Annotated in this window: 51 protein-coding genes and 5 pseudogenes (1 of these 56 running past the window's edge); 34 read left to right on the top strand and 22 right to left on the bottom strand. The window is 69.3% G+C overall.

Features of this window, described 5'->3' with window-relative positions; translation table 11 throughout:
• The 7 genes from M4J07_RS10785 to M4J07_RS10755 form a co-directional block, all read left to right on the top strand.
• On the top strand, positions 1–475 hold the 3' portion of the coding sequence (locus tag M4J07_RS10785; protein ID WP_255970293.1) for an extracellular solute-binding protein. It extends 764 nt beyond the left edge of the window; the window shows 475 of its 1,239 coding nt (coding positions 765–1,239); its start codon lies off the left edge, out of view; the stop codon is at positions 473–475.
• A gap of 4 nt (positions 476–479) precedes the next feature.
• The gene (locus tag M4J07_RS10780) at positions 480–1,469 is read left to right on the top strand and encodes a carbohydrate ABC transporter permease (RefSeq protein WP_255970290.1); all 990 of its coding nucleotides are present in this window, start codon (positions 480–482) and stop codon (positions 1,467–1,469) included.
• Entirely contained in the window at positions 1,466–2,353 is an 888-nt protein-coding gene (locus tag M4J07_RS10775) for a carbohydrate ABC transporter permease (RefSeq protein ID WP_255970288.1), read from the top strand. Before M4J07_RS10780 ends, M4J07_RS10775 begins: the two co-directional genes overlap by 4 nt.
• A 118-nt stretch (positions 2,354–2,471) precedes the next feature.
• Positions 2,472–3,203, top strand: a complete 732-nt coding sequence (locus M4J07_RS10770) for a fibronectin type III domain-containing protein (protein WP_255970285.1) — start codon at positions 2,472–2,474, stop codon at positions 3,201–3,203.
• A gap of 29 nt (positions 3,204–3,232) precedes the next feature.
• Positions 3,233–4,636: a glucoamylase family protein gene (locus M4J07_RS10765; RefSeq protein ID WP_255970282.1), complete on the top strand. Its 1,404-nt coding sequence runs from the start codon at positions 3,233–3,235 to the stop codon at positions 4,634–4,636.
• Positions 4,633–6,075: a sulfatase family protein gene (locus tag M4J07_RS10760; RefSeq protein ID WP_255970280.1), complete on the top strand. Its 1,443-nt coding sequence runs from the start codon at positions 4,633–4,635 to the stop codon at positions 6,073–6,075. Before M4J07_RS10765 ends, M4J07_RS10760 begins: the two co-directional genes overlap by 4 nt.
• Positions 6,072–8,600 (top strand): beta-galactosidase, encoded by a 2,529-nt coding sequence (locus M4J07_RS10755; RefSeq protein WP_255970278.1) that lies wholly within the window; start codon positions 6,072–6,074, stop codon positions 8,598–8,600. Before M4J07_RS10760 ends, M4J07_RS10755 begins: the two co-directional genes overlap by 4 nt.
• Positions 8,601–8,679: 79 nt before the next feature.
• Here the strand turns inward: M4J07_RS10755 and M4J07_RS10750 are convergent, their stop codons facing one another.
• Both M4J07_RS10750 and M4J07_RS10745 read right to left on the bottom strand, forming a co-directional pair.
• Positions 8,680–10,263 carry an alpha-amylase family glycosyl hydrolase gene (locus tag M4J07_RS10750; protein ID WP_255970275.1) on the bottom strand — a complete coding sequence of 528 codons (1,584 nt, stop codon included), beginning with the start codon at positions 10,261–10,263 and terminating at the stop codon, positions 8,680–8,682.
• On the bottom strand, positions 10,260–11,135 hold the full coding sequence (locus M4J07_RS10745) for an endonuclease/exonuclease/phosphatase family protein (RefSeq protein WP_255970272.1): 876 nt from the start codon (positions 11,133–11,135) through the stop codon (positions 10,260–10,262). Before M4J07_RS10745 ends, M4J07_RS10750 begins: the two co-directional genes overlap by 4 nt.
• 108 nt (positions 11,136–11,243) lie before the next feature.
• Here M4J07_RS10745 and M4J07_RS10740 point away from each other — a divergent pair, with 108 nt between their 5' ends.
• From M4J07_RS10740 to M4J07_RS10725, 4 genes are all read left to right on the top strand, one after another.
• Positions 11,244–13,400, top strand: a complete 2,157-nt coding sequence (locus M4J07_RS10740; RefSeq protein WP_255970269.1) for a glycoside hydrolase family 3 N-terminal domain-containing protein — start codon at positions 11,244–11,246, stop codon at positions 13,398–13,400.
• A gap of 166 nt (positions 13,401–13,566) precedes the next feature.
• Positions 13,567–13,959, top strand: a complete 393-nt coding sequence (locus M4J07_RS10735) for a hypothetical protein (protein WP_255970266.1) — start codon at positions 13,567–13,569, stop codon at positions 13,957–13,959.
• Positions 13,935–14,111 (top strand): hypothetical protein, encoded by a 177-nt coding sequence (locus tag M4J07_RS10730; protein WP_255970263.1) that lies wholly within the window; start codon positions 13,935–13,937, stop codon positions 14,109–14,111. The genes M4J07_RS10735 and M4J07_RS10730 overlap by 25 nt, the downstream gene beginning before the upstream one ends.
• Positions 14,112–14,123: 12 nt before the next feature.
• Positions 14,124–15,017: a hypothetical protein gene (locus tag M4J07_RS10725; protein WP_255970260.1), complete on the top strand. Its 894-nt coding sequence runs from the start codon at positions 14,124–14,126 to the stop codon at positions 15,015–15,017.
• A 272-nt stretch (positions 15,018–15,289) separates the two neighbouring features.
• Here M4J07_RS10725 and M4J07_RS10720 read toward each other — a convergent pair whose 3' ends face one another.
• Together M4J07_RS10720 and M4J07_RS10715 are read right to left on the bottom strand one after the other, a co-directional pair.
• The gene (locus M4J07_RS10720; protein WP_255970343.1) at positions 15,290–15,658 is read right to left on the bottom strand and encodes a phosphotransferase family protein; all 369 of its coding nucleotides are present in this window, start codon (positions 15,656–15,658) and stop codon (positions 15,290–15,292) included.
• 1,223 nt (positions 15,659–16,881) lie between these two features.
• Positions 16,882–17,808, bottom strand: a complete 927-nt coding sequence (locus tag M4J07_RS10715; RefSeq protein WP_255970258.1) for an ATP-binding protein — start codon at positions 17,806–17,808, stop codon at positions 16,882–16,884.
• Between the two features lie 292 nt (positions 17,809–18,100).
• On the opposite strand from M4J07_RS10715, the gene M4J07_RS10710 reads away from it, so the two are divergent.
• The 7 genes and pseudogenes from M4J07_RS10710 to M4J07_RS10680 all read left to right on the top strand — a co-directional run bounded on the left by M4J07_RS10710 (position 18,101) and on the right by M4J07_RS10680 (position 26,999).
• On the top strand, positions 18,101–18,982 hold the full coding sequence (locus tag M4J07_RS10710; RefSeq protein ID WP_255970255.1) for a helix-turn-helix domain-containing protein: 882 nt from the start codon (positions 18,101–18,103) through the stop codon (positions 18,980–18,982).
• Positions 18,979–19,173, top strand: coding sequence for a DUF397 domain-containing protein (locus M4J07_RS10705; RefSeq protein ID WP_255970252.1), 195 nt, complete (start codon positions 18,979–18,981; stop codon positions 19,171–19,173). The genes M4J07_RS10710 and M4J07_RS10705 overlap by 4 nt, the downstream gene beginning before the upstream one ends.
• 3,185 nt (positions 19,174–22,358) lie before the next feature.
• Complete coding sequence (locus M4J07_RS10700; protein ID WP_255970249.1) at positions 22,359–23,372, top strand: aldo/keto reductase; 1,014 nt, start codon at positions 22,359–22,361, stop codon at positions 23,370–23,372.
• Positions 23,373–23,572: 200 nt separating this feature from the next.
• Positions 23,573–24,084 (top strand): annotated as a pseudogene (locus M4J07_RS10695) (transposase family protein); the annotation flags it as partial.
• A gap of 367 nt (positions 24,085–24,451) precedes the next feature.
• Complete coding sequence (locus M4J07_RS48230; protein WP_255970246.1) at positions 24,452–25,237, top strand: helix-turn-helix transcriptional regulator; 786 nt, start codon at positions 24,452–24,454, stop codon at positions 25,235–25,237.
• A gap of 91 nt (positions 25,238–25,328) precedes the next feature.
• Positions 25,329–25,766 carry a hypothetical protein gene (locus M4J07_RS10685; protein ID WP_255970243.1) on the top strand — a complete coding sequence of 146 codons (438 nt, stop codon included), beginning with the start codon at positions 25,329–25,331 and terminating at the stop codon, positions 25,764–25,766.
• Between the two features lie 111 nt (positions 25,767–25,877).
• Positions 25,878–26,999 (top strand): annotated as a pseudogene (locus tag M4J07_RS10680) (IS630 family transposase).
• Positions 27,000–27,025: 26 nt separating this feature from the next.
• Here M4J07_RS10680 and M4J07_RS10675 read toward each other — a convergent pair.
• Entirely contained in the window at positions 27,026–27,343 is a 318-nt protein-coding gene (locus tag M4J07_RS10675; RefSeq protein WP_255970240.1) for an Imm51 family immunity protein, read from the bottom strand.
• Positions 27,344–28,035: 692 nt separating this feature from the next.
• Positions 28,036–28,911 carry a helix-turn-helix transcriptional regulator gene (locus M4J07_RS10665; protein ID WP_255970237.1) on the bottom strand — a complete coding sequence of 292 codons (876 nt, stop codon included), beginning with the start codon at positions 28,909–28,911 and terminating at the stop codon, positions 28,036–28,038.
• 83 nt (positions 28,912–28,994) lie between these two features.
• Between M4J07_RS10665 and M4J07_RS10660 the strand changes: the two genes are divergently transcribed.
• The 4 genes from M4J07_RS10660 (at position 28,995) to M4J07_RS10645 (ending at position 31,795) form a co-directional block, all read left to right on the top strand.
• Positions 28,995–29,630 (top strand): non-oxidative hydroxyarylic acid decarboxylases subunit B, encoded by a 636-nt coding sequence (locus tag M4J07_RS10660; RefSeq protein ID WP_308284747.1) that lies wholly within the window; start codon positions 28,995–28,997, stop codon positions 29,628–29,630.
• Positions 29,620–31,047 carry a non-oxidative hydroxyarylic acid decarboxylases subunit C gene (locus tag M4J07_RS10655; RefSeq protein ID WP_255970234.1) on the top strand — a complete coding sequence of 476 codons (1,428 nt, stop codon included), beginning with the start codon at positions 29,620–29,622 and terminating at the stop codon, positions 31,045–31,047. Before M4J07_RS10660 ends, M4J07_RS10655 begins: the two co-directional genes overlap by 11 nt.
• A gap of 33 nt (positions 31,048–31,080) precedes the next feature.
• The gene (locus M4J07_RS10650; RefSeq protein ID WP_255970231.1) at positions 31,081–31,329 is read left to right on the top strand and encodes a non-oxidative hydroxyarylic acid decarboxylases subunit D; all 249 of its coding nucleotides are present in this window, start codon (positions 31,081–31,083) and stop codon (positions 31,327–31,329) included.
• A 340-nt stretch (positions 31,330–31,669) separates the two neighbouring features.
• Complete coding sequence (locus M4J07_RS10645; RefSeq protein WP_255970228.1) at positions 31,670–31,795, top strand: hypothetical protein; 126 nt, start codon at positions 31,670–31,672, stop codon at positions 31,793–31,795.
• 507 nt (positions 31,796–32,302) lie between these two features.
• Here the strand turns inward: M4J07_RS10645 and M4J07_RS10640 are convergent.
• The 3 genes from M4J07_RS10640 to M4J07_RS10630 all read right to left on the bottom strand — a co-directional run bounded on the left by M4J07_RS10640 (position 32,303) and on the right by M4J07_RS10630 (position 37,529).
• Positions 32,303–33,307, bottom strand: coding sequence for a helix-turn-helix transcriptional regulator (locus M4J07_RS10640; RefSeq protein ID WP_255970225.1), 1,005 nt, complete (start codon positions 33,305–33,307; stop codon positions 32,303–32,305).
• A 38-nt stretch (positions 33,308–33,345) separates the two neighbouring features.
• On the bottom strand, positions 33,346–37,023 hold the full coding sequence (locus tag M4J07_RS10635) for a S8 family serine peptidase (protein ID WP_255970222.1): 3,678 nt from the start codon (positions 37,021–37,023) through the stop codon (positions 33,346–33,348).
• 245 nt (positions 37,024–37,268) lie between these two features.
• Entirely contained in the window at positions 37,269–37,529 is a 261-nt protein-coding gene (locus M4J07_RS10630) for a hypothetical protein (RefSeq protein ID WP_308284746.1), read from the bottom strand.
• Positions 37,530–37,703: 174 nt separating this feature from the next.
• On the opposite strand from M4J07_RS10630, the gene M4J07_RS10625 reads away from it, so the two are divergent.
• The 3 genes from M4J07_RS10625 to M4J07_RS10615 all read left to right on the top strand — a co-directional run bounded on the left by M4J07_RS10625 (position 37,704) and on the right by M4J07_RS10615 (position 39,714).
• On the top strand, positions 37,704–39,119 hold the full coding sequence (locus M4J07_RS10625) for a hypothetical protein (RefSeq protein ID WP_255970220.1): 1,416 nt from the start codon (positions 37,704–37,706) through the stop codon (positions 39,117–39,119).
• 176 nt (positions 39,120–39,295) lie between these two features.
• The gene (locus M4J07_RS10620) at positions 39,296–39,460 is read left to right on the top strand and encodes a helix-turn-helix domain-containing protein (RefSeq protein ID WP_255970337.1); all 165 of its coding nucleotides are present in this window, start codon (positions 39,296–39,298) and stop codon (positions 39,458–39,460) included.
• The gene (locus tag M4J07_RS10615) at positions 39,460–39,714 is read left to right on the top strand and encodes an acyl-CoA-like ligand-binding transcription factor (protein WP_255970218.1); all 255 of its coding nucleotides are present in this window, start codon (positions 39,460–39,462) and stop codon (positions 39,712–39,714) included. The genes M4J07_RS10620 and M4J07_RS10615 overlap by 1 nt, the downstream gene beginning before the upstream one ends.
• Here the strand turns inward: M4J07_RS10615 and M4J07_RS10610 are convergent.
• Entirely contained in the window at positions 39,708–40,061 is a 354-nt protein-coding gene (locus tag M4J07_RS10610; RefSeq protein WP_255970334.1) for an AAA family ATPase, read from the bottom strand. The two genes, M4J07_RS10615 and M4J07_RS10610, sit on opposite strands and share 7 nt — an antisense overlap.
• 50 nt (positions 40,062–40,111) lie before the next feature.
• Positions 40,112–40,282 carry a hypothetical protein gene (locus tag M4J07_RS48490; protein WP_374215022.1) on the bottom strand — a complete coding sequence of 57 codons (171 nt, stop codon included), beginning with the start codon at positions 40,280–40,282 and terminating at the stop codon, positions 40,112–40,114.
• A 6-nt stretch (positions 40,283–40,288) separates the two neighbouring features.
• Between M4J07_RS48490 and M4J07_RS10605 the strand changes: the two are divergent.
• Positions 40,289–40,654: pseudogene (locus tag M4J07_RS10605) on the top strand (hypothetical protein); the annotation flags it as partial.
• On the opposite strand, the gene M4J07_RS10600 reads toward M4J07_RS10605, so the two are convergent.
• From M4J07_RS10600 to M4J07_RS10590, 3 genes are read right to left on the bottom strand one after another with little or no spacing between them, the layout of a single operon-like run.
• Positions 40,613–41,398, bottom strand: coding sequence for an MFS transporter (locus M4J07_RS10600; RefSeq protein ID WP_308284745.1), 786 nt, complete (start codon positions 41,396–41,398; stop codon positions 40,613–40,615). The pseudogene M4J07_RS10605 and the gene M4J07_RS10600 overlap by 42 nt on opposite strands.
• An 8-nt stretch (positions 41,399–41,406) precedes the next feature.
• Positions 41,407–41,856 (bottom strand): ArsI/CadI family heavy metal resistance metalloenzyme, encoded by a 450-nt coding sequence (locus M4J07_RS10595; RefSeq protein WP_255970216.1) that lies wholly within the window; start codon positions 41,854–41,856, stop codon positions 41,407–41,409.
• Between the two features lie 43 nt (positions 41,857–41,899).
• A complete protein-coding gene (locus M4J07_RS10590) occupies positions 41,900–43,291 on the bottom strand; it encodes an NAD(P)-binding domain-containing protein (RefSeq protein WP_255970214.1) in 1,392 nt (463 codons plus the stop codon).
• An 84-nt stretch (positions 43,292–43,375) separates the two neighbouring features.
• Here M4J07_RS10590 and M4J07_RS10585 point away from each other — a divergent pair, with 84 nt between their 5' ends.
• Positions 43,376–43,756: an ArsR/SmtB family transcription factor gene (locus M4J07_RS10585; RefSeq protein WP_255970212.1), complete on the top strand. Its 381-nt coding sequence runs from the start codon at positions 43,376–43,378 to the stop codon at positions 43,754–43,756.
• Between the two features lie 18 nt (positions 43,757–43,774).
• Here M4J07_RS10585 and M4J07_RS10580 read toward each other — a convergent pair whose 3' ends face one another.
• Complete coding sequence (locus M4J07_RS10580) at positions 43,775–44,071, bottom strand: ArsR/SmtB family transcription factor (protein WP_255970210.1); 297 nt, start codon at positions 44,069–44,071, stop codon at positions 43,775–43,777.
• A gap of 98 nt (positions 44,072–44,169) precedes the next feature.
• Between M4J07_RS10580 and M4J07_RS10575 the strand changes: the two genes are divergently transcribed.
• Positions 44,170–45,210, top strand: coding sequence for a flavin-containing monooxygenase (locus tag M4J07_RS10575; RefSeq protein WP_255970208.1), 1,041 nt, complete (start codon positions 44,170–44,172; stop codon positions 45,208–45,210).
• A 53-nt stretch (positions 45,211–45,263) separates the two neighbouring features.
• Here M4J07_RS10575 and M4J07_RS10570 read toward each other — a convergent pair whose 3' ends face one another.
• The 5 genes from M4J07_RS10570 to M4J07_RS10555 form a co-directional block, all read right to left on the bottom strand.
• Positions 45,264–46,034 (bottom strand): sulfite exporter TauE/SafE family protein, encoded by a 771-nt coding sequence (locus tag M4J07_RS10570; protein WP_255970331.1) that lies wholly within the window; start codon positions 46,032–46,034, stop codon positions 45,264–45,266.
• Positions 46,035–46,160: 126 nt separating this feature from the next.
• A complete protein-coding gene (locus tag M4J07_RS10565) occupies positions 46,161–47,243 on the bottom strand; it encodes an ArsO family NAD(P)H-dependent flavin-containing monooxygenase (RefSeq protein WP_255970206.1) in 1,083 nt (360 codons plus the stop codon).
• Positions 47,240–47,443: a DUF2180 family protein gene (locus M4J07_RS48485; RefSeq protein ID WP_374215021.1), complete on the bottom strand. Its 204-nt coding sequence runs from the start codon at positions 47,441–47,443 to the stop codon at positions 47,240–47,242. The genes M4J07_RS10565 and M4J07_RS48485 overlap by 4 nt, the downstream gene beginning before the upstream one ends.
• Complete coding sequence (gene arsB, locus M4J07_RS10560) at positions 47,443–48,564, bottom strand: ACR3 family arsenite efflux transporter (protein WP_255970203.1); 1,122 nt, start codon at positions 48,562–48,564, stop codon at positions 47,443–47,445. The genes M4J07_RS48485 and arsB overlap by 1 nt, the downstream gene beginning before the upstream one ends.
• Positions 48,564–48,875, bottom strand: a complete 312-nt coding sequence (locus tag M4J07_RS10555) for an ArsR/SmtB family transcription factor (RefSeq protein ID WP_255970200.1) — start codon at positions 48,873–48,875, stop codon at positions 48,564–48,566. The genes arsB and M4J07_RS10555 overlap by 1 nt, the downstream gene beginning before the upstream one ends.
• Before the next feature lie 125 nt (positions 48,876–49,000).
• On the opposite strand from M4J07_RS10555, the gene M4J07_RS10550 reads away from it, so the two are divergent.
• Positions 49,001–49,414, top strand: a complete 414-nt coding sequence (locus M4J07_RS10550; RefSeq protein WP_255970197.1) for an arsenate reductase ArsC — start codon at positions 49,001–49,003, stop codon at positions 49,412–49,414.
• Positions 49,411–49,782, top strand: a pseudogene (locus M4J07_RS10545) (NAD(P)/FAD-dependent oxidoreductase); the annotation flags it as partial. The gene M4J07_RS10550 and the pseudogene M4J07_RS10545, both read left to right, overlap by 4 nt.
• 190 nt (positions 49,783–49,972) lie before the next feature.
• Here the strand turns inward: M4J07_RS10545 and M4J07_RS10540 are convergent.
• Both M4J07_RS10540 and M4J07_RS10535 read right to left on the bottom strand, forming a co-directional pair.
• Positions 49,973–50,659: an ABC transporter ATP-binding protein gene (locus M4J07_RS10540; RefSeq protein ID WP_255970194.1), complete on the bottom strand. Its 687-nt coding sequence runs from the start codon at positions 50,657–50,659 to the stop codon at positions 49,973–49,975.
• On the bottom strand, positions 50,656–51,774 hold the full coding sequence (locus M4J07_RS10535) for an ABC transporter permease (protein WP_255970191.1): 1,119 nt from the start codon (positions 51,772–51,774) through the stop codon (positions 50,656–50,658). The genes M4J07_RS10540 and M4J07_RS10535 overlap by 4 nt, the downstream gene beginning before the upstream one ends.
• Positions 51,775–51,895: 121 nt before the next feature.
• On the opposite strand from M4J07_RS10535, the gene M4J07_RS10530 reads away from it, so the two are divergent.
• The 4 genes and pseudogenes from M4J07_RS10530 to M4J07_RS10515 all read left to right on the top strand — a co-directional run.
• The gene (locus M4J07_RS10530; RefSeq protein ID WP_255970188.1) at positions 51,896–52,480 is read left to right on the top strand and encodes a TetR/AcrR family transcriptional regulator; all 585 of its coding nucleotides are present in this window, start codon (positions 51,896–51,898) and stop codon (positions 52,478–52,480) included.
• A gap of 80 nt (positions 52,481–52,560) precedes the next feature.
• Positions 52,561–53,384: pseudogene (locus M4J07_RS10525) on the top strand (IS5 family transposase).
• Positions 53,385–53,400: 16 nt separating this feature from the next.
• Positions 53,401–53,805, top strand: a complete 405-nt coding sequence (locus tag M4J07_RS10520) for a hypothetical protein (RefSeq protein ID WP_255970328.1) — start codon at positions 53,401–53,403, stop codon at positions 53,803–53,805.
• Positions 53,806–54,336: 531 nt separating this feature from the next.
• Positions 54,337–56,666: vWA domain-containing protein (locus tag M4J07_RS10515; RefSeq protein ID WP_255970185.1), on the top strand; the 2,330-nt coding region annotated here is incomplete at its 3' end.

Genomic DNA, 56,666 nt, shown 5'->3' with positions numbered 1-56,666 from the left:
CGGCTCCGGGAAGCGGCCGATGTTCCAGTCCGGCCCGTGGATGGTCGCGAACATCGAACAGCAGCAGCCGCAGGTCAAGGGCAAGTACGAGGTCGTCCCCGTTCCCGCGGACAAGACCTCGACCTCCTGGGTCGGCGGCGCGTCCCTGGTCACGTTCAAGGACAGCCCGCGCAAGGCGGCGGCCGAGGAACTGACCAAGTACCTGACGACGGCGAAGACGCAGGCCAAGTGGTACGAGGTGGACAAGGCGCTTCCGGCCAACAAGGCCGCATGGAACGAGCCCGCGCTCAAGAACGGCGGCGATTCCCTCGCCACCTTCAAGACCTCGCTCGACACGGCGAAGGCGATCCCGCCACTGGAGAAGTGGAACGAGTTCGCCGCGGCCATCGAGGGCGCCCTGGCGAAGATCTCCCAGGGCGAGGACCCGACGGCGACCGCGAAGGCGCTGCAGAAGACGGCCGAGGGACTGGTGTGACCCCATGAGCACCACCACCGCACAGGCCGGGACGTCCGGTGCCGGGCAGGGCGAGGCGATGGCGACGAAGATCCGGGGCGGCGGTGCCGGGCCCGTCCGGCACCGCCGTGACCGGCTGTCCCGCCACAATCTGGCCGGCTGGCTGTTCTCCACACCGTTCCTGGTGCTGTTCCTCACCTTCATGGCGTTCCCGATCGTGGCCACGCTGCTGATGAGCTTCACCGACTTCGGGCTGCGCGACGTCACCGATCCGCTGTCGGCGCAGTTCGTGGGCCTGGACAACTACACGAAGCTCTTCCAGGACGAGAAGTTCGTGAAGGCGCTGTTCAACACGGCGTACTTCGTGGTCCTCGGCGTGCCGCTCACCATCGGCACAGGCCTTGCGGCCGCGGTGCTGCTCAACTCGGGCATCGACCGGATGCGCACCTTCTTCCGGGTCGGTTTCTACGCGCCCGTCGTCACGGCCATCGTGGCGGTGGCGGTCATCTGGCGCTTCGTGCTCGATCCCAGCGAGGGCCTGATCGCGAGCCTCGGCCACCAACTCGGGTTCCGGACACCAGACTTCCTCGGCTCCGAGGCCCTCGCGATGCCTTCGCTGATCGTGATGGCGGTCTGGCGGAACATGGGTTCGGCAATGGTGCTCTTCCTAGCGGGCCTGCAGGCCATTCCGACGGAGGTGCGGGAGGCGGCACGGATCGACGGGGCGGGGATCTTCCAGGAGTTCCGCAGGATCACGGTGCCGCTGCTGCGGCCCACCATGCTCTACGTCGCCGTCATGACCACGATCGGTTTCCTCAACGTCTTCGAGGAGCCGTTCGTGATGACCGACGGCGGCCCGTCGGACAGCACCCTGACGATCTCGCTGGACATGTACCGCGAGGGCTTCGACTTCTTCCACATGGGTTACGCCAGCGCCATGGCGTACGTCCTGTTCGTGGTGGTCCTCGCGATCACCACGCTCCAGCTCCGCCTCCTGAAGGACAAGACCTCATGAGCACGACCGAGACCCGGCCCCCGCTCGCGCCCGCGGCGACGACGCCTCGCCGGGCCCCGGCCGCCCGGGCCCGCCGGACGCTCGTGTACGTCCTGCTCTCCGTCGGGCTGGTCGTGACCGTCGCACCGTTCCTGTGGATGGCGCTGTCGTCCTTCAAGACCCAGCGGGAGCTGGGCGCGAGCCCGCCGGTGTGGGTGCCGACCGAGTGGACGCTGGACAACTTCCGGGAACTGCTCGACCGGATGGACGTGGGGCAGGCGTTCTTCAACTCCCTCCTCGTCGCCGTGTTCGTGACCGTCTGCAACCTGCTGTTCTGCTCCATGCTCGGCTACGCCCTGGCGAAGCTGAACTTCGTCGGCCGGCGGCCGGTCTTCGGCATCGTGCTCGGCGCCCTGATGGTGCCCGGCAACCTGATGCTGCTGCCCATGTTCGTGATGATGAGCGCGATGGGCCTGATCGACAGCTACGCGGCGCTGATCCTGCCGTTCGCGGCCGGAGCGTTCGGTGTCTTCCTGATGCGGCAGTTCATCCAGGCCATCCCGGACGAGCTGCTCGAGGCGGCGCGGATGGACGGCGCCCGCGAGTGGTACATCTTCTGGCGCATCGTGCTGCCGCTGGTCAAGCCGGCCCTCGCGACGCTGGCGATCTTCGTTTTCCTCGGTTCCTGGAACAACTTCCTGTGGCCGCTGGTCGCCACCAACGACCCGGGCAAGTACACGCTCCCGGTTGCCCTCGCTACCTTCGCCAACGACCCGACCCAAGCGGCCGGTTCCAACGGTGTCCTGATGGCAGGAGCGTTCCTCGTGGTGCTGCCGGTGCTGCTGGTGTTCGTCCTGCTGCAGCGCTTCTTCGCCCAGGGCATCGCCACCGCCGGGCTCAAGTAGCCCTTCAGCAGCCTTTTCTGACGAACGGTTCCTGCCCTGTACCACCGGGGCAGGAACCGGAGAATCCGCTGTTTCCGCACGCCCGGCATGTATGCGCATCCATTCGAGAGGCGACCCCATGCTCACCGCGTCACCGCACACCACCACCCTGACCGCACCCACCGGACTGCGTTCCGAGGACGGCACCGGTCACGTGTTCCTGACCTGGAAGCCGGTGCCGGGCGCCCACGACTACCTCGTGCACCGCTCGGTGTTCGCCGAGGGCCCCTACGAGCCCCTGCCCGGCGGGCCCCTCCCCCATCCCCCGTACGCCGACACGCGGGCCGAACCCGGCCACGGTTACTGGTACAAGGTCGCCGCCAGAGACGACCGGGGCGTCGGCCCGCTCACCTCCACGCCCGTCCCTGGGTGCGTCATGGCCCGGGGCATCGCGCTCGCGACCGTGACAGTGACGGTCGACGCCGCCGGCACCACTCCCCCGCAGCTCACCGGCGACGGCGCCCACGCCCTGGTCCGCTCCGTGGCCGGACCTACGGACGACGGCGACCACGTGCGCGTAGCGATATGGAACTCGGCCACGGACCGCACCACTTCACCGGCCGGCTCACCGGCCCTGGACCGCACGGTGGTCGTACGGGTGACCGGCCTCGCCCCGAGCGCCTCGTACACCGCCGCACTGCACGGCGCGGACACCGCTCCCGCCGACGCCAAAGCGGCGTACCGCGCACTCGGCGCCTCCCTGCGCCACTCGCCGCTCCCACCCCTGCCCACCGCGCCCGACGGCACCGCGAGTCTGACGCTCGACGTTCCGCTGCCGGGACTGCTCTCGCTCCACCTGTTCCGTGTCTGACCACGCCCCCCCCTCACAGGAGAGACCGCATGAAACGCCGCACCTTCCTCGCCACCGCCGCCGGCGCCTCCACCGCCCTCGCGCTCGGCACCACGACCACGGCCTCGGCGTCCGGCCGCAGTGACGGCGGCACCGAGGCGCTGCTGCGCCGCTGGTTCCGTGACACCTGCCGCTCCATCGAGGCCCTGACCACGGACTTCGGTCTGACCGCGGACACGATGGACGTCACCGCGAGCACGCTCACGCCGTCGGTCAACACATCGCCGACCAACATCGGTTGCGGCCTGTGGGCGACCGTCGCCGCCGGTGGGCTCGGCGTCATCGACGCCACGACGATGCGCCGCCGCCTCGACCGCACCGTATCCGCCGTCGAGCGCCTGGAGCGCGCCCACGGCTTCTGGTTCAACTGGTACGACGCCTACACCGGCGAGACCCTCACAGCGTGGCCGGACAGCGGCGACCCGGTCGACCCGTTCCTGTCGTCGGTCGACAACGCGTGGCTGATCACGGGCCTCAGGCTCGCCGCCGACGCGGACCCGTCGCTGCGCCCGCGCGTGGCGCGGCTGCTCGCGGACGCCGACTGGTCGTTCTACTACACGCCGTACGACGCCTCGGCCCCGGCGACCAACCCCGGTCAGCTGCACGGCGGTTACTCCATGGGCACCGAGTCCTTCACCTCGCACTGGTACGGCACGCTCAACACCGAGCCGCGCATGGCCAGTTACCTCGGCATCGCCGACGGCTCGCTGCCCGGCGAGCACTACTGGCACACCGACCGCACCCTGCCGCCCGGCACCGAGCAGGGCCAGCAGCCCGAAGGCGCGTGGGTGACGGTAGACGGGGTGCGGCTGTGGCGCGGCCACTACACGTACCGGGGCCGCACGTTCCTCCCCTCCTGGGGCGGGTCGATGTTCGAGGCGCTGATGGTCCCGCTGTTCGTCCCGGAAGCACAGTGGTCGCCGGGCGCTTGGGGGCTCAACCACCAGCGCTACGTGCGCAGTCAGATCGAGCACGGGATGATCGAGGAGGGGTACGGCTACTGGGGCTTCTCCCCCGCGAACGTCCCCGCGGGCGGCTATGCCACGTACGGCGTGCCCGCCCTCGCCACGTCGGTCGACGGTTACCCCTCCGGTGGCGTCGTCACCCCGCACGCGTCCTTCCTCGCGATGCCGTTCGCGCGCGACGAGGCGATCACCAATCTGCGGCGCATCGCACGGGACTTCGGAGCGTACGAGGACGGCATCGGCTTCCGCGACTCGGTCGACGTCACCACGGGCCGGGTCAGCGATCACGTGCTCGCGCTCGATCAGGGCATGATCGTGGCGGCGCTCGCCCAGGTGCTCAAGCCGGGGCTGCTCCAAGTCCCGTTCAGCAGCGGTGGTTTCGCGCGGCGCGTGCGGCCGCTCCTCTCGAAGGAGAGCTTCGGCATATGAGCGCGGGGAGAAGCACCGGGCGGCGCCCCAACATCGTCGTGATGATGACCGACGACCATGCCGTCCCCGCCATCGGCGCGTACGGAAGCGTCATCAACCGGACTCCGGCGGTGGACCGGCTCGCAGCCGAGGGCATGCGGTTCCACAACGCCTTCTGCACGAACGCGATCTGCTCGCCGGCCCGGGCCACCCTACTCACGGGCACGTACAGCCACGTGAACGGCATGACGACGCTGGAACAGCCCGGGCAGAAGTTCGACGCGCGTCAGCCGTCGTTCCCCGAGATGCTGCAAGCGGCCGGGTATCAAACGGCGATCATCGGCAAATGGCATCTGGGACACGGCGGAGTCAGCGACCCGTGCGGCTTCGACCACTGGGAGGTCCTGCCGGAGCACGGGCAGTACCACGACCCGAGCTTCCTGACCGTCGACGGTGAGACCAAGTACACCGGCTACGTCACCGACATCATCACCGACCTGGCCCTGAACTGGCTGGACGGGCGGGATCCCGACCGCCCGTTCGCGCTCCTGATCCAGCACAAGGCACCGCACCGCGCCTTCGAGCCGGCCGAGCGCCACCGTCATCTGTACGAGCAGGACCACATCCCGGTCCCCGCCACGCTGCACGACGACTACGCGAACCGGGCGGCCGCGGCGGCCGACGCGCGGATGCGGATGTCCGATCTGGAGGCGCAGGACCTCAAGTCGCCTGTGCCCGACGGGCTTTCGGAGCGCGAGGAGAGGGAGTGGCGCTACCAGCGCTACATCAAGGAGTACCTGCGGGTGATCGCGGGCCTCGACGAGAACGTAGGACGGGTCCTGCACTACCTCGACGTCAGCGGTCTCGCCGCTGACACCGCGGTCGCGTACACCTCCGACCACGGCTTCTATCTCGGCGAACACGGCTGGTTCGACAAGCGGTTCATGTACGAGCCGTCGCTGCGCATCCCGTTGGTCGTGCGCTGGCCGGGCGTGGTGGAGCCGGGGTCGTCGTGCGACGAGCTGGTGGCCAACGTCGACTACGCGCAGACCCTCCTGGACCTCGCCGGCGTGCCCGCGCACGAGCGGATGCAGGGCAGGAGTCTGTTGCCGCTGCTGCGGGGCGAACGGCAGGACGACTGGCGCGACGCGGTCTACTACCGCTACTTCGAGCACCTCGACGTCTGCCACGGCGTCCAGGCCAACTACGGGATCCGCACCCGCACGCACAAGCTGATCCACTACCCGGGCCACGGTTCGGGGCAGGTCGGGGCGTCGCCCGAGACGCGCCCGCCGCAGTGGGAACTGTTCGACCTGGAGCGGGATCCGTACGAGCTGCACAACCGGTACGACGACCCCGCGTACGCGCAGGTCGCCGAGGACCTCACCGCGCGCCTCACTGCGCTGCAACTGCACTACCTGGACACGCCTGAACACCTGAGCACCAAGGAGCCACGATGACGCTGGACGACCCGACCACCGGTATCTTCCCGCGGCGCAGAACCGTGTTGGGAGCGGGAGTTGCCCTGGCCGCGGCCTCCGGGTCGTTCACCACCGCGGCGGCGGCCGAGACGTCGAAGGACCGGTCCGCGGTCTCCGTCGCCTACCGCGACAAGCAGATTCTCATCGACGGCGAACCGGCGGTCGTCCTCGCCGGTGAGATCCACTACTTCCGGCTCAAGCGCGCCGACTGGCAGTCGCGGCTCGACCGGGCAAAGGAGGCCGGGCTCAACACCATCGCCACGTACATCCCGTGGATGTGGCACGAGACGGCCGACGGCTCGATCGACGTCACCGGCCGGACCAGGCCCGAGCGCGACCTGGGAGCGTTCCTGGACCTGTGCCTGGAGAACGGCTTCCATGTCATCGCTCGGCCGGGCCCGTTCACCATGGCCGAACTCAAGGGCGAGGGCGTTCCACAGCGGGTGCGCACCGACCACCCGGAGATCGTGCCGACGGGCTGGAACGGGGACAAGGCCACCACGGCCGCCGTCGACTACCTGGCGCCCGCCTTCCTCAAGGAGGTCGAGCGCTGGTACGACGCGGTGATCCCGGTCATCGCCGAGCGCTTGCACCGCAAGGGCCGGCCCGGAGTGATCGCCTGCCAGCTCGACAACGAGATCGGCATGCTCCCGTGGGTCAGCAACGGGCCCATTCTGACCGACCGTTGCCTACGGGACTTCAACTCCTGGCTGGACACGACGTACGAGAAGGACCTGGCCGGGCGCTATCCCTTCGCGGGCGGCAGCGCGGGCGAGCGCGACGCCGCGATCCGCTCGCCGAAGGACAGTTACGCGCCCGCCCTCATGCACGACCTGGGGACGTACATGCGGGGCGTGATCGCCGACTACGCGGCGAGGCTCCGCTCGTACGCGGAGAAGGGCGGGCTGCACGGCGTCCCGTTCCTGATCAACATCCACGGGACGGGAGGCGGCAAGGCGGACAGCTTCCCGATCGGCATCAGCCAGCTGATGGAGTCCTACGCGGGCAGGCCCGGGATGATCTCCGGCGCCGACTTCTACCTCGGCGATCTCACCCTCGCCAACGTGACCGACCTCTATCTGGTCAACGCGTTCATGGACGCGGTCCACGACGCCGACCAGCCGTTGACGGCCCTGGAGTTCGACGCGGGCCACGCCGACTACGGCGACGACCTGAGCAACGAGACAGGGCGCGGGGCGGTCGGGCTCAAGACGCGGCTCTGCGTCGCGCAGGGCGCGAAAATGATCAACTACTACCTGTTCGCGGGCGGCTTCAACCCGAAGCTCGACAAGCCGGTCCGCGACGGCAACGACCGCATCGGCATCACCGGCGAACGCCATGGCTTCGCCGCGCCGATCGACCCCGAGGGCAGGCCCGGTGTCAGCTTCGCCCCCACCAAGGAGACGGCCCACGCCGTCCGCGGCCTCGCCTCGGCGCTTGCGCCGATGAAGGCGGAGTACGACGACGTGGTGCTCGGTTTCGTGCCCGACCACTACCTCACCGAGTACCGGCCGCCGCAGAGCGACGCCGTGCAGGCCGTGGTCGACGATGTGACGGGCACCCGTGGCTTCGGCCCGCGCGGCGCCCTGACGCGCGCGATGCTGCTCGGCGGCTTCCGGTACCGGAGCGTCAACCTGCAAGCCGGCGACCTCGATCCGGTGAAGCAGCCGGTCCTCGCACTGGCCACCGGGCAGTATCTGGCGCGCCCGGTCCAGGAACGGCTCGTGCGCTACCTCAAGGCCGGCGGACGGCTGCTGCTGTCGGGCCAGGTGCCGGGCAAGGACATGACGGGCGCGTCCTGCACGGTGCTGCGCGACGCGCTGGGCCTGATGCCGGGCAAGACCCTCACGGACGCGAACCAGTTCTGGCTGTCCGTGACCGCGCACGGCTGGGCGGCGCCGCGGGCCGAAATCCGGGTGTCCAGGGCCCAATTGTGCTCGGCGAGCAGGGGCGAGACCGTGCTGCGCGAGGTGTCCAGCGGGGACGGCTGCGGCTTCGACATCCCCGTGGGCAAGGGCCGGGCCGTCGTGATCACCTCGGAGTACCGCTGTGACCTCGACTTCTGGCTCAGTGCCTTCAAGGTCCTGGGCGCGGCGCCCGCGATCGGCCACAGCGCCACTGCCGCGGGCGTCTTCATGCTCACCACCAAGGACGCGGACGGCGGCCGGCTGCTGCACGCCTTCAACGTCACCTCCGGGTACGACGAGTCCTGCACAGTCACCGAGAAGGGCAAGGCCCTGTTCGGCGGCGAGCGGCTGCATCTGGCGGGGGCGAGCGCGGCGATGCTGCCGCTGGGCCTGACCGCGGGCGGGCTGCGCATCGCGTACGCGACCGCGGAGATCACCGGCATCTCCGACGGCAAGGTCACCTTCCGCGCACTCGGTGACGAGGCCGTCGTGGCCGTCGACGGCCGGGCGCGCTGCGAGGGCGCCAAGTCCTCGTACGAGGGCGGGCGCACCGTCCTGCGCGTGCGCCGCGGGGAGTTCACGGTCAGCAAGGGGTGACGGCCGCGTAGGAGGGGCCGCACTGCCGACGGGCGGTGCGGCCCCTTGTGCGTTCCTGGGTTTCCAGGCTCTGGGGTATCTACAGCTCGAAGATGCCGTAGCCGAAGCCCTCAGCGTTGATCCGGCCCCGGCCTACCGTGACCCCGGACGCCACGACCGGGGTGGCGCTTTCCTGCGGGGCGGCGACATCCGCGTACTCACTGCGCGGGTTGACGACCACGAGGTGGCGGCCACCGCGGACGTAGACGAGCGGGTAGCCGTCGTGCAGGACCTCGGTGCTGCCCGCGGGGCCGAGGTCCGGGGAGGCGCGGCGCAGGGCGATCAGGCGGCGGACCAGGTGCAGGAGGGAGTCGGGGTCGGCCTGCTGGGCGGCGACCGCGGGCCGGTCCTGGTCGGGGTCTACGGGCAGGTAGAGCCGGTCGGCCGGGGCGGTGGAGAAGCCCGCGTTCGGGGTGTCGTCCCACTGCATGGGGGTGCGGGAGCCGGCCCGGTTGTAGCGGGGGCCCAGGCGGCTGCCCTCGTGGTCGGGCAGGCCGGGGACGTAGCGCATGCCGATCTCGTCGCCGTAGTAGATCGCGGGCAGCGTCGGCCAGGTGAGCTGGAACGCGAAGGCGGCGGGGAGCTGCTCCGCGGTGCGCGGGCCGCAGGCCAGGCGGGAGAAGTCGTGGTTGGCGGTGGGCAGGGCGAGGAAACCGGCGTCGCCGACGGCTTCGCGGGCCGCGCGCCAGCCGTCGAGGAAGGTCCGCGGGGAGCCTTCGCCGGCCGCGTCGAAGTACGGGGCCTGCGGCGCCCACGGCTCGCTGACCGTGCCGGCGAAGTTGTTCCACAGGGAGCGCAGGTACAGGCCGTCGTTGTCGGAGCCGAACTGCAGGAAGAAGTCGCCGTGGAAACCGGCCGGGACGGAGACTGCCGGGTCGCCCCATTCGGACAGCAGCGCCGCGTGCGGGTGCGTGGCGTCGAGCCAGCCGCGCAGCTCCCGCCACAGCTTCGCGGTCTCTTCGTGGCCCGGGTCGTCCTTGACCAACGACGCGGCCATGTCGACGCGGAAGCCGGACAGGCCGAGGGAGAGCCAGTGGTCCATGATGTCGCGCAGCGCCTGACGGTTGGCGCGGGGGCCTTCGGCGTCGACGGGCAGGCGCCAGGGCTCGTCCGCCTTCATGCGGGCGTGGCCGAAGTTGAGGGCGGGCTGCGACTCGAAGAAGTTGGGCTGGTAGAAGCCGGGGCGGGTGCCGGGGGACGCGACGAAGCCGGGCGGCGCCGCGTCGGTGTCGGCCCAGATGTAGCGCTGGTCGGCGGGGTCGTTCATCGACGCCTTGAACCAGGCGTGCTCGTCGGAGGTGTGTCCTGCGACCAGGTCGAGCAGGACGCGGATGCCGCGGCGCCGGGCGGCGTCGACGACCTTGGCCAGGTCGTCGTTGGTGCCGTAGCGCGGGGCGACGGTGAGGTAGTCGCTGACGTCGTAGCCCGCGTCACGGAACGGTGAGGCGAAGCAAGGGTTGAACCAGACGGTGTTCACGCCGAGCCAGGCCAGGTGGTCCAGCTTGGCCTCGACACCCGCGAAGTCACCGATGCCGTCGCCGTTCGAGTCGGCGAAGGACTGCGGATAGATCTGGTAGAGGACGGCGTCGGCGAGCCACTCGGTGGCGGGGCGGCGAGAGGTCATGGGGTGGGGTCCTCCGAGGACGGTCGGGACGGTGAGGATGACGACTCCGACGGCGCGGTGTGCACCACAGCGTGGATCGGCAGGTGGTCGCTGGGGAAGCGCCCGCCGGGGGCGAAGGTGTAGGCGTGCGCCGAGCGGACCCGGACGCCGCGCGAGACGAGGATCCAGTCGATCCGCTCGCCGCCCGGGACCGGGGGCCGGTAGTCGTGGAAGGTGCCCAGGTCAGGGCCGCGTTCCTCGGCCGTGTCCCAGGCGTCCACGAGATCGGCGGCGGCGAGGAGCCGGGTGTACGGCGAACTGCCAGGACCCGCCGGGGAGTTGAAGTCGCCGGTGACGATGCGCGGGACGTCCGGAACGAGCGCGTTCAGCCGCTCGGCGAGCAGCTCGGCGGAGCGTTCACGGGCGTCGGCGCTCGCATGGTCGAAGTGGGTGTTGGCGGCGCAGAACTCCGTGCCCGTGACCAGGTCGCGGAAGCGGGCCCAGGTGACCATGCGGGGGCAGCCGCCGCCCCAGGTGTTGGAACCGGGGACGTCCGGGGTGCCGGAGAGCCAGAAGTGACCGTGCGCGAGAGCGGCGAGGCGGCGACGGTCGTAGAAGAGGGCCATGAACTCGCCGTCGTCACCGCCGTCCCGGCCCTCGCCGACCCAGTCGTAGTCGGCTGTGGACGAACCCAGCGCGGCCTCGACGTCCCGCACCTGGTGCCGCAGACCCTCCTGCGTTCCGAGGAGATGCGGACGCGCGCCGCGCAGCAACTCACCTACCGCCGGTCTGCGCTCGGGCCAGGTGTGGGGCGGATTGTCCCAGTGGACCTGCAAGTTGAGGCTCATGACGCGCAGTCCGTACTCGTCCTCCGGGAACCCACGGCCGTTCACGGGAAACCTCCCCACCCTCTTGAACGCATTTCCTGAATGCGCTTACATGACTGGCGCACACGTTAACTTCGCATGGGCAATGCGGCAATAGAGCGGTGAGGGGCTCGCATGCTTCGAGGGTATGAGGACCAGGTCAAGGGGCTTCTCGACCGGATGACGACCGCCGAGAAACTGGGGCAGCTGCAACAGCTGACCTGGACCGGCGACACAGGTCCCGGCGGAGGCCAGACCGCGCACATCGAGGCGGCCGCGCGCGCCGGAGTGCTCGGTTCCGTGCTCAACATCCACGGCGCGGCGCACACCAACGCTCTTCAGCGGATGGCCGTCGAGGAGTCGCGGCTCGGCATCCCGCTGCTGTTCGGCCTGGACGTCATCCACGGCTTCTGGACCACGTTCCCGATCCCGCTGGCGCAGGCGGCCTCCTTCGACCCGGAGGTGGCGCGACGGGACGCCGAGGTGTCGGCGGCGGAGACCCGCTCGAACGGGGTGCGCTGGACGTTCTCGCCGATGATGGACGTCACCCATGAGCCGCGCTGGGGCCGCATAGCGGAGGGCTCCGGGGAGGATCCGTACGTCAATGCCGCCTTCGCCGTGGCCAAGATCGAGGGTTACCAAGGTGCGGCCGACGGTGGCCAGTTGGCCGACCCGGACCGCATCGCGGCCTGCGCCAAGCACTTCGTCGCCTATGGCGGGGCGGAGGGCGGCCGCGACTACAACACGGTCGACGTCTCCGAGCAGCGGCTGCGCAACCACTACCTGCCGCCGTTCAAGGCGGCCGTCGACGCGGGCGCGGCCACGATGATGGCCGCGTTCAACACCGTTTCGGGTGTCCCCGCGCACGGCAACGCGCACACGATGAACGCGATCCTCAAGGAGGAGTGGGCGTTCGACGGTTTCGTCGTCAGCGACTACACGGGCGTCGAGGAGCTGATCGCGCACGGCTTCGCCGAGGACGGCGCCGACGCGGCACGGCTCGCCTTCAACGCCGGGCTCGACATGGAGATGGTCTCCACCCATGTGACCGATCACGGCGAGCGGCTCCTGGCCGAAGGGCTGATTAGTGAGTCCCGGATCGACGACGCGGTCTCGCGCATCCTGCGCCTCAAGTTCGCCCTCGGCCTGTTCGAGAATCCGTACGCCGACGAGAGCGCCGAGATTGCCGACCCGACTCCGGCCGCACGCGAGGCGGCACGAGCGGCGGGCGCCCGGTCCATGGTGCTGCTCAAGAACGACGCCGGCATCCTCCCCCTGGAGCGCACCGCCGCCTCGATCGCGGTGGTCGGCCCGCTCGCGGACTCCACGGATCTGCACGGCACTTGGGCGGGCCCCGGTGGCTACCAGTTGCCGTCGGTCAGCATCGTGGACGCGGTGCGCACGGCGGCGCCCGACGCCCGCGTCACGCACGCCGGTGACGACATCGCGGCCGTGGTCGCCGCGGCGCGGGAGGCCGAGGTCACGGTCGTCGTGGTCGGCGAAACTCCCGCGCTCAGCGGTGAGGCGGCCGTGCGCAGCGACATCGATCTCCCCTCCGGTCAGGAGGAGTTGATCGCCGCCGTCGCCGCGACCGGGAAGCCGTACGCCGTAGTGCTCCTGAACGGCAGGCCCCTCACGATCGGCGGCTGGCTGGATGCCGCGCCCGCGGTCCTGGAGGCCTGGCACCCGGGCATCGAGGCGGGGCACGCCGTGGCGGACGTGCTGTTCGGCACGGTCAACCCCGGCGGCAAGCTGCCCGTGTCGTTCCCGCGCGCGGTGGGCCAGATCCCCGTCTACTACAACCACGAGAACACCGGCCGCCCCGCCCGTGTCCCCGGCGCCGACCCGAAGTTCGTCTCGAAGTACCTGGACCTGGACGAGACCCCGCAACTCCCGTTCGGGCACGGCCTGAGCTACACGACGTTCACCACCGGCGCCCCCGAGCTGCGGCGCTGCGAGATCACTCGCGACGAGCTCACCGCGGGCGAGACGGTCGAGGTCACCGTGACGGTCACCAACACCGGTGACCGCGCCGGCGACGAGGTCGTCCAGCTCTACATCCACGACGTCGCGGCGAGCATCGCCCAGCCGGTGCGCCGACTGCGCGGCTTCGAGCGGGTGGCGCTGGAGCCGGGCGCGAGCACGACGGTCCGTTTCCGGCTCGGCGGCGAGGACCTCGGCTTCTGGACGAACGACACGACGGGGACGTACGTCGTGGAGCCCGGCCGCGTCGACGTCTACGCGGGGACGAGCTCGACGGCGCGGGCGTGCGCCACACTCCGCGTTCTGTGACCCATCTCTGATCCGCGTACGGTCGGTGGCTGAGCAGTGGTCACCATGGCAACAGCCCCTCCGGGGCGGCACTTTGATACGACGTGCCGCCCCGTCGCTGCGCGGCGCGCGTCCGATGTCCGGCACCCCGACCACGACCACTGGTCGAGTTGAGGAGTACAGCCCGATGACCGTCACGGCCGCAGCACCGCAGTCCGAGCTGGACCGTCACTACGAGGGCCTGGCCCGCACCCACACCGCCGACTTCACCCGGGAGGAGTACGTACACCTGTCGAACGTGCTCTCCCCGGAGACGATCGCGGCGTACGAACTCACGATCACCTCCGAGGTGATCCGGCTGAACACGCAGGGTCTGCCCCTGGCGGAACAGGACACCTACGGCAAGGCGTTCCTCCAGATGACGAATCTGTGGCAGCACCACGAGAAGGTGAAGGAGCTGGACTCCGCAGCTCGCTACCGCCCGTGCCTGACCGTGCGGAAGACCAATACCTCTGGCACCGCTCCCTCACCCCAGCGCAGCAACGCGACGCCGCAGTGCTCGACCACCTCGAGACGCTGAACAGCCATCTGGCCGGGCACCCGGCCCCCGGACTCGACCCGCACGATCCGCTTCCCGAGGTCGCACTCCAGGCCGCCGAGGGCTTCAATCCCAACCTGTCCCGGCTCATCGCCAGCTACCGCAGGACCCGTGACAGTGACACGAGCCCATGACCCAGGGCAGGGATGGACGAACTCCTCGTTGTCAGTGCCGGGTGGAACACTCCTTGCATGGCATTGAGGACCCCGAGCTTTCTCGATCTGGAGACGCTGCTCTCTCAGGCGGAGTACCACGACATCAACGTCCCCGTGGCGCAGGACATTGTCGAAACGACGGTGAGCAAGAGGTCCGGCGGCGGCAAGGCCGGCATCGGCGCGCTGGCTCTGAACGGGTCCGCGGGAAGCGACTTCCAGTTCCAGTCGACCTACAGCCTGGCGCCGCGGGAGAAGGCGACCGTCTCCAAGGTGATCGACGGCCTGATCCGCGACAAGGCGGTCACCGTCAACCCGGCCGGAGACTCAGCCCTCTTCAAGGACGCCCTCGTTGAGATCGAGGGCACCGCCCGGATCACGGCCGCGAGCGTGATGAGCAAGCTGTTCTTCGTCTTCCGGCAACTGATGCGGGACCGCGACATCGACGATCTCAGCGAGCTCGCCAACCTCGATGTCCACGACACCGACGTCGCGCAGGCGATCCAACGGGTCTACCTGCACAACGAACTGCTGCCGCTGCCCATGCTCTTGGAGGTCACCGGGAGCTCCCTGCCTCACAAGGTGTACGTCCACGTGCGCCCCGACTTCTTCATCAACGAAGCATCGGCGGATCGCCTCGAAGGAGACCTGCGCATCCTCGGCAGTGTGTACCGGCTTATCCCCGACGGGGAGTTCAGGGTCACCGACGAATGGCTTCTGCACGGCTGGGAGTTCATGATGCGCAGGATCATGATGGCGCAGATCCAAGACGACCTCCGAGAGGTCACCCAGCAACTCACCCGGCTCGGTCTGGACGTCCCCGAAGACGACGTCCAGGCCTACATCTCCGGCCCCGCCGTCGTCATCGACGCCATCGCGCTGTACTGAGATCCAGCTCGGAACTCGGCTCTGCCGGCCGAATTCCCGGTCGTCGGCTCCGGGTGCGCAGCGCGGCCTGACCATCGGGCCAACCCCCGGAATCAACGAGCGCCGCCGTACCAACCGAGCAGTTGGCCAGCGGGGTGTTCACGCCAGGCGCGCGAGGGCGAACGTGCGCACAGCCGGGTCTGTGGCGAGCGCCGCATCGGCAAGGAGGTGGATGCGCCAGTACAGGGCGGCGCGTCGGCCCGCGCGGCGGCCTGGCCGATGGGCGAGGGCGGTCATGGGGGCGGGTCGGGGAGTTGGAGGCGGACAGCGAGTCGGGCGGTGTCGGACAGGGGGTCGCCGAAGGCGGCGAGTTCCCAGTCCAGCAGTCCGGCCCGGACGAGGTGTCCGGGTTGCAGGTCATGGTGCAGCAGTCGGGGCTCGACGCCGTCGAGCGCGAGGTCGTCGAGTTTGTGGCGGAGCTCCGTGGCGATATCGGCGAGGCCGGGGGCCGCTGCGGCGTAAACGGTCAGGCGCGCGTGCAGGTAGTCGCGCCAGGTACGGAACCGCACCGCGCCGGCCAGCCGTCCGGCGTGCGTACCGGGGATGCGGTGTATGGCAGCCAGCGGTGCGGCGAGTGCGTCGAGGAAGCCCTGCGCGGCAATCGGGGTGGCGTCGACGGCCGTTTAGGCCGTCCACGCCGGGCAAGCACCACGCCCCGGCGCCCAGCAGGCGCGGCGCCGGGGCGTGGTGCCCGGCCAGGAGACCAAGCGTCGGCTGCCCCGTGGCGGCCCGGGGCCGGGTCGTCGTAGTGCTTGAGCACGTACGGGGCGGGCCCGTCGATGTACCAGACGCGGTGGCCTGCCCGGTGGTGATCTCACGGGCGCCGTGCCAGGACCACAGCTTTGACGGAGTTGCGGATCGTCGGGGCTACGGTCTCGGACATGAGCAGGCTCCCAAGGTGGGTACGACGGCGAGGGGTTGGAGGGTCAGCGTTCAGTTTTGCCGAATTCATGGTGGCGCCCGGTCGCTCGGCGCCAGAGCAGTCGCCATGGACCGGCCAGCCGTACGAACGGCTGGAGCGGGCTGGCCACGACCAGGCGAACCAGATGGCCGGAGCCGGCCCGGGGTGGCAGCGTCGTTGACGGGGGCGCAGTGACGCACGCGTGCAGGGCCGGCGCCAGGGCCAGCAGTCGCGCGGGTAGCAGCGGGCCGTGCAGCAGCACGCCGACTGCCGCGAGCGTGGCCCAACTAGGACCAGTCCTGGCGATCATCCGGTGCGGCGCCTCGGTAATACTTTGACCGGAATCGTGGGAAGGGGCGGGCGAATCCGTGGACAGTGACCTGCGGCGTGCGGTGGTCGTGACGCTTGGCGAACTCGGGCGAAGCGATGACTGGCGTGACCGGGCGGACTCCGGTCACAGCCTGGCAGGGTTCGCCGAGATGCCGGAGGCCGTAGAGCTACTGCTGGCAGGGCATTTGCGTTGCGGGCGGCCAGGCCGAGGAAGGTCACAGGCCGCGCAGTGATGCGCAGTTGCAGTCCGGGGTGGCGGCTGGGCTGCAGGACCAGCTCGATGGCCTCACTGTTGTCGAGGTTCGCCCGGGAACGCAGGTGGCCGCTCAGCAACCAGTCGCCGACGGATTCGGTGTCTTCGTCGGCCAGTAGAGACTGAAACGTATGGGCCAGCACGCGCATCCACGGCAGGGCCGCGTTGGCGCTTCGCGCGGCGTAGGAGCCAACGAGTGCATCCATCTCCGGGGTATGCAACAGGCACTCTGACCAGAAGCCGCCCTGGGCGTGCGCTGATCTGGTCACGCCCCCTCCGGTGAGGATGCCGCAGCCCTCGGCATCGGTGCGGCGGCCCGTGAAAGGCGGCACGTGACTGCCTCAGCCATGACTTGGCTGGCGTGCCAGAGACAGGACAGGCCGTGCTGCCGGTAGATCGAGGACGGCGCGCAGTCCCAGATGCCTGCCCGCGTGGGACGCTACGCTCGAGCGGAGATACATCGCGGTGTCCGGGGCCGGGGCACCGGCCGGGGCCACCTCGACCGCGATCTGGGTACGGCTCCTGTGCACGGTGACCCGAAGGTGGTCGGCCCCTGCGGTGGCGGCGCAGACGTCCCGCGTCAGGCAGGCAGCCCGCTGGCCGAGCTCATCGGCGTACAGGACCGGCAGGCCCCAGCCCCGGGCGATGTCACGCACCGCCAGCCGGGTCAGCAGGCCCAGACTTGCCGTCACTGGCCGCGTCCACGACAGCGCTTCGTCGTGGCTCGGCGAGTCCTCCGCGCGGCCGTGCGCCTCAGGCTCCTGCGTGCAGGCCGCCGGGCACGATCCCTCGCCCTGGGGAACGTCGATGGCCGCCCACACCCTCGTCCCGTCGATGTGAGGGTGAGCGCCCCAGCGGGTGGCCAACTCCTCGACGAGCAGCAGGCCACGCCCGTGCTCGCGATCACCGTCAGCCGGCCGGGCGGCGAGCGGCTGTTGCGGTCCAGGCCCTTCATCGGTCACGGTGAGGACAACCTCGGTCGGCCAGAGCGAGATCTGCACGACGACGGTATCGCTCGCCGTGTGGCACACCGCGTTGGTAACCAACTCTGAGGCGATCACTGCGAGTTCGCCAAGCAGGTCGCCGCGCACTCCCCACTGCTGCAGAAGCTCGCATACGTACCGGCGGGCAGCGGGAACGGACTCCAGGCGGTGCGGGAAGCGGCATTCGCCGCTGCGCAGCGGCGGAACGTCGACGCGCGGCCTGTGGGGCACCTCCTGCAGGCACCTGGAGGAGTGGCAAGTTCGCGAGAAGGGCTGGTCGGTCATACGACTCTCCAAGACCTAGTACTGCCCGGCTGTGTGGTGGTGGACAACACCCAAAGATCACCAGACGCTTACGTACCGGTACGCAGCGTGCCGCCCGCTGAAGCATGGCAGAGCAACGACGCCCACAGAACTCTCTTGGCAGAATTCTGCTAGAGGAAATCTGCTCCCAACCCGTCGACGACGGAAGCAAGTTGACGGACACTTTGAAACATTCGCTTCTGACGCCGAAGATGCGTTGCCACCGGCGAACGTTCGAGGCGAGACTGACGTCATGCAAGGGGAGGACAATCCGATGAGCGAGGCCATCGAGTCCGCGACACCAGCGCTGTGCCGTCTGCAGCTCGGAAGCGAACTACGCAGACTCCGCAACGAGGCCGGCCTCAAAGCGGCCGAGGTCGTCCGCGAGCTGGCATGGGCCGGATCGAAGCTGACACGCCTGGAGACGGCGGACAACGGGATCGTCGAGCCCTCAGACGTCATGGCGCTGTGCCAGATCTACGCAGCCCCTGCCGAGACAACCGCGATCCTCAAGGGATACGCGACGGTCACCAAAACCAAGAGGGACTGGTGGCAGTCACCCGAGTACCGCGACGTCATTCCCCCGGGACTGAAGGCATACCTCAGCCTGGAGGCGACCGCCTCGTCCTTGAACACCTACGCATCGGAGTTCGTGCCAGGTCTGCTGCAGACCGAGGAGTACATCCGCACGATCCACGCAGCCGACCGTCTCAGTCAGGACGACATCGACCGCCTCGTAAAGGTCCGCGTGACGCGCCAGGAGGTGCTGCACCGCGAACACTCACCTCTCCGCCTCACCGCGGTCCTCAACGAGGCCGTGCTTCGCCGCGCCGTGGGCGGCAACCAGGTGATGGGCAACCAGCTCGCGCACATCACCGAGATCGCCACGTCGCTTCCCAACGTGAAGGTTCAGGTCGTCCCGTTTTCGGCCGGGCATCACCCCGCGATGAACGGACCGTTCACCAGTCTGCAGTTCCGACACCCGATCCTGAAGCCGATCGTCTACCTGGAGAACTTGGCCAACGCCGGAGTCTCACGGCGCGAGGACGACGTGGACAAATACGAAGAAACCTTCCGCGACCTGCAAGTCATGGCTCCGGCCATCCCGGAGTCATTGGAATTGATCAAGAACGCACGCAAGGAGTTCCACCGGTGAACAACCGAGTTGACGGCAACGCCACATGGGTCACATCGAGTTACAGCAATGACCAGGGCGGCGAGTGCGTCGAGGTGCGTTTGACACCCGTGATCGGCGTCCGCGACTCCACACGCCCCACGGGCGGATCCCTTGATCTGTCCGCTGACGTCTGGGCATCCTTCCTGACCATGGTCACCAGCCGGCCCTAAGCAGCACCCCGGCAGCAGACAGGACCACTCAAGCGCGCTGTCCGGGCCGTCAGACTCGCGGCAGAGAAACCCATGACGAAGCGTTCATACAACAGGGATTTCAGCACCCCAGTATGAATGGCAGCACCGCGACCGAACGGTCATGATCAGAGGGTGGCCAGACCGTGGTGTCGGTCCGGCCACCCTCTGATCATGACCGGCGACGACGCTGGGCGCCCCACTCCTCATGCCGGCTGGCTCTCACGAGAGACCAGTTCGTTCGCTGCACCCTGGAACCGGCTGGCATGGCAGGCCAAGTCGCGTGAAGTGGGCCGACAACGCCGAGTTCCCCGCAGACAGACACGACGACCGGCAGACCGACCGGCTACACCGCTCCTTCCCGCACCAAGCAAGCGAACAGCGAACTCGGTATGCCGCTCACCGCCGACTACGACCAAGAACCGCACGAGCGGGCACCCCAACCCCCGTCCCGCCGCCACGCCCCCCAACTCCAGGCTCCACACAGCCACACGCGCCAACACGCGAGCGGCCCTCCGCTCACCTCCGACCGGCACCAATCACCCGACGGCACAGGACCCAGACACACGGCCAGGCCACCGGCGCGCCGCCCCCGCCCCACGCGCACCCTGGAACGACGGCACCGAACCCCGCGCACGCACACGCCGATCCGATCCTGCCGTCTGCTCTGTCTCTCTTCCCTTCCTTCTTCGTCTGTGGGCCGCACCGGAGGGTGCGTGTGAGGGGTTGTCGACGCCACCGGTACACCCTCAAAGATCGCCTGACCTGCAACTTCGCGGTCCGGTGCGGTAAGGAGCGCACTAGGGGCTTTGACGGGTCTTTTGTGGGGGGCTTTACAGAGGTGCTTGACGGGGACTTTGCACGTCGCAACCGGGTCCCCGGCCCGGACCCGGTGGGGCAGCTTCAGTCGACTGCCTCCCACCCCATCTGCGCCGGCACCCACCGCGGCGCCTTCGCAACGGGTGGGATCGCGGCCGCTTCACACCGCCGCCACGCCGACGGCCGGCACCTTGCACCGCAGGCAGAGGGTGCGCCCAGTGCGGCTGTTGCCCCTACCGCCCGTCCCATCGGCGGCCGTTGACGCGTCCCCGTGGTGTTCCACGAGCGTCCTGCCGGTGTGCATGGGTCGCGTTGTGGCACTGGGGCCAGAAGGGCCTGTGCGGCCGCCCTGAAGGCCGCACAGGCCCTTCTGGCCCCACGGGTCCAACCGCGGCGCGTTCGGCCCGCAGGCGGCACTGTAGGCGCGCTGAAGGCTGTTGCAGTCCGCGGGGCCGGTGCCGCCCGCGCGGTGTGAGAGCGAACGGCCGAGGCGGCCACACTGGCGGCGCCTGGTGGCGGGCGTCCTCCCGGCGGCCAACGCCGGTGGCAGTTCGGGCTGATGACGGGCGATCAACCAAACCACAGGCCCCTTCCCGCCCCCACCCGGCCATCGCCCCGTTCGCCTCATCCATGTCGTCCGTGCGTTCATGTCGTCCGTGCGTTCGCGGGCGGCGGCCGGGGATGGAGGGAGGGGCTGGTCTTCTGCTGATTGGTCTTCTTGAAGTACTTGTTCTTCTAAGGGGTCGGATTAACCTGCGCAGGCTGAACCTACGCAGGTAAATCCGACTTAGGTTGTGACCTGCACGTTTACGGGCCGCCGTCCAGAGACGGAATATCCGGCGCAGGTGATGACCTGCAAGACGCGCCGCCCACCTTCACCCGGCTCCTCCACCGCACCCCAAGACGGCTACGCGGACGCAAGAGACAATCACGCCGTCGGGCATGCCCGTGATCACCTGACTGCAACAACGTCATGCGGCGCGCGCCGCACACCCCGCTCCCCCGCTCACCACCGGGGCACACCGGATCAGGCCCCCGAACCCGCGGCACACCCAGCCCTGCCCGCACCCTCCATCCGCGCCCGCACCCCAGAAGACAGCCCGCGACCGCTTGCCCAGGCATGATCTGGCCCGACGCAACCCACCGGCCCGTCACCGCGCGACGGGCACGCAGACCGGTACGCGGCCTCGCGCGTCCACCCACCAGACACACCGTGAATCGGCTGCGCACCCCCGCCCGCATCCACTGCGCAAGCTGCACACCCGGCTGCGCAGACACCCACAACCGCAACTGCGCACCATCCGAACCCGGCCCGCCGGCCGGCCCCCAAAAGGTACGCAGTGCGCGTGCGCACTCGCCCGCTCACCGTCGTGCGCAGGCCACCTGCGCAGCACCCCGAGGTGCCCTGCCGCGGCAACTGCGCAGCCCCGGGCCCCGGTACGCGTCCACATCTCCAACGCGTACCGGACTCCGCGCACCCACACCCACCCGATACCCGTCAGGCAACGGCCCCACCCCGCTGATCCGACCGCCTCCCCTGTCGACCGGTACGGGTTTGCAGCGCGCCGAAAAACGCATACCGAAAGGCGTACCGGTCAAGCACTCGTCCAGGTCACCGGCCCACCAGCAGCTCGCACGGCTCTCGCGGCCAAGCCGTCGGGGCGAGCACCGGTACGCGTTGTGACCAGACCCCGAAGCCCGACCGGTACGCCATGGGGGCACCCGAAGAACGCATACCGGTGCCCTGCCCCAGAGCCGGTACGCATGTGCGCACCCCGCGCTGCACAGTCCGTGAAGGGACCACTGCGCACACGCCCCACGGACCGCAAGCATCACTGCGCACTCGCGCGACAGATGTGCGCAGCAGCCTCTGACTGCGCAAGTGCGCAGCCCACAGGCACTCCACACGAGCGCTGCGCACCTACACTGCGCACCTCGCCTCCCGCTCACAGAGCAATGCACCGCCAGGCCGGCGCACCAGACCGGTGCAACGCAGACAGCAAGTGCGCAACACGGCACCGCCCCGCGCGGCCGGCCCACCTGGCTCTACGAGTTCCAGCTGCGCTCCACCGCACCCGGCTTCACGGGCCTGGCCCACAACTGCACGGACCTGCCCTTCTCCTTCGACCTCGTGGACGCCGAGGGCGAGGGCGGTTTGCCGTCGGGGTGAGTAGTGCCCCACGCGCTGGGCTGAGGATTGACAGTTTGTTACTCGCTGCGGCTGGGTTCTCTGGTACGTCTGGCCGAAACGGCCAAAAACCTGACAGGGCACACATGCGACATGCCTCTGAATACCGGACCCAGACGTACTTGCGGTTGAGCGCACTCCAACTCCTAGGTTCGGCCGCATGCGATACATCAAACTCGGAACGACCGGGCTGGAAGTCTCCGCCATCACCCTCGGCTGTATGAGCTTCGGCGAGCCGGGCCGGGGCGGCGAGCCCTGGTCGCTGGGCGCGGACGCCAGCCGGGACATCATCAAGCGGGCCCTTGAGAGCGGCGTCAACTTCCTCGACACGGCCAATGGGTACAGCGCCGGAAGCAGCGAGGAGATCGTCGGCCAGGCGGTGAAGGACTTCACCCGGCGCGAGGAGGTCGTTCTCGCCACCAAGGTCTGGATGCGGATGCGCCCCGGCCCGAACGGCGCCGGGCTGTCCCGCAAGGCGATCTTCGCCGAGCTCGACGCCTCCCTGAAGCGACTGGGGACCGACTACATCGACCTGTACCAGATCCACCGCTGGGACTACGACACCCCGATCGAGGAGACCCTGGAGGCGCTGCACGACGCGGTCAAGTCCGGGAAGGTCCGCTACATCGGCGCCTCTTCCATCTACGCCTGGCAGTTCGCCAAAACCCTGTACCTGGCAGACCTGAACGGCTGGACCCGGTTTGTGTCGATGCAGGACCACTACAACCTCATCCACCGGGAAGCAGAGCGAGAGATGTTCCCGCTCTGTGCCGACCAGGGCATCGGTGTGGTCCCGTGGAGTCCACTGGCGCGAGGAAGGCTGACGCGGACCCGGGACACCGCCACAGCTCGTGCCGGGAGCGACGCGGGCGACAAGATCCTCTACCGCGACGAGGACCAGGCGGTGGCCGAGCGCGTCCACGAGATCGCGGGCAAGCGGGGTCTGTCCCCGGCCCAGGTCGCCCTGGCCTGGGTCATGCGCAACCCGGTGGTGACCTCGCCCATCGTCGGGGTCACCAAGCCGGCCCAGCTGGCCGACGCGGTCGCCGCGGTAGACATCGAACTCGACGACGACGACGAGGCCGCCTACTTGGAGGAGCCCTACCAGCCGCACGACGCGGTCTACCTGAAGGAGTCCTTCTACAAGCAGCAGCCCGTGACAGGCTCCCGGTAGTCAGGGCTACCGCCGGGCCTTCGACGCGTCCTTGGCCCCGGCCTTCACAGACCTGTGGTCGGCCCGGCGGTGCTTGCGGGCGGTCGCCCGCAACTGCATGATCCGCGCGCCGCCCACCAGCGTAGTGAGGGTCTGTCAAACGAGCGGGTCTGTCACGTAGTCGGTGGTGACGGCGGGCAGCCGTCCATGATCATGACCTCGTGGTGGATATCAACTCCCTGGTGGGAACGGTGTTTTCGGGGCTGTCCCGGTTGGTCGTCGAGGAGGTGGCGGACGGCGGCGACTCGGTCGTGGTCATGGCCCGCACCCAGGATGGCGCGGTGCCATGCCCCGCGTGCGGGACGCCGACGGCGAAGGTGCACGGGTACCACGGGCGGACGGTGAAGGACCTGCCCGTCGATGGGCGGCCGGTGGTCGTGTACCTGCAGGTCCGGCGCCTGGTCTGTGGCGTTCTTGGCTGTCGGCGGCAGACCTTCCGTGAACAGATCCCCGGGCTGCTGGGGCGTCATCAGCGCCGCACGGTTCGGCTGACCGCTCAGATATCCCAGGTGGCACGGGAGTTATGCGGCCGGGCTGCTGCGCGTCTGGCCGGTCTACTTGCGATGCCTGTCTCGCGCAGCACCGCGTTGCGCTATCTGAAGCGCCTGCCGCTGCCCGGGCAGGCGATCCCAACGGCGATCGGCGTGGACGCTTCGCCCTGCGGCAGCGCCATTGGGGATAGCTGGGCCGAAGCTTGGGCCGAGCAACCTGCTGGAAGTCGCCCGGGGGGCGAGTCGATCCGATTCGCCCCCGCGGATCGTGCCGCAGTGAGCCCTGCTGGGACAAGGCCGTCGTGTGTCCTCGTTGAACGAACCTGTCTACTCGGAGAATTGCACGATGGCCACCCCATGGCCAGACGCTGCCCCGGGATCACTGATTCACCGCTCGACTGGACGCCGTCGGCGACGGCCCTGGCGGCCAGCCCTGGAAGCGTTCCCGACCTTGTGTGACTTCGGTGTAGATCCGCAAGTGGGGGGCTAGCATTCCGGCGTAGTTGAGGCCCACTTCCCCACCGGCCGGGGTGTACCAGAGGGAGAACGGTGGACCAGCGTGCACTGCCTAAACAGGACTTCTCGGTGTTCGCCGATCCCGTGCGGTTCTCCGGACCAGGGCGGCTGCGGGTGACGGAGGCGATGACGCGCCTAGAGACCGAACGGCAGCGGGTGGTCCGGGCGATGGAACGCGGGCAGCCGGTCGCCGCACGTGTCCTCGGACGAGGCGGGCCGGAGATCAACCGAAATCTCGCCCGCGAGGTCCCAGCCTGGCGCACCCTCGACGCCGTCCAGGCCAGGGGTTCCGTGGAGCAACTCGCCGTGAGCCTCCCGAACAACACGTTCGCGATGAACGCCGGCCTTCGGATGATCAGCGTGTGGAACCGCGACGCCCTGAGCCCGGACACGCGGCTCGTGCTGTCCGGCGAGGACCCGGAGGTGTACTTCTTCGGCTACGGGCCGTTCCAGATGAAGATCGTCGACAGCGGAGAGGTACTCCTTGAGGGGGCCACCGTCCGCAACCAGACGACTGTCATCGCCGTGCGGGACGCCGCGTGCATGGCCGCCGCGCGCCACTACTGGGACGCCGTGCGTGCGACGACGTACCCATGCGCCGCCGAGGTACCACCCGCCGACGGCCTCACCGAACGCCAGCGCCGCGTCGTCGCGCTCCTGCTCACCTGCTCGTCGGACGAGCAGATCGCCCGCCGACTCGAACTGAGCGTGCGCACGGTCCGGACGGAGGTCGCCGTGATCCTTGACCTCCTCGACGCCCCGAGCCGCTTCGTGGCGGGGTTCCGGATCCGCGAGCTCCTGAGCCGGATCACCACCTGACCGGCCCGCAACCGCCGCAGACTGCAGGATGTTGCAATCTTGCGTCGACGGCGCCCGGCAGTCTGCCGCCATGCGAAACCACGGAAAATTCATGAGCGGCCTGACGGCCGTCGTCGGCGCCGTGTTCGGAATGACCATGCTGGCTGCCACGCCGGCGGCGTCCGCCGAACAGATCGCGCACCAATGCGAGGGCACCGAGGTCGTCCGCTGCGCCAACATCGAGATGCCGGCCACCGGCGTCTTCAACGCGCACGGCCGGGTGACCGACACCGCCGGAGGCACCGACTACGATGTCCAGGTCACCGAGGTGCGGCTCGAGTACTACGTGAACGGCAACTGGTCACTCCTCAAGCTGGATCAGCCGGGCAACTACTGGGAGTACGACCAGGACGTGGAGCGCACCACCACGTATTCGTGCGGTTCGTCGGCACGAAAGCTCGTCCGCGCGAAGGTCTACGTGCGGTGGTTGAGCAGCACCGTAACCGGCGACTGGGTCACGACACCGTCGACATACATCTGCCCCCGCTGATCGCGTGACCCTGCCCCAAGGTTTCCAACTTGGGTCCGTGCTGTGCCCGGAAACCTTTGCCGGGCCGCTCGTTGTGCTGGATGTCAGGACGGCGTGTGGCAGGGGGCGGGTATGGCATCACCGGTGAGGGTTCGCCGGCTGACCGAGCAGGAGGGGCAGAAGCTGCAGCGGATCGTTCGGCGGGGAAGCACCAGTTGGGTGCGGATCCGGCGGGCGATGATGCTGCTGGCTTCGTCGGACGACACCCCGGTCCCGGCGATTGCACAACTGGTCCAGCCCGACGAGGACACCGTCCGGAATGTGATCCACCGATTCAACGAGATGGGCCTGGCCTGTCTGGACCCTCGGTGGGCGGTAGGCCGTCCCCGCCTGCTGAGCATTGAGGACGAGAACTTCGTCGTCGAGACGGCCACCACCCGGCCCACGGCACTGGGCAAGCCCTTCACCCGCTGGTCGATCCGCAAGCTCGCCGACCACCTGCAGCGCAACATTGCCCGCCCGATGAGGATCGGCCGGGAGGCCCTGCGCTGCCTCCTGATCCGCCGCGGGATCTCCTTCCAGCGCACGAAAACCTGGAAGGAGTCCCCGGACCCGGACTTCGACACCAAGCTGGACCGCATCGAGTTTGCCCTCACCGAGCGGCCGGACCGGACGTTCGCCCTGGACGAGTTCGGGCCGCTCGGCATCCGCCCGACCGCGGGATCGTGCTGGGCTCCGAAGGTGAGACCGGAACGATTGCCGGCGACCTACCGCCGCACCCACGGCATCACCTACTTCCACGGTTGCTACTCAGTCGGCGACGATCAGCTGTGGGGCGTGGTCCGCCGGCGCAAGGGCATCGACCACACCTGGGCGGCACTGCGGTCGATCCGCGCAACCCGCCCGGACGGCGCCCCGATCTACGTGATCCTCGACAACATGTCCGCGCACCTGAACTGGCGGATTCGCCGCTGAGCCGCCCGGAACAGGGTCGAGCTCTGTTTCACCCCGACCTACGCGTCCTGGGCCAACCCGATCGAGGCCCACTTCGGCCCTCTGCGGCAGTTCACCCTCGCCAATTCGAACCACCCCAACCACACCGTCCAGACTCGGGCTCTGCACGCCTACCTGCGCTGGCGCAACCAGAACGCCCGCCACCCCGACGTCCTCGCCGCCCAACGACGAGAACGCGCACGGATCCGCAGCGAGAAACACATCCGCTGGGGCGGCAGAACTCTCCAGCTTGCGGCCTGAATCCGGAAGAGCTGCTGGTCACAGCATTAGTCGTCGAACTCGAAGCCTGCCGTCTCGGCACGGACAACGATCTCGCGAACTGCGGTGGAATTCGAGATCATGGGCTCAAGGGCAGTTTTGAGCTGCGTGAGGTCACTCAGGCTCCCGAGCGCACAGAACATGCCACCCTCGCTGTCGAAATCGAGGCGCTCAGCGAGATCCGGCCAGGCGAACTGCACAAGGCCCTCCCAGAAGTACCCATTCGGCTCGTGTCCGGCAGCAACTACTGCAACATCGGCGACCAGGTCACCGGCAACGAGCGTCAGCGAGTGTTCGCCGTCAAAGTCATGCAGGGTGAGAGTCACGGCGCGATCTTCCCATGCCCAGCCAACCTGGCCTTGGCCGAACCCCCGCCCGGCGAACCTTCCTGGTCACAGCACTAGGCCCAGCTCATCGAGATCGCCGGCGAGGCCACCGGCAGCAAGTTCGGCTACACGGTACTGCCCATGCTTGCCTTCCGCCCCGGCCGCCGCTTCGTCAAGCAGCTCGACGAGATGTACGAATTGCTCGCCCGCTACCGCGACGACAACATCTTCGACACTCGAAGTTCGAGGCCCGCTTTCCCAAATTCCAGATCACGAGACATCGGGAGGGAGTGGAGCGGATCCTCGCCGACTGCCCCATCGACAGATCCTCCTCGCGGCTGACTCGTGCCGCGATGCCGAACCGGCTCCGATACTCCGACGGCGTGACGCCCGTGGCGCGCTGAGGTCCTCCAGGGGCGTCCGCAGCGGCGAGGCGTACTTCTCGTCGCGCTTGGTCTCGCCGCGCCCTCGCTCCGCCTCGGCGCCGAACACCGAACACCGAAGGCCCACCGCCCTGCGCGCCCCGGCTGATGCAGTTGGCGACCTGATCGCGGCGCGCGGGGATGGCCGCCTTGATATTCCGGCCCCGCAGCAAGCGGCGAATCTTCCGGGACGCATCGGCCTTGTCCGCCACAACGCGGTCCGGTCTGGTGCGGGGGCGTCCGGGCCCGATGCACGGGACGCGGATCGTGTCAGGCCCGCGCCCGGAACGCCCCCGGTGTCACCCCGGTCCGCAGCCGGAAGAACTTCGTGAAGTCGCTGGGGTCGTCGAACCCGAGCCGCCCCGCCACCTCCTTCGCCGGCATGCCGCTGTGCCACAGCAGCCGCTTCGCCTCCAGGAGGACCCGGTCGTCGACGTACTGCTTCGCGGTACGCCCCGTCGCGGCGAGGGCGGCACGGGTCAGGGTGCGGGGGCTGTAGCCGAGGGCCGCCGCGTAGTCCTCGACGCGGCGGGTCACCGCGTGGTCGCGCTCCACGGCCGCGTGGAAACGGTGGAAGGTGTCACGGGACGCGGCAGGTGCCGGGGCGCGTACCGCCGCGAGGCGCATCACGAGCACCGACAGCAGCGCGCGCAGCACCTCGGCATGGGTGTCCAGCGGGAGCGAGGACATTGCCCCGTACTCGTACATGAGGTGTTCGACCGCCCGTCGTACCGCCTCCGCGTCCCGGCCCCGCGGGGTCAGCGGACGCTGTTCGTACGGCGGATCCATATGTGCGGCCGAGACGGTCGCCGGTGCCAGGAAACCGGCCTTGAACAGCACGATCACGCCGTCCGCCGACGCCAGATCCGGGCCGAAGCGCTGCACCTGGCCCGGGCGGATCCACATCCAGGACCCCGGGCGCAGCTCGTACTCGACGAAGTCCACAGCCACCCGCAGCGGGCGCTCACGGGCGCCGATCAACTGGTGGAAGACAGGACGCAGCGGCGCGTACGGGTCGTTGCCGTGGCGCAGCGAGCGGTCGTGAAGGTCGGCCAGCTCCTCCACCTCGACACCGGCAGGTGCCCCTACGGTCGGCGTGTACGCGAGATCCCGTACCTCGGGGCGTACGTGTCTGATTTTCCCCATCGTGAGTCCCGAGCGTACCGCTGCCGCCCCGCTCCCGCCGTCTAGCGTGAAAGCACAGGTCAGCGACGTGTGAGGAGTGTCCTGTGCGATTGGTCGTGGGAATGACCGGGGCTACGGGAGCTCCGTTCGGTGTCCGTCTGCTGGAGTGTCTGCGCGAGCTGCCCGACGTGGAGACACACCTGGTGCTCTCGCGCTGGGCGCGCACCACGATCGAGCTGGAGACCGGCCTGTCGGTGGCGGACGTGTCCGCGCTCGCCGACGTGACACATCATCCGGACGACCAGGGCGCCACCATCTCCTCCGGCTCGTTCCGCACCGACGGCATGGTGATCGTGCCGTGCTCGATGAAGACGCTCGCGGGCATCAGTGCCGGATACGCCGAAGGGCTCGTGGCCCGGGCCGCGGACGTCGTCCTCAAGGAGCGGCGCAAGCTCGTCCTCGTCCCGCGCGAGACACCACTGAGCGAGATCCATCTGCGGAACATGCTCGAACTCGCCCGCATGGGCGTGCAGTTGGTGCCACCCATGCCCGCCTTCTACAACAACCCGCGGACGATCGACGACATCGTCGACCACATCGTCGCCCGGGTCCTCGACCAGTTCGACCTGCCGGCCCCGGCCGCCGAGCGCTGGGCCGGCATGCGCGCCGCCCGCACCGCCCGCGCCGCGGCCGATGCCCTCACCTCCGTACAGAACACAGGAGTCACCCATGCCCTATGACGATCTGCGCAGCTTCCTCGGCACCCTGGAGAAGGAGGGCCAGCTGCTGCGCATCACCGAAGAGGTGCTGCCCGAGCCCGACCTCGCGGCCGCCGCCAACGCGACGGGCCGCATCGGCGAGAATGCCCCCGCCCTGTACTTCGACAACGTCAAGGGCTTCACCGACGCCCGGATCGCACTGAACGTGCACGGCTCCTGGGCCAACCACGCCCTCGCGCTCGGACTGCCGAAGCACACGCCGGTCAAGGAACAGGTCGAGGAGTTCGCGCGGCGCTGGGACGCCTTCCCCGTCGCCCCCGAACGCCGCGCGGACGCGCCCTGGCGCGAGAACACTCAGGAGGGCGCTGACGTCGACCTCTTCTCCGTCCTTCCCCTCTTCCGTCTCAACGACGGTGACGGCGGCTTCTACCTCGACAAGGCCGCCGTCGTCTCCCGCGACCCCGAGGACCCGGACGACTTCGGCAAGCAGAACGTCGGCACGTACCGCATCGAGGTCATCGGCGCGAACCGGCTCGCCTTCCAGCCCGTGCCCATGCACGACGTCGCCCAGCACCTGCGCAAGGCCGAGGAGGTCGGCGAGGACCTGCCCATCGCCATCACCCTCGGCAACGACCCCGTGATGGCGATCGTCGCCGGCATGCCGATGGCGTACGACCAGAGCGAGTACGAGATGGCCGGCGCGCTGCGCGGGGCGCCCGCCCCAATCGCCACGGCGCCGCTCACCGGCTTCGACGTGCCGTGGGGCAGCGAGGTCGTCATCGAGGGTGTCATCGAGTCGCGCAAGCGGCAGATCGAGGGCCCCTTCGGCGAGTTCACCGGGCACTACTCGGGCGGCCGCCGGATGCCCGTCATCCGCGTCGACCGCGTCTCGTACCGCACGAACCCGGTCTTCGAGTCCCTCTACCTCGGCATGCCGTGGACCGAGTGCGACTACCTCGTAGGTCCCAACACCTGTGTGCCGCTGCTCAAGCAGCTGCGCGCCGAGTTCCCCGAGGTGCAGGCCGTCAACGCCATGTACACGCACGGCCTCATGGTGATCATCTCGACGAAGAAGCGGTACGGCGGCTTCGCCAAGGCCGTCGGCATGCGCGCGATGACGACTCCGCACGGGCTCGGGTACGTGGCCCAGGTGATCGTCGTCGACGAGGACGTGGACCCGTTCAACCTGCCGCAGGTCATGTGGGCGATGTCGGCGAAGGTCAACCCGAAGGACGACGTCGTCGTCATCCCGAACCTGTCGGTCCTCGAACTCGCGCCCGCCGCCCAGCCCGCGGGCATCACCAGCAAGATGATCATCGACGCGACGACCCCGGTGGCCCCCGACGTCCGCGGCAACTTCTCCACGCCCGCCAAGGACCTGTCAGAAACGGCGGCCTGGGCGACGCGCCTGCAGAACATGATCGCCGCCCGCCACTGAACCGTACGCACCTCCCCAGGAAGGACCACTCCCATGACCGACAAGCTGCTTGAGGGCACTGAGTGCCCCCGCTGCCCCGCCGACACCGTCACCCGCCTCGCCACGTCCCCCGTCCCCGGAGCGTGGGACGTCCTCCAGTGCACCCGGTGTCTCTACACCTGGCGCACGAGCGAACCCGCCCGCCGCACCCGCCGCGACGCCTACCCCGAGGCCTTCAAGCTCACGGAGTCCGACATCGAGAACGCGATCGAGGTCCCGGCGGTGCCGCCGCTGCGCGTGTGACCTTGACACGATGACAAGGTCGTCCGGCTGTCCTGGGCGGTCCGGCGCGTGGTCCGGGCCGCGGCCACCGAGAGGCCGCCGGGACCTTGCTCAAGCCGGATTCCGACCAAGTCCTGCTGCCCGGTACCGACTCGGCGGCCCTGAGGACCGCCGGCTTCGGGGACATCGGCGTCCCGCCCTCACCGCACCCGGGGCATCCGACATCGTCCACGCCCGCGAGGCCGGCCGGCGGGCGGGTCAGGACCGGGGGTGCGGCCGGCCGGTGACCCGGTCCACGATCCCCCGTGTCAGGTCGTGCGCTCCGTCCTCCAGGTTCCATCTCCCTTTCCGGGAGGCGCAGTTGGTGACCCAGAAGGCCATGGTGCCGTCGGACGGGAAGCGGGCGAGTTCGGCCAGGGACCAGCCGTTGCCGCCGTCGTGCCAGGCGGCCGTCCTGCCGTCGATGTCGGTCAGGGCCCAGCCGTAGCCGTAGGAGCCAGCCTGCGCCGCACACGCCGCCGCGAGCGCGGAACTCGACTGCGACCACTCGCCGTTCTTCTCCGAGCCGGATCAGCTCACCCAGCTGCTGGCCGGGCAGACACCGGGGGCGGCCCTGGGAACCTGACCCCGGACTCCGTCACGCTGCGCGAACACCTCAAGGAGCGGATCCACGCCTCGCTCCCGCTCGATGCGGGGCCGTACGCGGTGGGTCGAGGTGCCCGTCGAGGTTGACGGCAGGAGCCGTCGGACGGGAGTGCAGCCGCACGCCGTTGGTGAGGCGGCCAAGGGCTCGCCGCCCAGCGCGCCGACGGCCGCGGGGCCGTCACTCCCCACCGGACCGCCGACACCTTGCGCGCCGCGCTCAACGCCGCGGTCCGCACCCGGTGCCTGACCCACGACCCCGCCGCCTACGCCGACCACCTGGCCGACCCTTTGCCGCTGATGGTCGGCACCGCGCTTCGTTGTCACGGAGGGCGGCCGGCACGGATCGCTGCTATACCCAGCCCCGTTGAGAAGCCCGCATCCCCAGCTGGAATCTGCTCGCCGCACCCAGGCGCTCCTGCAGCTCGCTCACGCGCCGCCGCAGCGTCCGCAGACTCACTCCCAGGTGGCGAGCCACCGCCTCGTCCTTCATCCCGGCCGCCAGCAGCCGGGTCAGCGTCCGCTCGCTCTCGGTGAGTCCGCCGTCGTCGACCGCCTGACCCAGCGGAGCGGCCTGCTGCCAGGCCATCTCGAAGAGCTTCTGCAGGGCCTCGGTCACCGCCGAGTGCCACACCACGACGGCGCAGTAGCCACCGGCCGTGGAGGCGGTCAGCGGCAGCAGCGCCCGGCATCCGTCGACCACAAGGAGTTTGAGGGGCACGGACGGCAACACGCGTGCCTGCTCGCCGAGTTCGACCATCCTGAAGGCCCGGGACAGGACCTTCGGATCCTCCAGGCCGGTCGCCGAGTAGATCCCCCGGGAGACGATTCCGCGACTGAGGAGATCGGCCTGGAGGTCCACCTGCGGACCGGCCGGGGCGAGATACGGCGGCGTGTCGAACAGGCACACCTCGTGCTCCGCGCGCGCGTACATCTCCTCCAGGCGTGCCGCGATGGCACCCTCGCCGGAGGCCACCTCGACAAGGCGGGACGGTTCCTCGCGCAGCAGCCCCGCCTCGAACACGGTCGCCATCTCCTCGGCGGTCGCGGCCAGCAGTTCGGACTCCGTCTCGCGCCGTCTGATCAGCCCCCGGATCGCCACCCGGGGATCGACGGCCCGTATCCCGCCCATGGAGTCCGGTGGTTGCAGCAGCCCGAGCGCGAGCAGCCGGTCGCACACCTCACGGACCCGGGCCGGGGAGACACCGGTCAGCAGGGCCCAGCCGGTCAGGCCGGCGTCGGGCTGATTGAGGATGGCCTGGTACAGCCGCTCGTCGAATGCGGAGACCCCCACCGCGGCCCAGGGGCTCGCGGCGGAGGTCTGCCCGTCCTTGTTGTCGTACGCCGTGGTCTCCATGACCCGGACGGTAGACGATCTCTGTTAAGGCTGGACCGCTACCTCAGGCCGAACGCCCGCAGCACGGTCTGGTCGAGCGCGTTGCCGTCCTTGTCGGCGGCCCGCACCCGCAGCGACACGAACTCGGCGCCCTTCGGGTGCTTGAGCTGCACCTCGCCGTGGTCCACCTTCACCTCCTTCCAGGAGGTGCCGTCGTCGTAGGAGACCCATGTCTTCAGATCCCCGGTCGTGACGCTGCCCGACTGGTCCCGTACGGAGAGGGCGATCTGCGATGTGTGCTTGCGGTCGACGCGGTTGAGGAGGTCGATCCCGTCCACGCCGTAGTCGACCGAGAGCAGCGGCAGCGCCGTCCGCTGGTCCGTGTGCGCCGAGGCGAAGGACCATTCGGTGTGGGTGCTGGTGGAGTAAGCGGTCCAGTCGGCGGTGCGGCGTGTGTCGAGCACAAGACGGTACGAGGCCTTCGCCGCCGCTACGTCGAAGGTGCCGAGTCCGCCGAGACTCGTCGCGCCGACCAGCTGTCCGCCCGCGTACAGCGTGCCCTTCGCGGTGTCCTTGAGGTTGTCCACCGACGCGTAGTGCCCCGGCGTGGAGTCGCTCAATTCCGGTATCACGAAGGTGAGTTTGTCTCCGGTGCGCTGGGAGAGGCCGTAGCCCGCACTGGTCGCCGGGCGCACGACCTGGCGCAGCCAGTCCTCGGCGGGCACCGTGCCCGCCGTGTCGAAGGTCTGCAGCGAATCCCACTGGGGCTTGAACGCGCTCGCGTCGGGGTAGACGGCGTGCCACACCCGGTTGTCGGAGACGTTGTAGTACTCGGTGCGCTCGGTGCCGAGTGGCACGGTGTAGCTGGTCGCGATGTCGAAACGCTGCCAGGGACGGTAGTGGTACATGGCGTCCGTGCCGATCTGTCCGGCCCGGTCCGCGTGGTAACGGACCGTCTGCCGCACCGTGTTGGAGCGGTTCAGGTCGTACGTCTGGTCGGCCGACACGGCGCCGGTCTGCGGGAACATCACGCTGTACACGTACGGGCTGACCGCGGTGCCCGACAGCTTCAGCCTGACCTTCTTGCCGCTCTTGAGCAGGGCGCCGAGCTTCGCACCGTCCTCGCCGGTCGCGGTCATCAGCGGGATGGACGCACTGTCCACCCAGGAGATCCAGTAGCCGGGCGTCTCGTGGTAGGCGAGGACGTAACCGGCCCCGGCCGCGGTCGCGTTGGCCAGCGCCTCGTCCGCCGTGTCGCCGGCGGCCACCCGGACGACCGCCACCTTGCCCTTGACGTCGAGCCCTTCGAAGTCGGCGGGGGTGCCGCTGCCCGCGTCCACCGCCAGCGCCGTGTGCTCACCGTCGATCTTCGCCGGGATGCCGGTGGAGGTCTGCGCGTAGTCGAGGGGCAGCGTGTACTGCTGGGGGGTGACGACGCTCGCCGTCAAGTCCTTGGCGTACAGCCGGAACTTCGAGGAGAACTCGAACGTGCCCTCGGTCACCTTCTCGGTGGGCGCCACATAGACATGGTCGGTCCACCAGCCCTGACTGTAGGACACCCCCCAGTTGGTGCCCGGGCCCTCCCGGTGCCAGCTGGTGGTGAAGCCCTGGAACTCGGAGTTCTGCTTCGTCCTCGGCTTGATCTCGACGGCCTTGCGGGCGTCGAGGACGACCTCGGTGTCCTGGTCGACCTTGACCTCCGGATCGCCGACGATCGAGGTGGTGACCTCTAGTCCGGCCGCGTCCCGCTTGGAGATCCACGCCGCCATGTTGTATGTACCGGCCGGCACCTTGAACGTGTAGCCGCTGCCGAGGAACCCGTGCGTCTCGGGATACGCGCCGTTCAGTTCCGACATCATGAAGAGGGACGCCGAGGTGTTCGGCTTGCCGTCCCGGCCCACCAGCGACACCTTCAGGTCGTAGGTCTTCGCCAGCTTCTCGAAGCCGATGGCTGTGGTGACCTGGACGCCGTCGGCGCTCGCGACGATGTGGCCCGTGTACCGGCCGATCGCCTCCTCGGCGGGGTCGACCGTCACGCCGACGGTGGCGGTGCCCTTCGCCGGGACGGTCACGGTGTCCGCGTTCAGGGCGGCATCGGGGAGGGACGAGGCGACCTTCAACTCCACTTCCTTGTCAGTGGTGTTGGTGTAGGTGACGTCCTTGGTATCGGCTTCGGCGTCGCTCTCCTCGTACTTGCCGAAGCTCAGGGTCGGTGTCGCGAAGACGCCCTGGTTGACGGCCCGTACGGCGTCGACCCGGCCGTCGCCCTGCTCGAACACGGAGTTGACCGTGTTCGTCTTCGCGGTGGTCGCCAGCGCCTGCTTGATCTGCTGTCCCGTCCAGTCCGGATGGGCCTGCGCGACCAGCGCGGCGGCGCCCGCGACGTGCGGGGTAGCCATCGACGTACCGCTCGACGTCGTGTAGTACTCGTCGACCGGTGTGCCCATGCTGGTGCCGGCCGCGCGGGCCGCGGTGATGGCCGCTCCCGGTGCGGTGATCTCCGGCTTGACCGCGTAGTCGCCGACGCGGGGGCCCCGGCTGGAGAACGATGCCAGGTTGTCGGACTTGTCGACCGCGCCGACCGTCAGCGCCGAGTCGGCGATGCCCGGAGTGCCGACGGTCTGCTCGGACGGCCCGGAGTTGCCCGCCGCGATCACGAAGAGGGTGCCGGTGGACGCGGACAGCTCGTCGACGGTCTCACTGAGCACGTCCGAGGGTCCGGTCGCGTCGCCGCCCAACGACATCGACACGATCTTCGCGCCGGAGTGGGCCGCCCACTCCATGCCCGCGATGATCCAGGAGTCCTGGCCGCGGCCGTCGTTGCCGAGGACCTTCCCGACCAGCAGCTCCGCGCCCGGCGCCACACCCTTGCGCTTGCCGTCCGAGGCCGCGCCCGAGCCGACGATCGTGGACGCCACATGGGTGCCGTGGCCGTGGCCGTCCTGCACCGCCTGGTCCGGCACGAAGCTCTGCGCCTCGGCGATCTTCCCGGCGAGATCCGGATGACCGGCGTCCACGCCCGTGTCCAGGACGGCCACCTTGACGCCCTTGCCGTCGTAGCCCGACTTCCACACCTCGGGCGCGCCGATCTGCGGCACGCTGACGTCGAGGGACGCCTCGGCCTTGCCGTCGAGCCAGATCTTGTCGATCCCCTCGCCCAGCTGCCGTGCGGCCTTCGTGGTCGGTCCGGTGCCGAGCGCGGGGGCGATGTCCTTCCAGAAGGCGGTCGACTTACGTGCGCTGAGCGAAGCACCGTCGATCGAGGGCAGCTTCATCATCCGGCGGGCGCCGTCGGGAGTCTCACTGCCCTTCGTGTACGTGGCGATCACCGGGATGTTGCCGGTCTTCGCGTCGGCGTACCCCTGCTTCACCAACTGCGTGACATTGAAGAGGGACGGGTCGAGACGGCCCGCGTTCACGAGCGGGATCGCGTCCGACGGCAGGACACTGACCTCACCGTCCTTCTCGCTGGACACGAAGGTGGCGGCCTCGCGGCCCTTGCCGCGCCGCACGTCGACGGCGTACTTGCCGTCCGGCCCGGCGCTGAGGGTCACGGTGTCACCGGTGATGAGGGTGACGATCTGCGTACGCGTCGCACCGGCCTGATCGCCGCTGTGCACGGGCGTGGATTCCTCTGCGGTGACCTGCGCCCCGGCACCGGCCGCGGCGGGTGTGATCACACTCGTGAGCAGTCCGGTCGCTCCTGCCACGGCCCAGAAGGCGTGGTGTCTTCGCATGGGTGGCGTCCTCCCCTGAACTGTGCTGACGCTTCCGGCCTGGTGAGCGGAAGCCAGTGATCAGATTGAGCTCCGCACGGAAGACGGCTCAAGGGAATCCTGTGGCCGAGGAGTGCCAATGCTCACTTCGGCCACGGACGGCGGCGGTCGCGGTGGCCCATGCCGTCAACTCCCTTGCCGGGCCCACCCCGTGACCATGGCCGGCGACCATGCCCGGTGCCCCGGCCCTTCGCGCCCGGCCTTGTTCATGTCCCGCACCGCGATGTCATCAGCGGAACGTGCCGCTCGGGGACGCCCTCACCGACGCGCGTGCACATGGGGGCAAGCGCTGCGGCGGGCACCTGATCGTGAGCCTTCAGGGGGATCGTCGCGACCACCCGGTCGGCCGAGGCGGCGGGCGCGGCGGCGCGGGCCCGGTCGTCGCCGAGGTCGGCGACGGGGTCGGCGAGCATCTCGGGGCCCCGGAAGACGCTGAGGACGACGTCGATGCCGGCGGCTACGGCCACCCTCGGCGCGATCCCGCAGTCCCCGTTCTACGACGGTCCCGCAGCCGTCCGCGAAGCCGCCGTCCGCAGTGTGCTCCGCGGTCCGACCACCGGCCAGTGGGTTACGGGCCGATCGGCTGATCTCGCCTGGCCCGGGCAGCGCGCACGTGAGAGCTTCACGGACGAAGGAGGATCATGACGGACTACGCACACCAGATCCAACGATTGCGCGAGCTCGGGCCGAGATACTCCGGGAACGACGCCCATCACACCCTGATCGAAGACGTGGCGAGCGAACTCTCCGCGCTCGGATACACCGTTGAACGCGATACTCACACCTTCGAGCGATGGGACATCGCGGACAGCGGCAGTGCCCTCAAGATCGGCCAGAAGGACATCACCGTCTCCTCGGCCTGGCCCTACTCCGGCGAGACCGGACCCCAGGGAGCCACGGCACCGCTGACACTCGTCACCGGTCTGCCCAAGAACTGGACAGCGGCCGCCGGGAAGATCGCCGTCATCGACGTGCACAACCTCGACGTGCCGTCGAAGCTCGTGTTCGACACCTGGTCGGACGACCTCCCCTTCGAGACCGTCGCCAACCCCGTCATCGGATCCGAGTTCGCCGGAACCGATCTGACGAAGGCCCGCGAGGCCGGCGTCGTGGGAGTCATCGCCATCTGGAGTGGGTTGGCGGACGACGCGGCACGCGGGCAGTACCTGCCCTTCACCCGCGACTACCAGGGCATCCCGGCCCTCTGGGTACCGGAATCCGAACGCGACACCGTTCTCAGCGCCGCCGAGCGCGGTGACACCGCCACCCTGACCCTGGACGCGACCAAGACCCCGGGCGCCTCCATGGACACCCTGTGGGCGGTGTCCGCCGGATCCGGGCCGAACGCCGACGAAGCGGTCCTCGTCGTCACGCACAGCGATGGCGGCAACGCCGTCGAGGAGAACGGGCACCTCGGACTCCTCGCCCTCGCACGCGACGCAGCGACCACCGCTCACAACAGGACCATCGTCTTCGTCTACACCGCCGGGCATCTCCGCATCCCCGCCGTCACCCAGCACGGCCAGGCCACGACCGCGTGGCTCGACGCCCACCGTGAACTCTGGTCCCCCGACACCGAGGGCCCCACCGCCGTCGCCGGACTGGCCATCGAACACCTCGGCGCCAAGCACTTCGGGATCAATCCCGCCTCCGGGCACTACGAACCCGACGGGACTCTCGAGCCGGAGATCCTGTACGCGACGACCAGCGAACTGGCAGAACTGACCCGCGCGACGTGGAGCGGTGTCACCATCGACTCCTCCACCCCCCTGAAGCCGGGAGCACTCGTTCACCTGGGTGAAGGCGAACCACTTTATGACCAACGTATCCCCGCCGTTGCCCTGGTCACCGGCCCCCTCTACCTCCTCGCGGAACTCGAGGGAGACCTCGTCGACATCGACGCCCTCACCCGCCAGATCGACAGCTTCCGCCGCCTCCTGACCCACTTCGCAGGACCCGCCGAAAGCTCATCATTCGGCACGGTCAAGCTGCCGACGAAGGAAGACAAGGCCCTCGCCGGCGCCCAAGTCCTTCACTTCGTCGAGGCCCAGCGCTAGCCCCGCCCAGTTCGTTTCATGTCGGTTCGTTTCATGTCGTTTCGTTTCGTACCACCGATAGGCCACGTAGATCCGCTCGCCCGCACAGCACAGGGCCGAGCGACCCCGGACACTCGGCATGAATCTGAGCGTCTTCGAGTCGGAGCGGAGTCGTCTCCGGGCCACCGTGCCGGGAGATCGCCGGAGAAGCCGTCCGCCTCTTCGCCGCCAAGGGTGTGACCGCCACCACCGGCGAGGAGCCGACGGAGACCGCCGGCATCTCGTCCCGCACCCTGTGGCGCCACTTCCCCACCGAGGAAAGTGGCGTGCGCCCCCGCTCGCCGCGTGCCTGGACGACGTGATGACCCGGCTCGACTACTGGTCCCTGGACACACCTCTGCTCGACTTCCTCGAACGCTCCTATCCGGACGGCCGGTTCGCGGAGGTGGACGTCGCCTCCGCCTTGAACCTGGTCCGCCTTACGCTGCGCGAGCCCGGCCTGCGCACGGTATGGCTCCACATGCACGAGGACTCGCAGCCGGTCATCGCCCAACACCTGGCGCACCGAGTCCGTACGAACCCCGATGACCTCGCAGTACCCGTGAAGCCTCAATGATCAACAGCGCCCTGCGCACCGCTGTGGAGCACTTCGCGCTGCACCAGCCCGACACGGCAACACCGGAGGTGCGCACCCTCCACCCCAACCGGGCTCTGCGCCCCCGCTGCCGCGCTGACGACAGCAGCGCTCTCGTCGTGTTGGCGGAACACCTTGGTGAGCCGCGAGCGCGGGATCTCCTCGACGTCGGCCAGATCCCGCAGGACCCGGCCGGTCCCGACACTCGGCAGTTGATCGGCGTCACCGACGAACAACAGGTGACAGCCGTCCCGCACCTCGGCGGCAAGACGGCGAGCGAGGGCCAGGTGGAGCATGGACGCCTCGTCGACGACCACCAGATCGGCCATCTCCAGCACGCTCGCATGATCGAAGAGCGAGTGGCCCTCGGGCGGCCGGATCAGCCTGGTGCACCGTCATCGCCGCCTGCCCACAGGTCTCCTCCAGACGCCTCGCCGCCTTTCCCCTCCGTCGGCGCGGCCAGTGCGATAACCGCGCCGGCATGCTCCGCGACCTCGACCAGGGTGCGCAGCGTGTGAGTCTTGTCGCAGCCCGGGCCGCCGGTCAGCACAGACACGCGGGCAGCAAGGCCAGCTTCCTGATCCGCGACCGCGACTCGAAATTCACGACGGCCTTCGACACCCTCATGGCTCACGCCGGGATCAAGGTCGTCACCACCGGCATCCAGATCCCGCGAATGAACTCCATCGTGGAGCGCTGGACACAAACCGCCCCGACGTGGTGGGAGGAGAGGTTCACGCAGCAGCGCAAGGCCCACTCATCGCGACGCATCCGGGTCAAGCACGGCATCGCCCAACTCAAGAACTGGCGGGCATTGGCCCGCCGCCTCGGCCAGCGTGAACTCCTCGACGAACTCGTCCCGGCCATCGCCGGACTCGCATCAACCCATCGACAGCCACCCCGGCCAGCCGCAGCAGCGTGAGAAGCACCAACCTGCCCTCCACGACGCCCAGACGCTAACCATGCACGAGGTCGTTAGGAGCGAGAACGGACGTGTTCGGGCGACGGTGTCGCTCTTGCTTGCGACTCCCGTGTGACCGGGTTGTTGCGCCGACGGTGGCCATGGTGCACGCAGGGCCAGGGCGTGCGCAGGGATGGTGATCAGGGCGAGCACCACGGCCAGGATCGCGTACGTGGTGCGCCAGCTGAAGTGGTCTGCGAGGGCGGCGGTGATGGGGGCGAAGACGGTGGAGGCCAGGCCGCCGGCCAGGGTGACGACGGTGAGTGCGCGGACCCGGTGCGGGCCCCACCAGCGCGTGACAGCGGCGAAGGCGGGCTGGTAGAAGGTGGCGGCGATAGCGATGCCGGCCAGGAGCCAAGCGGCATAGAAGATGGCCAAGTTGGGTGCGGCGGCGATCCCGAACACGGCGGCCACCGCGAGGATCGAGCCGTACGTCATGACCTTGTGCGGTCCGCGCCGGTCAAGGGCGCGGCCGATCGGTATGCCGGTGGCGGCGGAGATCACGAGGGCCAGGGAGAAGGCGCCGGTGGTGGCGGTCGTCGACCAGCCGGTGTCGGCGGTGATGTGGACGTTGAGCACCGGGAAGGCGTAGTAGACGATGCCCCAGCTGGTGATCTGGGTGGCGCACAGGGCGGGCAGGACGGCGCGGGGCCGCGACGACCGGTGATCCGGTTCGGCGGCCCCGCTGGCGTGGAGGTTCGTCATCGTCAGGGTCAGCAGCAGCTGCTGGCCTCTGCCTCCGTCGAGTCACTTGTACTCGCGCAACAGGTGCTCTGGGACTGCCTGGCGAGGGTGTCCGCGTCGGCCTTGACGACGTACACCTCCCAGGGCTCCTGACCGGGGCCGTGCACCCAGACCTTGTCCTGCAGGGCGTAGCAACAGGTGGTGTCGTTCTCCACCGTGGTGTCGAGACCCTGGTCGCCGAGGCGGGTGGTGGCCGCGTGGACGTCCTCGGACGAGGCGACCTCTACGCCGAGGTGGTCCATGCGTGTGTCCTGCCCGGCCTCGCCCTGAACGAGGACGAGCTTGAGCGGGGGCTCGACGATGGCGAAGTTGGCGTAGCCGTCGCGGAGTTTGGCCGGTTCGGTGTTGAACAGCTTGCTGTAGAAGGCGATCGAGGCTTCGAGGTCGGGCACGCGCAGAGCCAGTTGCACACGGGACATGACGGTCCTCCTGAGGTGGTGGGTGGCGCGGGCGTGGTGCGGGTCAGCAGCCTCCGGAGGCGGAGGTCTGTGCGGTGGCAGGGCCGCCGAGCTGGATCAGGGCCGGGGCCGGGGTGCAGCAGCCGCCCGCCGCTTCCTGGTCGGTGTCCGGGGTGTCGAAGAGGCCGGCGCCTCCGCAGACCCCGGTCTCGGGCAGGGTCAGTTCGACTCGGTCGGCGGACTCCTCGTCCCCGGAGAGGGCGGCGACGACCGAGCGGACCTGCTCGTACCCGGTCATGGCGAGGAACGTGGGCGCGCGGCCGTAGGACTTCATGCCGACCAGGTAGACGCCCTGTTCGGGGTGGGAGAGCTCGCGGTGGCCGTGCGGGTAGACCGTGCCGCAGGAGTGCTGGTTGGGGTCGATCAGCGGGGCCAGTTCGACCGGGGCCTCAAGGCGCTCGTCGAGGTTCAGGCGGAGTTCGGAGAGGAAGGTCAGGTCGGGGCGGAAACCGGTGAGCACGATGACCTCGTCGATCGGGTCGAGGCGTCGGCCGTCCTCGGCGACCAGGATCAGGCGGCCGTCGGCGTCGCGTTCGACGGCGCCGGTGCGGAAGCCGGTGACCGCGTCGGCGTGCCCCTCATCGACCGCGGCCTTTGCCGCCAGGCCCAGGGCGCCGCGGGCGGGGAGCTGGTCGGCTTCGCCGCCGCCGAAGGTGGATCCGGAGATGCCGCGCCGCAGGATCCACAGCCCCTTGGTGCCTGCGCCGTCGTCGGCCTTCGCGAGGTCGGCCAGGTAGGAGAGAGCGGTGAAGGCGGAGGCGCCGGAGCCGATGACCGCGGTGCGCTTGCCCGCGTAACGGGCCCGTACGGCAGGGTCCTTGAGGTCGGGCACGCGGTAGGTGATGCGGTCGGACGCGGTGCGCTCGCCGAGCGCGGGCAGGCCGCTGCCGCCCGCGGGAGACGGGGTGGCCCAGGTACCCGAGGCATCGATCACGGCGCGGGCGAAGACCCGCTCCTCGCGGCCGTCGGCATGGGTGATGTGGACGACGAAGGGCTGGGCCTCGCGGTCGGAGTCGACGATGCGGTCGCGGCCGGAGCGGGAGACGCCGGTGACGGTGGCGCCGGTGCGGACCTTGGCGCCCAGGACGTCGGCGAGCGGCTGGAGGTAGTCGTTCGCCCAGTCGCCGCCAGAGGGATAGGTGGCCGGGTCGGGCCGGGTCCAGCCGGTGGGGGCAAGGAGCTTCTCGGCGGCCGGGTCGACGACCTCGCCCCAGGTGGAGAAGAGCCGTACGTGGGACCACTCGCGCACGGCGGCGCCGGCCTGGGGGCCGGCCTCCAGGACGAGCGGCTCGATGCCCTGCTCGACGAGGTGGGCTGCGGCGGCGAGACCGATGGGGCCCGCCCCGATGACGACGACAGGGAGGTCCTCGGTCTTGGTGGTGGCAGGTGCGGTCATGGCGGGGATCCTCCGGAGCTTGTTTCGATCGCTGTCGATACAGAGGAGCTTGCCTCCTGTATCGACGAGTGTCAACATAGAAGCATGTCGAATTCTCAGATGGTGGAACTGACGGTCCTGGAGCCGGATGGCTCGGGGGCGGAGTCGGTTGTGCCCTGCTGCCCGCCGATCACTGCGGGCGAGCTGTCGGCGGCGGACGCCGAGAAGATGGCCGCGATGTTCAAGGCGCTGTCGGACCCGGTACGGCTGCGCCTGTTCTCGAAGGTGGCTTCGCACGCGGGCGGCGAGGCGTGCGTGTGCGACATCTCCGACGTCGGCGTCTCACAGCCGACCGTCTCCCACCATCTGAAGAAGCTGAAGGACGCAGGGCTGCTCACCTCGGAGCGGCGCGGCACCTGGGTGTACTACAGCGTCGAGCCCTCAGTGGTAGCGGCGATGTCGGCCATGCTCGATCTGCGCAACTAGCTTCCCGGCGAGGGTGATTCAGGTACCGCAGCCGGGTGGGCAGCAGCGAGCCAGGTATGACTGAAGGTCGGCGAGTCGCCGGCTCATGGTGGCGCCGTCGGCGCGGTAGAAGACCTGTTTGCCCTCCCGTCGGGAAGTGACCAGGCCGCCGCGCCGCAGCAGGCTCAGGTGCTCTGAGGCGGTCGACGGCTTGAGGCCGCAGCGCTCCGCGATCTCCCCGACGGTGAATTCGACGCTCCCGGCGAACTGCAGCATCACGCGCTGACGGGTCTCGCTCGCCAGCGCCTTGAGGAAGTCCGCGGTTGCGGTGTCCACCGCCTGCTCTTCATGCCCCTCGGACACTCGCGATCACCCACATCTTTCATTTCGTCATTTCCCGAATCGACGACACATTGCAGGAAGGCCACTGTCTCATGGAGCACTCCGACCTGATCATCATCGGCGCGGGCCAAGCGGGCCTGGCGACCGCGGCCCTCGCTCGCCGGTACGGCTTCGGCCGACCTCTGCTTCTGGAAGCCGCCGGCGAACCCGCGGGATCGTGGCCGCACTACTACGACAGCCTCACGCTCTTCTCGCCGGCCAGGTACTCGGCGTTGCCCGGCCTGCCCTTACCTGGTGATCCCGACCGGTACCCAACCCGCGACGAAGTCGTCGACTATCTGCGCCAGTACGCCGTCCGTCTCTACGCCGACGTACGCACCCGAACTCGCGTCACCTCCGTGCGCCGCGAGGGCGGAGCGTGGATCGTCAATGCCGAGGATGGCGCGTCCTGGTCTGCGCGTACCGTGATCGCCGCGACCGGGAACTACGCCACCCCTCATGCGCCGCTCCTGGCCGGCCAGGACGCGTTCACCGGCCGCGTGCTGCACGCCGCCGAGTACCGCAGCCCCGAGTCGTTCGCCGGGCATCGGGTCGTGGTGGTGGGCGGCGGAAACTCCGCGGTACAGATCGCCGCTGAACTCGGCGCCGTCGCCGATACATCCCTGGCCACCCGGCGCCCGCTCGGCTGGATGCCGCAGACCACGCTCGGCCGGGACCTGCACTGGTGGCTCAAGCACACGCGCCTCGACATCGCGCCCATCCGGCGGTGGCTCGAGAAGCTGCCCGTCTCCGTGCTCGATGACGGCCGCTACCGAGCCGCCCTCGACCGGCACGGCGTCGATCAGCGGTCGATGTTCGTGCGGTACGAGGCCGATGGTGTCGTCTGGGACGACGGTACGAAGGAGCGAGTGGACGCCGTGCTGCTGGCCACCGGATACCACCTCGCTTTTCCCTACTTGGAAGGCACCGGCGCTCTGGATCGCAGCGGGCAGCCGATGCACCGGGGTGGGGTCGCCTCTGGCGTGCCGGGGCTCGGGTTCGTCGGCATGGAGTTCCAGCGCAGCTTCTCGTCGAAGACGCTGCGTGGGGTGGGGCGGGACGCGGGGCATGTGCTGGGCCGACTGCGTTCCTGACGGGGAGGGTGTCCCGCGCGCCGTTTCAAGCTTGGTAAAGCGGTGCCTCACGCTCAGTTGTGGCGGGCGAGCTTCACCGATGACACGAGCAGGATGACTGCGAGTGCAGGGATGAGGACCAGCTCCGAGAACACGTCGAGCAGCAGCCCGCCCAGCAGCGCACCGGCGATCGAACCGGCGGCCATGACCGCGGTGAAGCGGAGGTTGGCGCCCAGGACGGCGAAGCTGCCGTCGCGGCTGTAGCGGGCGAAGGCGACCAGCATGGTCGGCAGCGAGACCAGCAGGGACAGGCTTCCCGCCGTCTTGATGTCGATTCCGAAGAGCAGCACGATCGTCGGGATCAGCAGTTCGCCGCCGGCCACGCCCATGATCGCGGCGACCACGCCGATGCCGAAGCCGGCCACGACACCGCAGGGAATCTGTGCCCACAGCGGCATCGCGAGCGTGCCCACGGTGGTGAGGTGCGTGACCATCAGCGCGGCGGCCATGAGCACCATCAGCGCCGCCAGCACCTTGTAGAGGGTGGAGCTGCGCATCCGTACCGCCCAGCTCGCCCCGGCCCACGCGCCCAGCAGACTCCCGGCCAGGAGATTGGCGGCGACGGTCCAGTGGGCCGTCACTTCGGAGGCGGATACCGCAGCCAGCCGGGCCGGGAGCGCAGCCAGGACTACGACCAGGCTCATCGCCTTGTTGAGGATGACCGCCGATAGTGCCGCGAAGCCGAACAGGCCGATCAGCAACGGCAGTCGGAACTCCGCGCCACCCAGGCCGATCATGCCGCCCAGCACGCCGATGGCCGCTCCGGCTCCGAACGCCAAGGGCATCGAGTGTGTCCGGCTGTCAGGACGGGGTGGGTCGGAGGCCAGGAGCGTGGTCATGCCCGGCAGTCTTCAGCGATCACGCCATCGCCTGGTACTGGAGAAAGCCACGAAAGCAGGTGGGCGACGACGTCAGTTCCGCGCGCACAGCTCTGCGATCTCCCGGGCGGCCTCGCGTGCGGGGCGGCCTACTCCGATCAGTGTGGCGGAGGCGGGTCCGGTCCAGTCGCCGTAGCCGAGCAGGTGCAGGCGGGGCTCGTCGACGGCGCGGGTGCCCTCGGTCGCGATGTGGCCGCGGGCGCCGCGGAGTTGGAGCGGGCCGAGGTGGGAGAGGGCGGGCCTGAAGCCGGTGCACCAGATGATCGCGTCGGCCTCGGTGCGGGTACCGTCCGCCCAGACGACGCCGTCGCGCTCTGTGCGGGTGAACATGGGAGACGCCTTGAGCAGCCCCGCATCCCTTGCCCGACGCACGGGCGGTACGGCCACGATGTCGCCGAGCGAGGCGACGCCGCCCGTGTCGGTGCGACCCTCGTCGAGGGCGCGGCGTCGGGCGGTGGCCGCGTCGAACAGGGCCCGGCCGTCGATGTCGTCCGGCAAGAAGCGCGGCGAGCGCTGGGTGACCCAGGTCAGCTCGGTGTCGTACGCGAGGTCGGCGGCGATCTGGGCGCCGGAATTGCCGCCCCCGACGACCACTACACGCTGCCCGGCGAACTCGGCCGGGCAGCGGTACTCCACGGTGTGCAGCTGACGGCCGGCGAAATCGGAACGTCCGGCGACTGCGGGCATGAACGGCCGCCACCAGGTCCCCGTCGCCGAGATCACCGCCCGCGCCCGCCACGCACCGCTATCGGACTCGATGCGCAGGAAGGCGCCGTCGCCGTGTACGCCGCGCACCCGCACCCGCACCCGCACCCGCACCCGCCGCACGATGGGCAGGGCGTACCGCTGCTCGTACTCGGCGAGGTACTCCACCACGTGCTGTGCGTCCGGGTAGACCTCGCCCACCTGCACCGGCATGGGCCGCCCCGGCAGCGAGGAGAACGCCGCCGGGGAGAAGAGGTGGAGCGAGTCCCAGGTGTGCTGCCAGGCGCCGCCGGGCGTGGACTGGGCATCGAGGATGACGAAGTCCAGGCCCTGGCGGCGCAGGTGGTAACCGGCGGCGAGCCCGGCCTGGCCGCCGCCGATCACCACCACATCGACGTGCTCCTGAGTCATGCGGCCGTCGATGCCGTAGCGCATTGAGGGCAGCGCACCGTACGGGCGACCGCCTCGTGGGGAGCCCCGACCACAGGATCGCGCCGGACGCTCCGGTCCGTCACCCGGGCATGTCCTGTGCACACGCCGGCGCCACAGTCGTGGCACACGCCGACGGCGGTCGTCGCGGTTCCTTGCGCATGGCAGTCGAGGCAGTGCATCAGCTCTCCTTGGCGGTCGTCGTGAGCCCGGCAGGGGTGAACTTCCTGCGCCAGGCCAGCGCCACGTACACGAGCCCGATCAGGACCGGGACCTCGATGAGCGGGCCGACGACCCCGGCCAGGGCCTGTCCCGAGGTGACGCCGAAGGTCGCGATGGCAACGGCGATGGCCAGCTCGAAGTTGTTGCCCGCCGCCGTGAAGGCAAGCGTGGTGGTGCGCTCATAGGACAGGTCGATGCCCTTGCCCAGCAGGAAGCTCCCGAAGAACATCACCGCGAAGTAGACCAGCAGCGGCAGCGCGATCCGGACGACGTCCAGCGGCTGCGAGGTGATCGCGTCACCCTGGAGAGCGAAGAGGATGACGATCGTGAAGAGCAGCCCGTACAGCGCCCATGGCCCGATCTTGGGAAGGAAGTTGGACTCGTAGCGCTCGCGGCCCAGCTTCTTCTCGCCGAGGCGCCGAGTGAGGAATCCAGCGACCAGCGGGATGCCGAGGAAGACGATCACGTTCAGGGCTACATGCCAGACCGGCACGTCGAGTCCCTGGCCATTCCCCAGCCCCAGCCACTGCGGCAGCAGGGCGAGGTAGAACCAGCCGAGCAGGCTGAACGCGATGACCTGGAAGACGGAGTTGAGGGCGACCAGGACCGCTGCCGCCTCACGGTCGCCGCAGGCCAGGTCGTTCCAGATGATCACCATGGCGATGCAGCGGGCCAGCCCGACGATGATCAGGCCGGTGCGGTACTCGGGCAGGTCAGGCAGGAAGATCCAGGCGAGCGCGAACATCACGGCCGGGCCGACTATCCAGTTGATGACCAGCGAGGACACCATCAGCTTCTTGTCGCCGGTGACCGTGTCGAGCCTGTCGTACCGGACCTTGGCGAGCACCGGATACATCATCACGAGCAGGCCGATCGCGATGGGCAGGGAGATGCCGCCGATCTCGACCTTCGAGAGCGCATCCCCCAGGCCGGGGATCAGGCGGCCGAGCCCCAGGCCGACGCCCATCGCGAGCAGGATCCACACCGCGAGGTACCGGTCGAGCGTGGAGAGCTTGGCGACGATCGAGGCATCCTCGCCGCCCTGGGGCGGTGACGTGGTGCCGGGCTCGGTCGCGGTCATCAGCAGGCTCGCTTTCGGTTGGTCTCGATGGTGGTGCGCGCGGTCTGCGCGAGGTCACCGAAAACGCCGGCCAGGTCTTCGAGGACCTCAGGCTTCAGCTTGTAGTAGGTGAAGCGGCCGCACGGCTCGGTCTCCACCACCCCGGCCTCGCGCAGGACGCGCAGGTGGTTGGAGAGGTTCGTCTGCCGGGCCCCTGTCTCCTCCACGAGGTGGGTGGTGCACAGGGTCTCGTGGGCGAGCAGGGTCACGATCTGAAGCCTGAGCGGGTCGGCGATCACCCGGATCAGTTCAGTCTTGGCTGACGTCATCATGGACTGATACTTTCACATCAGCGGCTGCTGATACCACTGGGTGCTGATATCGATGAAGCCTGATGCAAGCCCTGATTTCCGCAGCGAGCACTCCGTCGCGCGGCACGAGACAAGTGAGACCACTGATGTCCGAGAAGCCCTCCGTCCTGTTCGTGTGTGTCCACAACGCCGGCCGGTCCCAGATGGCCGCTGCCTGGCTGACCCATCTGGCGGGCGACCGTGTCGAGGTCCGCTCGGCCGGCTCGAACCCCGGCAAGGAAGTGAACCCGGCCGCCGTCGAGGCGATGCGCGAGGTCGGTATCGACATCTCCGCCGAGACCCCGAAGGTCCTGACCGTGGACGCGGTCAAGGAGTCGGACGTCTGCATCACCATGGGCTGCGGTGACACCTGCCCCGTCTTCCTTGGCAAGCGCTACCTCGACTGGACGCTGGAGGACCCGGCGGGCCAGGGCGTGGAGGCCGTGCGCCCGATCCGGGACGAGATCAAGGTGCTCGTCGAGGGCCTGATCGCCGAGATCGCTCCGGAGAAGACCGCATGAGCGGCGAGTCCTCACCCGCCGGCGGAGAGATACGCAACGTCATCGTGATCGGCTCGGGTCCGGCGGGCTACACCGCCGCCCTCTACACCGCCCGCGCCGACCTCAAGCCTCTCGTCTTCGGTGGCGCCATCTTCGTCGGCGGCTCGCTGACGACGACCACCGAGGTCGAGAACTTCCCCGGCTTTCCCCAGGGCGTCCAGGGCCCCGAGCTCATGGACAACATGCGCGCCCAGGCCGAGCGGTTCGGCGCCGAGATGATCGACGACGACATCGTGGCCGTCGACCTGGCCGGTGACGTGAAGACCGTGACCGACAGCGCGGGCACCGTGCACCGGGCGCGCGCCGTGATCGTCGCGACCGGGTCGGGCCGCGCGTGCGGGGATGGTCCCGCCGCCACGCGAGCGCCGACTTCACTATCGGACCGTGCGCTGCGAGCTCGTGACTTGATCTCCGCTGCTGGATGATCCGGCGTATGGGATACGGACCGGGCAGGCCCCGCCCGGCCGGGAGCTGCCTACTCCGTGCCGCCTGCCCGCGGCTCCGACTCCGAGTCCGTGGTCAGAGCATCGTGGGGCGGTCCTCGCGTCGGGTGAGGTCCAGGATCTCGTCCGCCGCGGCCTCCATCACGGGATCGTGCGTGGCGACCACTGTCACACAGTCGTGGTGACGGGTGGTGCGGCGGATGAGTGCGGCGAGGTCGGAGGCGCGTTCCCGGTCGACGGCGGCAGTCGGCTCGTCGATCAGGAGGAGCTCGGGAGTGAGGAGCAACGCCCGCGCCAGGGCCACGCGTTGGCGTTCGCCGCCCGACATGGTGTCCGTACGGTGGTCGCGGCGGTGGGCGAGGCCGACGTCGTCGAGCAGTTCGTCGGCCCGGGCGCGCAGGCCGCTGCCGGAGCGCAGGGAGCGGCCCGACACGGAAGCGGCGGCGAGGAGCTGCTGGCGCGCGGTGAGCCCGGTGAGAAGGTTCCCGCTCTGGAAGACGTATCCGATGCGGCGGCGGCGCTCGCGGGCCCGGTCGGCCGTGCTCAGGGCCGCCAAGTCGGTTCCGGACAGGAGGACTTGGCCGGAGTCCGGCTTCAGCAGGGTCCCGGCGACTGCGAGGAGGGTGGACTTGCCGGAGCCGGACGGTCCCACCAGGGCGGTGACGGCGCGTGGCGCGAAGGCGGCGTCGAGGGAGCGGAGCGGGGTCACGGCGGACTCGCCGTCCCCCAGAGTGACGGTTACGTCGCGGAGGTGGAGGCTCATCGGGCTGCTCCCAGAAGGGTCATCGGGTCGACGGTGGCTATCTTGCGCAGCGTGATCGCGGCGCCCGCGAGGCCGACGAGTATCACGGTGGCCATGGTCGTCATCAGTACGGACGCGGGCAGTGAGAAGGGGACCTCGGAGCCGACCAGCGCACCGACCCCGGCCGCGAGTGCCGCGCCGACGACGGTGCCTGTGGCGACCACGACGGCGGCCTGGGCGAGGGTGTGCCCGAGCAGCCGTCGCCGGGAGGCGCCCATGGCGCGCAGCAGGGCGAGTTCGGGGCGGCGCTGCACGGTCCACACGGCGAAGAAGGCGCCCACGACGAGGGGTGCGATGACGTAGAGGAATGCCTGAATGGAGGTCATGGTGACGCGTTCGCCGGAGTAGCCGGGCGCGGCGGCGTACGCGTCGCGCACCGGCAGCGTGTGCGTGCCCAGTGTGCGGTCGGCGGCCGCGAGATCGGCGTCCGACCCGGCCTTGAGCGCGATCGCGCTGTACTCGTTCGGCAGGGTGGTGCGGGCGTCGGGGGCGGCCCCCGGCATGGTGAAGCGGATCTGCCGCCAGACGTCGAGGGGAAGGTAGGCGACGGGCACGTGTCCGTACGAGCTGCAGTCTGTGGTGCCGAGCACCTGCAGCCTGATGCCGACGCGGTCGATCGTCAGGGTGTCGCCGACCCGGACCCCGGTGTCGTGGAGCTGTTGGGAGATGACGATGCCCGCACCGGTCGCCCGCAGGGGGTGCCCGGTGGTGGCGCCAGGATCGAGGAACTGCCCGGGCTCGACGCCGAACGCGGCGAGGTCGACGTCGACGCCGCGGTCTGTGGTTCCGCGGGTGATCGAGACGCCGAGCGGGGTGGCGTCGACGTCGTCGGCCTCCTGCCAGCTCTTCAGAGCCGTGGCCGGCAGCAGGCTGCGAGCGAACTGGTCCGACTTGGCGTCCGCGGCGAAGGCGAGGTGGGTGGCAGGCAGCTGGCGCAGCGCGGAGACGGTGTCGTCGCCGAGACCGGTGGTGAACCCGGAGACGACTCCGACGAGCGCGGCGACCAGGACGACGACGCTGCCCATCAGGAGGAAGCGGCCGCGGGCCGCCCTCAGTTCGAGCAAAGCGAGGAACACGGAGGGCCTTTCAGGCTCGTGCGGGAGGGGCGCCACCTTTTGGGGACGCCGTGTCGCCAACATAGATGATGGAGACACAGCGTCCCCAAGCGGGGTGCTACTGGGTGCCTAGACTGGTGGGGTGCCGAAGATCAGTGCGCCGTCCGTAGCCGACCACAGGGCCCAGCAGCGCCGGGCCCTGATCGCCGCGGCCCGCGGACTCCTGGAGGAAGGCGACGCGTCCCGCGTCACCTTCGCCGCGGTCGCCCAGCGGACCGGCCTGGCCCGCAACAGCGTCTACAAGTACTTCACCGACCGCCGGGAACTGCTGGCCGAGGTGGTGCGAGAGGCGGCGCCGCGCTGGACCGAACGCATCGAGCAGGAGATGTCGACGGCCGCGGGGCCACAGGAGCGCGTGGCCGCATATGTGAGGGCCCAGCTCCTGCTCGTGCGGGACGGTGAGCACCGCATCGCGCAGGCGCTCGCCGACGATCCGGACGCGGCGGTGCTGCGCGAGGCGGCCGCGGAAGCCCATGACAGGATCCTCGCGCCGCTCGTCGCGGCGCTCACCGAGCTCGGCGACGATGCCCCCCGTCGCACCGCCCGCCTCCTCCAGGGGTTCGTGAACGCCGCGACACTGGCTCTGGAGAGCGGCGACGACTTCGACGCGCTGTGCTCCCGCGCGGTGGAACTGACCGTGGCGTCGCTCGGCTCACTGAAGGACTGAGTGGGTGTTCTGCGAGTCGTCGTGTCCGGCTGTCCGGTTTGAGGGCTTGCCGTTGACCGCTTCTGCGGTGTGCTGGAGGCGTGGCCAAGCGGCAGCCGTACCCGAGTGACCTGTCGGACGAGGCATGGGAGTTGATCCGGCCGGTCGTCACGGCCTGGAAGGGACAACACCGCTCGGTCAGCGGCCATGAGGGCCGGTACGAGATGCGGGAGATTGTCAACGCGATCCTGTACCAGGCCCGGGCCGGCTGCCAGTGGCGCTATCTGCCGCACGGCTTCCCGCCCTACACCGCGGTCTACTACTACTTCGGGCTGTGGCGCGACGACGGCACCGACCGGACCATCCACGATCTGTTGCGCTGGCAGGTCCGTGAGTCGAAGGGGCGGCGTGAGGACCCGTCTCGCTCAACGCGCCGAAGGAGACCACCGGGCTGGATCCGGGCAAGAAGAGCCGGGGCCGCAAGCGGGGCATCGCCACCGATGCACTCGGTCTGCTGATCGCCGTGATCGTGGTCGCCGCGAGCGTGCACGACAACGCCATCGGGATCACGCTGCTGGACCAGGTGGCCGCCGTCAACCCGACGGTGACCAAGGGGTGGGGCGATGCCGGGTTCAAGAACGCCGTCATCGAGCACGGCCGGTCGCTGGGCATCGACGTCGAGGTGGTGTCAGCTGCTCCGCAGACCAAGGGGTTCGCCCCGGCACCGAAACGGTGGATCGCCGAGCAGACCTCCGGCACGCTGATGCTGCACCGCCGTCTGGCCCGCGACTACGAGAGGCTGCCCACCAGTTCGGCGTCCTGGATCCGCTGGTCGATGACCGACGTCATGCCCCACCGGCTCACCGCCACCACCACTCCCACCTGGCGGGACCTGCCACCGGCCCGCCTGTGCGGACCGGCATGATCGTGTGGGAGTGAGCATGCAGGAGTTCCTCGAACAGATCGAGATCCGCGAGGCCGCCGGCCGGGACCTCGCGAACCGGCTCCGCACCCAGATCGCCGAGCTCACCGCCCCACTCGCGGCCGCCGAACAGGCTCTGGAGCGGCTGAAGATCACCCGGGAAACCCTTCTGGAGATCGGCCCGGACCTTCCCGACGGCCTCGCTCCGCTGCCCTCGGCCTGCCACCAGATCCTCGCCCACTTCGAGAACACCGCGGACGGAATGCACGCCAAGGACGTCTGCCTCGCTCTGGACACCGGCACCGAACCCCGGCACATCGAAGGCACCCGCGCCAAACTCAAACGCCTGGTCAGCCGCGGCATCCTCACCGAACCAGAACCCGGCCTCTTCCAACTCCCGCAGCCAACCCCGCCCCCGGACTGAGCCCGGCGAAAGCTCACAGAACACTCACTAAAGAGTGTGTGATTCAGGGATTTTGGGTCGATTGCTACCGCATTTATCCGATGTGGTGGTCGAGTCGGTCGAGCTGGTGACGGGAACGGCCACGCTTCGCGGCCGGTGCCGGGCTCTGCCCGTGAGATGTTCGTTGTATGGAATGCCGTCTTGGCGGGTGCATGGTCGTTACGGGCGTCGCCTCGCCGACGCTCCGGTCAGGCCGACACTGCGCCTTGGACAGAGCGCTCAAGAACTGACGGTGGCGGCGGCCGCCCCAACCGAGGTGAGAGCCACCGCGCAGGAGCGTGCCGCCCCCTTCACGCAAAGACAGCTCGGTAGCCGCTCCACCCTGCCCAGCAGGCCCTGAAGAAGGCAGCAACACGCATTCTACGCTTACTGTACATTCAGTGCTTTTTATGACGTATTGGAGACTTCTGACGTTGTATCAGTGAAACTGGAGTGTGACTGCCCATGCCGGTAGGAAGGCCCAGACATGCAGGGCGTCGCACCCTCGGGGCAGTGGCCGCGGGCCTGGCGGCCTTACTGCTGCCGGCGGCTCAGCTGCCCGCCGATCCGGTCGCCAGCGGCGCGGACCGTGCCGCCCGGTCGGTTCCCTCGCCCACTGACACGACGTCCGTGGTGACGGTGAAGGTGGGCGGGGACCGCAACGGGGATCAGTCGGTCGCGCCACTGGCAGGCACCACGCTCGGGCTGTACGCGACGGAGACCGGCGGCAGTGCGGCGTTCACCTGCACGTCGGACGCCGATGGCGACTGCAGCTTCATCGTCACCGGCACCGGAACGGGCGGCGCCCTCCGGGGCCAGCAGATGTGGGTGCGTCAGATCTCCGCGCCGGGCGGCTGGTTCGTCAACGACCAGTTCCGCACGAGTGCCAGCACCAGTACGACCACCCCGTACCGCTTCCGGACTCCGGCGCTGTACTCGGCCAACACCTACAGCTCGACGGCCACCGGCGCCAACGGCTTCATGGTCTCCTCCGGCTCCAACACCTACAACGCCTCCGGCGGCACCTGGCAGCAGTCGCGCAACAACCCCGCCCTGCCGCAGAAGTGCGGCCTGAAGGTCGCTTTGGTGATGGACCTGTCCGGCTCGATGAACGGGAGTGTCGGCGCCCTGAAGACGGCCGCGAACACCTTCGTCGACGCCCTGCAGGGCACGCCCTCCTCGATGGCGAAGTTCACCTTCTCCTCGTACTCCCCGGCCACCAACGGCGGACCGAACGAGCCGGGCCTGCGCTCGGTCTCCACCCGCGCGGACGCGGCCGCGTTCAAGCAGACCTGGGCTCACTGGACCGAGTCCACCGCCAACGGGGCGACGAACTGGGACCGTGCCCTGTACGAGCCCGCCCTCGCCGGCAGTGACTACGACGTCGCTGTGGTGATCACCGACGGCATGCCGACGCGCTACTCCACCCCCGAGAGCACCGGCGGCAACGGGTCGACGACCCGGGTGCGCGAGGTGGAGAACGGCATCTTCTCCGCCAACGCCCTCAAGGCGAAGAGCACCCGGGTGCTGGCCGTGGGTGTCGGCAGCGGCGTCTCCGGCAACGCCTCCTACAACCTCGCCTCCCTGTCGGGGAAGACGAAGTACGACGGGACCAACGCGGCGACGGCCGACTACTACCAGGAGGCCGACTTCGACGACGCCGGCAAGGCGCTGCGCGACCTGGCCCTGGCGAACTGCACTCCGTCGCTGTCGGTCGTCAAGCAGATCCAGGCAGAGGACGGCACCGTCTACAACGCCCCTGAGGGGTGGACGTTCGACGGCTCCACCACGACCGAGGGTGTCACCGTCGACTCCCCGCAGACCACGACGAACGACGGCACCGGGGCGGTGAACTTCCCCCTCGACTACAGCGAAACCGGCACCGAATCGGCCAGGGTGCGTGCGGCCGAGCGCCAGCAGGCGGGGTACCAACTGATCCAACAGGACGGGAAGAACGCCGTCTGCTACGACAAGGTGGCCGAACAGGCCGTCGAGGTGACGAACGATCCGGACGACGGTACCGGCTTCGAGGTCGACGTCCCCGTAGACGGATCGGTGACCTGCAGCGTGCTCAACAAGGCCCCTGCCGCGGTCGTGCCCGCTTCCGTCCAGGTCGACAAGGAGTGGCAGGTCACCACCGGCGACGGCACCCGCACCTATCCCGACGGCGAACAGCCCGGTGACCTGCAGGCCGATCTGAGCCTGACCGGCCCTGGGGATGCGGGCGCCTCGAGTCAGGGCTGGGGCGTTCCCCGCGAGGGCTACAGCGAGGGCGATGCCGTCACGGTGGCGGAGCAGACGCGGTTCGCCCCCAAGGTGGACTGCGAGCTGACCGGCGTCGACCTGGACGGCCGTGACCTGGACACCGACGCCCCGTCAGCCGTGATCACTCTGGAGGCCGGGGCGAACACGCACAAGATCACCAACCACGTGGCGTGCACCACCCGGCTCACCCTGGCCAAGCGGGTCTCCGGCGGTGACGCCGACCCCACCAGCTGGGACCTGCGCGCCATCGGCGCCGACGGCGCGCTGCCCGGCCCGGCCGGTGCGCACGGCAGCCCCGAGGCCACCGCCGAGGTGTCCCCCGACGCCCGCTACCAGCTCGCGGAGCAGCTGAACAGCGACGATCCGGAACTCCTCAACTACAAGCAGGTCGACGAGCGCACCGACTTCCAGAGCAACCCGCTCTCCACCGGCTCGATGAACTGCCTCGCCCACGACAAAGACGGCAACGAACTGCTGGGCTGGAACGACGGCATCAACGGTGGCGTCAACGTCCCGCTCGGTGTGCGCGCGGTGTGCACCGCCGTCAATGAGACCGTCCCCCTCACCCTGCGCAAGTA

Origin of the sequence: Streptomyces longispororuber, from assembly GCF_024448165.1 — a bacterium.
Classification (GTDB): domain Bacteria; phylum Actinomycetota; class Actinomycetes; order Streptomycetales; family Streptomycetaceae; genus Streptomyces; species Streptomyces longispororuber_A.
This window is presented reverse-complemented; position numbering and strand designations above follow the sequence as displayed.

Coding starts and splice junctions, on each gene's coding strand:
- M4J07_RS10780 (WP_255970290.1), top strand. CDS start 480: ATGAGCACCACCACCGCACAGGCCGGGACGTCCGGTGCCGGGCAGGGC.
- M4J07_RS10775 (WP_255970288.1), top strand. CDS start 1,466: ATGAGCACGACCGAGACCCGGCCCCCGCTCGCGCCCGCGGCGACGACG.
- M4J07_RS10770 (WP_255970285.1), top strand. CDS start 2,472: ATGCTCACCGCGTCACCGCACACCACCACCCTGACCGCACCCACCGGA.
- M4J07_RS10765 (WP_255970282.1), top strand. CDS start 3,233: ATGAAACGCCGCACCTTCCTCGCCACCGCCGCCGGCGCCTCCACCGCC.
- M4J07_RS10760 (WP_255970280.1), top strand. CDS start 4,633: ATGAGCGCGGGGAGAAGCACCGGGCGGCGCCCCAACATCGTCGTGATG.
- M4J07_RS10755 (WP_255970278.1), top strand. CDS start 6,072: ATGACGCTGGACGACCCGACCACCGGTATCTTCCCGCGGCGCAGAACC.
- M4J07_RS10750 (WP_255970275.1), bottom strand. CDS start 10,263: ATGACCTCTCGCCGCCCCGCCACCGAGTGGCTCGCCGACGCCGTCCTC.
- M4J07_RS10740 (WP_255970269.1), top strand. CDS start 11,244: ATGCTTCGAGGGTATGAGGACCAGGTCAAGGGGCTTCTCGACCGGATG.
- M4J07_RS10735 (WP_255970266.1), top strand. CDS start 13,567: ATGACCGTCACGGCCGCAGCACCGCAGTCCGAGCTGGACCGTCACTAC.
- M4J07_RS10725 (WP_255970260.1), top strand. CDS start 14,124: ATGGACGAACTCCTCGTTGTCAGTGCCGGGTGGAACACTCCTTGCATG.
- M4J07_RS10715 (WP_255970258.1), bottom strand. CDS start 17,808: ATGACCGACCAGCCCTTCTCGCGAACTTGCCACTCCTCCAGGTGCCTG.
- M4J07_RS10710 (WP_255970255.1), top strand. CDS start 18,101: ATGAGCGAGGCCATCGAGTCCGCGACACCAGCGCTGTGCCGTCTGCAG.
- M4J07_RS10700 (WP_255970249.1), top strand. CDS start 22,359: ATGCGATACATCAAACTCGGAACGACCGGGCTGGAAGTCTCCGCCATC.
- M4J07_RS10685 (WP_255970243.1), top strand. CDS start 25,329: ATGAGCGGCCTGACGGCCGTCGTCGGCGCCGTGTTCGGAATGACCATG.
- M4J07_RS10665 (WP_255970237.1), bottom strand. CDS start 28,911: ATGGGGAAAATCAGACACGTACGCCCCGAGGTACGGGATCTCGCGTAC.
- M4J07_RS10655 (WP_255970234.1), top strand. CDS start 29,620: ATGCCCTATGACGATCTGCGCAGCTTCCTCGGCACCCTGGAGAAGGAG.
- M4J07_RS10650 (WP_255970231.1), top strand. CDS start 31,081: ATGACCGACAAGCTGCTTGAGGGCACTGAGTGCCCCCGCTGCCCCGCC.
- M4J07_RS10640 (WP_255970225.1), bottom strand. CDS start 33,307: ATGGAGACCACGGCGTACGACAACAAGGACGGGCAGACCTCCGCCGCG.
- M4J07_RS10635 (WP_255970222.1), bottom strand. CDS start 37,023: ATGCGAAGACACCACGCCTTCTGGGCCGTGGCAGGAGCGACCGGACTG.
- M4J07_RS10625 (WP_255970220.1), top strand. CDS start 37,704: ATGACGGACTACGCACACCAGATCCAACGATTGCGCGAGCTCGGGCCG.
- M4J07_RS10615 (WP_255970218.1), top strand. CDS start 39,460: ATGACCCGGCTCGACTACTGGTCCCTGGACACACCTCTGCTCGACTTC.
- M4J07_RS10610 (WP_255970334.1), bottom strand. CDS start 40,061: ATGGCCGATCTGGTGGTCGTCGACGAGGCGTCCATGCTCCACCTGGCC.
- M4J07_RS10600 (WP_308284745.1), bottom strand. CDS start 41,398: ATGACGAACCTCCACGCCAGCGGGGCCGCCGAACCGGATCACCGGTCG.
- M4J07_RS10595 (WP_255970216.1), bottom strand. CDS start 41,856: ATGTCCCGTGTGCAACTGGCTCTGCGCGTGCCCGACCTCGAAGCCTCG.
- M4J07_RS10590 (WP_255970214.1), bottom strand. CDS start 43,291: ATGACCGCACCTGCCACCACCAAGACCGAGGACCTCCCTGTCGTCGTC.
- M4J07_RS10585 (WP_255970212.1), top strand. CDS start 43,376: ATGTCGAATTCTCAGATGGTGGAACTGACGGTCCTGGAGCCGGATGGC.
- M4J07_RS10575 (WP_255970208.1), top strand. CDS start 44,170: ATGGAGCACTCCGACCTGATCATCATCGGCGCGGGCCAAGCGGGCCTG.
- M4J07_RS10570 (WP_255970331.1), bottom strand. CDS start 46,034: ATGCCCTTGGCGTTCGGAGCCGGAGCGGCCATCGGCGTGCTGGGCGGC.
- M4J07_RS10565 (WP_255970206.1), bottom strand. CDS start 47,243: ATGACTCAGGAGCACGTCGATGTGGTGGTGATCGGCGGCGGCCAGGCC.
- M4J07_RS48485 (WP_374215021.1), bottom strand. CDS start 47,443: ATGCACTGCCTCGACTGCCATGCGCAAGGAACCGCGACGACCGCCGTC.
- arsB (WP_255970203.1), bottom strand. CDS start 48,564: ATGACCGCGACCGAGCCCGGCACCACGTCACCGCCCCAGGGCGGCGAG.
- M4J07_RS10555 (WP_255970200.1), bottom strand. CDS start 48,875: ATGATGACGTCAGCCAAGACTGAACTGATCCGGGTGATCGCCGACCCG.
- M4J07_RS10550 (WP_255970197.1), top strand. CDS start 49,001: ATGTCCGAGAAGCCCTCCGTCCTGTTCGTGTGTGTCCACAACGCCGGC.
- M4J07_RS10540 (WP_255970194.1), bottom strand. CDS start 50,659: ATGAGCCTCCACCTCCGCGACGTAACCGTCACTCTGGGGGACGGCGAG.
- M4J07_RS10520 (WP_255970328.1), top strand. CDS start 53,401: ATGCAGGAGTTCCTCGAACAGATCGAGATCCGCGAGGCCGCCGGCCGG.